Below are 57,279 nucleotides of genomic sequence, written 5' to 3'. Positions count from 1 at the left end.
AACTCCTGCACATGATCCGCAAGGGCCAGTTCACGACCGATGGCACAAATATGACGTCGTTCGCCGATCAATTTTATGCGCTGGCAGTACAGGTCCGTCCAGTTTGAGGGCGCTGTACCTTTCGGAGAGCATCTCATTTTTTCGATCAACAACGCGACAAAGCCGCGCTTCTTGCCGACTGCCATGGTAACGCTCGCTGACCGCACGCACCGGCGACACGTTGGCAAGGCGCAGCCCGCGGGCCAGATCGGCGCCTTCCAGTTCGAGTCCGAGCAAGGATGGGAGGATCACCGGCTTGCCGTCGCGCGTGACCGACCAGGCCAAAGTCTTTTGCGGCGTGACGGACACCGCCACCGCGATGTGGCGATCCGGGCTGGTCAGTGTTGCCGGTGCGGCCCATCCACTTGCGGCGCAGCAGGCGGCCAATAAGGCTGCGGTGTGCTTGAAGATGTCAGGCATGTTGTCCTTGCGCGCCGCAAATGGCGCGTGTGGGGTTCGGGCGGCTTGGCCTGACCCCGGGTTGGATTCGACGATTACTGTTTGCATGGTGGCTGTACGGCCACGTTCGCCCTCGAGGCGCGCGCGGCAGGCCGGATCCGGCCAACGTGTCGAAAAAGGTGGCGCGCTTTGTCGCTGGAGTTGCGAAAGGCGTCGACCAAGTGGAACCCCGGCGCCAGTGGCACGCGCAGGATTGGATCGACGGCCTTGAAGTTGACGCCGTTGCAGCGCCCGCTGACGCCGCGACGCGGTACATGAAGCCGTTCTTGTCTTGCGAGCCGAACCATTCGGCCGAACGCAGCTTCGTCGCTTTCTTAATGTCGGCCATCTACTCCTCCAGTTTTTCTTGGCGCTGGCACTTGTTGGTGGCCGGTTCCAAGATAGTAAAAGCGGGAGGAATAACTTTCCAATCAAAAATTTAGCGAGATCTATATCAATATCGGTATCACCCGGAACTTTGCGATGCGGGCGAGCACGCCAGTTCGGCGCAGAGCGCAATGAAGCGAGCGGCTCTCTACAGGGCAATCTTGCCGTGCTCGCCAGGCTCGATGGCGGGACGAGTGCCGGTAATGGCCGCCTTGGCCATCTCGAACACCTGCGTCATCTTGTTGTCGTTCGAGTCCCAGTATTGGACCGTGCGGGCGGCCACCCGTACCAGCACGACATGGGGGTCGTCGACGCCGTTCGGGAACCAGGCCGCCACCATCGGATTCCACAAGGCGTGGATGCGGTCGCGCTCGACCACCCTTTCGGCGATGCCGCTGATCGACACGTACAGGCTGTCGGCCGGCTCGGCGAAGGCCAGGTTCACCTTCGGATTGGCGCCGATGTTTTCCCACAAGTCGGTTGCGCTGGACGTATAGAACCACAGGGCGCCGTCGGCGTCGAGTTCCTGGTTGGTCATCGGCCGGCTGGTCAGGTGGCCATGCTGGTCGACCGTGGTAAACATGGCAAAGCGGACCGATTTGATCTTCGCGGCGAGTTCGGCTACCCGGGTAGCATGGTTGGTGTCGGACATAATAGATTCCTTTACGACGTTGTCGGCAGTGAACGAGCTACCAGCATAGCGCTTGTCGTGGGCAAATTCTGTGCGCAGCCGAACCGATAAGCTGTTTCGGTCACGCCCCGCAGACCCGGCAGACCCGGCAGACCCGCATGACGGCGACATGAAAAAAGACCCGGTCCGCTTTCGCGTCCGGGTCTTGTTTTGTCCTTGTTACAGCCTTTATCGTGCGCCCCGCTTACTGGGTACTTGCCTGCACCGCCGGCTTGGTCAACAGCTTGACCTTGGCCTTTTGCTTGACCGCCTGGATGTAACCGTACATGTCCTGCTGGCCGATGGCGTCGGCGATCTGGTCGACTTCCGACTGGCGCCGCGCCGCATCCGGCGTTGCCGCCTGCGCCACCTTGCCGATGCGATACACGCCGTAACCCTGGCCCGGCAACTCCACGCCAACGTAGGCCGGCAGCTTGCTGACGTCCGCTTTCAATACTGCTATCGCGGCAGTTGAATTGAACGGCGGCTGCTTGGTGCGCGACACCGTTTTCGCCTCGCCGAAGCCGGTGGCGTCGCCCGACGCCTTGGCGGCGGCGATTTTCGCCTCGCCCGCCTTGACGGCGAGCCTGGCAGCCTCTTCGAGCGCCACGCGCTGACGGATGACGGCGTCGACCTCCAGCAGAGGACGCTTGGCGGCCGGGCGGAATTCGACTATGCGCCCGGCAATCAGGGTGTTTGGTCCGGCTTGCACCGCTTCGGTGTTGCGCTTGTTTTTCAGCGAATCATCGGAAAACAAGGCAGCGAGGAACTTGGGATTGTTGTAAGGCGCCGCAGCCAGTGCCGGCGCCGGCTTGCGGGTCAGGTTGTCGATCGTCTGGACCTGCAGTTTCAGCTTGTCGGCAGCGGGCTTCAAGCTGTCCGATTGTTCGTACAAGGTGTTGCCAAACGCCTCGGCCAGCTCGGAATATTTCTTCGACAATTTCTGCTTCTTCAGCTCGGCAGCGATCTCTTCCTTGGCCTGGTCGGCCGTCTTGGTGCTCACCGGCTTGAGGGCGGTGACGGTGATGACGTGAAAACCGTATTCCGATTCCACCACGCCGCTGATTTCTCCTTGCTTGAGGCTGTAGATCGCCTCTTCCACCGGCTTGACGAACGCGCCCTTCTCGACCGCGCCGAGGTCGCCGCCGAGCTCAGCGGAACCAGGGTCCTGCGATTGCGCCTTGGCGATCGTGGCGAACTCGGCCGGATTCTTGCGCAGCTGTGCGAGGATCGCTTCGGCCTTGGCGCGGGCTGCCGTTTTTTCGGCTGCCGGCGCGTCTTTTTTGGCGTTGATCAGGATATGGCTGGCGATACGCTGCTCCGGGGTCGTGAAACGCGCCGTGTTTTTGCCGTAGAAATCAGCGATTTCGGCGTCCGTCACGCTGACCTGGCCTTCGACCATTTCCGGCGTGAACAGCACGTATTCGGCCTTGACCTGCTCCGGGACCAGGAACAGTGCCGCGTTCTTTTCATAGTACGCCTTGACCATCGCATCGGTCACCTTCACCTGCGCGGTGAAATCGGCGGTCGGGAACAGCAGTTCCTGCACCTCGCGCTCCTGGTCGTTGATGTCCGACAGGCGGGTGGCGACCGAGCGCGGTGCGAACGCGGTCGATTGGACGGCCCCGCTCAACTGCTGCATTGCCATGTCGCGCCGTACGCGCGCGTCGAGCCCGGTGGTGGTCAGTCCGAGCGACGCCGCGGCGGCCTTGTACTGGTTGACATCGCCCTTGAATTGCTCGGCGTAGAGCTTGGCCAGCGTGGCGTCGGTGATCGTCAGGTGGTTGCGGGCGATTTCGCCGCCCAGCGCGCGCTCGGCGATCAGGTTGTCGAGGATCGCCTGCTTCGCTTCGGGCGTTTCAAACATCTTCTGGTCGAACTGCGCGCCGTACATTTCGCGATAACGGTCCATCTGCTGGCGCTGCGCCTGCTCCCATTCCTGCTGGGTGATTTTCTGGCCGTCGACGCTGGCGACCGCGTTGGCGTCGTCGCCCTTGTTCCCGTAACTGCTGACGCCGACAAAAACGAACGATGGCACGATCAGCAACATCAGGAAAATCTGCATCAGGCGCTTGTGGGTACGAATAAATTCAAACATTGATCAGCCAATCCGATTTGAGGGGAAGCGATTAAACTGCACGCGCGCGATTGCACGCGTAAACTGCAAAAAAAATTAGAAACAAAAACTGCAAAAAAAAAGGCGAACTCTCGTTCGCCTTTTCTTTTTTATACTTTGGCGGAGCGGACGGGACTCGAACCCGCGACCTCCGACGTGACAGGCCGGCATTCTAACCAACTGAACTACCACTCCTTATCTTCGTATATTTTCTGGCGGAGCGGACGGGACTCGAACCCGCGACCTCCGACGTGACAGGCCGGCATTCTAACCAACTGAACTACCACTCCCGAAAATACATTGTACTGCCTGCCCGGCCGCGAGGCCGATCAGTATCGACGATTGTCACCTCGCCGAAGGCAATTAGTTTACTGCATCTTTGAGCGCTTTGCCAGCTTTAAATTTCGGCACTTTCGCCGCCGCAATCTTAATCGCTTCGTTGGTCCGCGGGTTGCGACCGATACGCGCGGCGCGTTCGCCGACGGTGAAGGTGCCGAAGCCGACCAGGGTCACGCTGTCGTTGTTTTTCAGGGTGGTGGTGACCGCTTCCATCATGGCATCGAGCGCGCGCGTGGCAGAGGCCTTGGTAATGTCCGCCGACTTTGCGATTTCTTCGATCAGTTCTGTTTTATTCACTCGGTTCCCCGTCACGTGGTGTGATGCCGCGAGACCGCGTCATCATGTTTGCGCGCTGAACAGCGCGGCGGAAAAATCCGCAGGCCGTATTAAACAAGCGGCCATCCCCTTGTGTCAAGAGCGATCTCAGCATTGTCCCTGTGCGCTTTTGCGCCGGGCAAAAAAAACAGGCGCCATCAAGGCGCCTGTTTTACCGCAGCAGGATAGCTAACGCGAGCGTGCGCAGCCCCTAGTGCTTGACCACCTCGGTCTGGCCATCCACCTGGGCCGTTGCGGGCACCGCCGGCGCCGGCGCTGCGGTTTCCACCAGCGGCACGGGATGGCGCTCCAGCGCGATTTCAAGCACCTTGTCGATCCAGCGTACCGGGACGATTTCGAGCTTGTTCTTGACGTTATCAGGAATCTCGGCGAGGTCCTTGACGTTTTGCTCGGGGATCAGGACCGTCTTGATGCCGCCGCGGTGAGCTGCCAGCAGCTTTTCTTTCAGGCCGCCGATCGGCAGCACTTCGCCGCGCAGCGTGATTTCACCCGTCATCGCCACGTCGGCGCGTACCGGGATGCCGGTAAACACCGACACCAGGGCAACCGTCATCGCCGCACCGGCCGATGGACCATCCTTCGGCGTCGCCCCTTCCGGCACGTGGATGTGAATGTCGGCCTTCTCGAATACGTCGTTGCGGATGCCAAGGCGGTTGGCGCGCGAACGCACCACCGTGCGGGCCGCTTCGATCGACTCTTTCATGACGTCGCCCAGGGTACCGGTACGCACCACCACGCCTTTGCCAGGCATCTGCACCGCTTCGATCGTCAGCAGGTCGCCGCCCACTTCGGTCCATGCCAGGCCGACCACTTGGCCGACCTGGTTTTCCTTTTCGGCCACGCCGAAATCGTAGCGCCGCACACCGAGGAACTTGTCGAGGTTCTTGTTGGAGATGAGAACTTTTTTATCCGACTTTTTGAGCAGTAGCATCTTGACGACCTTGCGGCAGATCTTCGAGATTTCACGCTCGAGCGAACGCACGCCAGCTTCCCGCGTGTAGTAACGGATGATGTCGCGCAGCGCCGATTCGGCGACGTTGATTTCGTCTTCCTTCAGGCCGTTCGCCTTGATCTGCTTGGGCAGCAGGTAGCGCTGGGCGATACTGGTTTTTTCGTCTTCGGTGTAACCGGACAGGCGGATCACTTCCATCCGGTCGAGCAGCGCCGGCGGGATGTTATACGAGTTCGACGTTGCCACGAACATCACGTCCGACAGGTCGAAATCGACTTCGATATAGTGGTCCGAAAACGTGTGGTTCTGTTCCGGATCGAGCACCTCGAGCAGCGCCGACGATGGATCTCCGCGGAAGTCCGCGCCCATCTTGTCGATCTCGTCCAACAGGAACAGCGGATTGCGCACGCCTACTTTCGCCAGCGACTGCAGCACCTTGCCCGGCATCGAGCCGATGTAGGTACGGCGGTGGCCGCGGATCTCGGCTTCGTCGCGCACGCCGCCGAGCGCCATCCGCACGAACTTGCGGTTGGTGGCGCGGGCAATCGACTGGCCGAGCGAGGTCTTGCCGACGCCCGGAGGACCGACGAAGCACAGGATCGGGGCCTTTAGCTTGTCGACGCGCTGCTGGACCGCGAGGTATTCCATGATGCGTTCCTTGACCTTGTCGAGGCCGAAGTGGTCACCGTCGAGCACTTTCTCGGCGTTCGCCAGGTCGTTGTTGACCTTGGATTTCTTCTTCCATGGCAGGCTCACCAGGGTGTCGATGTAATTGCGTACAACTGTCGCTTCGGCCGACATCGGCGACATCAGTTTGAGCTTCTTGAGTTCGTTGGTGGCCTTGTCGAGTGCCTCTTTCGGCATCTTGGCGGCAATCACCTTCTTCTCGAGTTCGTCGATGTCGGCGCCGTCTTCGCCCTCGCCCAGTTCCTTCTGGATTGCCTTGACCTGCTCGTTCAGGTAGTACTCGCGCTGCGATTTCTCCATCTGGCGCTTGACACGGCCGCGGATGCGCTTTTCCACTTGCAGGATGTCGAGTTCGCCTTCGAGCTGGCCGAGCAGGTGCTCGAGGCGTTTGGCGACGTTGAAAATTTCGAGTATTACTTGCTTCTGCTCGAGCTTGAGCGGCAGGTGGGCGGCAACCGTGTCGGCCAGGCGGCCAGCGTCGTCGATGCCGGCCAGCGAAGCCAGGATTTCGGGCGGAATCTTCTTATTCAGTTTGACGTACTGGTCGAACTGCTGGACGATCGCGCGGCGCATCGCCTCGACTTCGGAATCGTCGCCGGTTTCCGAATCGATCGGGGTCAGGTCGGCGATGAAGTGGGTCGACGAATCGTTGATGTGGTTGATGCGGGCGCGCTGGGCGCCTTCGACCAGCACCTTGACGGTGCCGTCCGGCAGTTTCAGCATTTGCAGGATGTTGGCGACGCAACCGATCTCGTAGATGTCGGTTGCCGACGGCTCGTCCTTGGCGGCGGCTTTTTGCGCGGCCAGCATGATGCTCTTGCCCTGTTCCATCGCGGCTTCGAGCGCCTTGATCGATTTGGGACGCCCGACAAACAGGGGTATTACCATATGCGGGAAGACGACCACGTCGCGCAACGGCAGTAACGGCAGCGTCGTTTGCTCGGTTAATTTGGAAGTTGTCATGGCATACCTTATAGAAAGCGTGAATACGATGTTGGCACTCGCTGCCTGAAAACAAGGCCGGGCGGCAAAAAATAGTTTGCCTGGTAATCTAATTAAATAATCAAATTGCTACGAGTATTACCGGCTGGTCCAAAAGGTTTAAAAGCATCAAATAAAAAAGCCACCGCGCGACAGGCGCCGCGAGTGGCTTTTCGATTGAAGCCTGCTTCTTTTATTGAGATAAATTGTACCGCCAAGAATTAAAGGACGCAGCCCTTTTTGTTGTGTCCGTGCGGCTAATTTTCAATTTTCGCCGGATGCCTTGGCGGTTTCGCTATAAATAAGCAGAGGTTTGGCGCCATTCGTGATCGTGTTTTCATCAATGACGACTTTGATGACATTCTGCTGGTTTGGCAATTCGTACATGACATCGAGTAAAGCATGTTCCAGGATCGAGCGCAAACCACGTGCGCCGGTCTTGCGCGCCAATGCTTTCTTTGCAATCGCATGCATTGCGGCCGGACGGATTTCAAGTTCCGCACCTTCCATTTCAAGCAACTTCGAATACTGCTTGATCAGCGCATTCTTCGGCTCCACCAGAATCTGGATCAGCGCGTCTTCGGTCAACTCGCTCAGGGTAGCTACGACCGGTAGACGACCGACAAGTTCCGGAATCAGGCCGAACTTGATCAGGTCTTCCGGCTCGGCTTCGAGCAGGATTTCGCTGCTGTCACGCTGGGCCTGGCTCTTGACGCTGGCCGAGAAGCCGATACCGCTTTTTTCGGAGCGGTTCTGGATGATCTTGACCAAGCCGTCGAAGGCGCCACCGCAGATGAACATGATGTTGGTCGTGTCGATCTGCACGAAGTCCTGGTTCGGGTGCTTGCGCCCGCCCTGCGGCGGCACCGACGCCATGGTGCCTTCGATCAGCTTGAGCAAGGCTTGCTGCACGCCTTCGCCCGAAACATCGCGCGTGATGGAAGGATTGTCCGACTTGCGCGAAATCTTGTCGATCTCGTCGATGTAGACAATGCCGCGCTGGGCTTTTTCGACCTCGTAGTTGCAGCTTTGCAGCAGCTTCTGGATGATGTTCTCGACGTCCTCGCCCACATAGCCGGCTTCGGTCAGGGTGGTGGCGTCGGCGATCACAAACGGTACGTTGAGCATACGCGCCAGGGTTTGCGCCAGCAAGGTCTTGCCCGAACCGGTCGGCCCGACCAGCAGGATGTTGCTTTTGGCCAGTTCGACGTCGTCTTTCTTGCCAAGGTGCTTGAGGCGCTTGTAGTGGTTGTACACCGCCACCGACAGGATGCGCTTGGCAGTTTGCTGACCGATCACGTATTGGTCGAGCAGGCCGGCGATTTCGTGCGGCGTCGGCAGATCCGACTTGGCACCGCCGGTCACCGTCTCGACGTTCGAGGTCTCGTCGCGAATGATGTCGTTGCACAGGTCGATACACTCATCGCAGATGAACACGGAAGGTCCGGCGATCAGTTTCTTGACCTCGTGCTGGCTCTTGCCGCAGAACGAGCAGTACAGGAGTTTTTCGCCGCTGGAGGATTTTTTGTCTGACATGGGGCAGGTTTCTATTAGATTGCTACAAATTTAACGCTTATTCGGGATGCGCAACGAAGCGCTGGTGGCTACCATGCTACCCGAAATAAAAAAGAAACGCCCGAACGTTGTGGCGCCCGGGCGTTTTCAGCAATTACGTTGTCCGGACATCAAGCCCGGCTGGTCAACACTTTGTCGATCAGGCCGTAGTCGGCCGCTTCGTCTCCGGACATGAAACGGTCACGGTCAGTATCCTTGTGGATCTGCTCGATCGTCTTGCCGGTGGCGTCCGCCAGGATCTTGTTGAGCCGCTCGCGCAGGTACAAAATTTCCTTGGCCTGGATTTCGATGTCCGACGCCTGGCCTTGCGAGCCACCCGACGGCTGGTGAATCATGATGCGCGAGTTCGGCAACGAAAACCGCTTGCCCTTGGCGCCGGCGGCCAGCAAGAAGGCGCCCATCGAGGCGGCCATGCCGGTGCACAGCGTCGACACGTCCGGCTTGATGAAGTTCATGGTATCGAAGATCGCCAGGCCGGCAGACACCGAGCCGCCGGGCGAATTGATGTAGAGCGAAATATCCTTGTCCGGATTTTCGCTTTCCAGGAACAGCAGCTGGGCGACGATCAAATTGGCCATCTGGTCATTGACCGGGCCGACCATGAAAATCACGCGTTCCTTCAACAGGCGCGAGTAGATGTCGTAGGCGCGTTCGCCGCGGCCGCTCTGCTCGACTACCATCGGCACCAGGCCGAGAGCTTGTGTGTCCAATGCCGGATTATGGTTCATGGCTGTCTTCCTTCTTCGTTATCTGACTGGAGCTTAAAATATTTTTAAGCTTGTGCGTTGCTTCCCATCAATTCGTCGAAGGCAACTGCTTTTGCCGTTACTTTCGCCTTACCGAGCACATAGTTGACGACGTTTTCTTCCAAAACAAGGGCCTCGACTTCCGCCAGACGCCGGCGGTCGCCGTAGTAGTACTTCAGCACTTCTTTCGGATCTTCGTAGCTTTGGGCGAAATCTTCGATCTGGGCCTTGACCTGTTCCTGGGTCGCGTGCAGCTGGTTTTCCGACACCAGTTGCGACAGGATCAGCCCGAGGCGTACGCGGCGCTCGGCCTTGGTGGCGAACAGTTCTTGCGGGAATGGCATGTTCTTGACATCCATGCCGCGCTGGGTCATGTCCTGGCGCGTCATTTCGGCCAGTCGCTCGGAGTCCTGGGCGATCATCACTTTCGGCACTTCCATGTCGGTGACCTTGACCAGGGCGTCCATCACGGCTTCCTTGTTGCGCGCCTTGACGCGGCCGGCGACTTCGCGCTCGAGGTTGACCTTGATGTCGGCACGCATTTTTTCGGCGTCGCCGTCTTCGATGCCCAGCGACTTGGCGAATTCGGCGTCGACCGCCGGCAGGTGCGCCCACTCGAGCTGTTTCAGCGTGATGGTGAACTGGGCAGTTTTACCGGCCACGTCCTTGCCATGATAGTCCTCGGGGAACGCCAGGTCGAAAGTCTTCGCCTCGGTTACTTTCAGGCCAATCGTGGCCGCTTCGAACTCGGGCAGCATGCGGCCTTCGCCGAGCACGAAGGCGTAGTCGTCTGCTTTGCCGCCTGGGAATTCGACGCCGTCGATGATGCCCGTGAAGTCGACCGTCACGCGGTCGCCGGCTGCAGCCAGCGGCGCGCCGCCGTCGCCGTGCTCGCCGGCTTCACCCTTGGTGTGGTAGTGCACGCGTTGCTTGCGCAGGATTTCGATGGTCTTGTCGATTTCGGCGTCCGAGACGTCGGCCTTGACGATTTCGATTTCCACCGCGGCCAGGTCGCCGACGGCCACTTCCGGGTAAACTTCGAACGTGGCGTCGAACGTCAGCAGGCCTTCCGGACTGTCATCCTTGGCGTCGATTTTCGGGTAGCCTGCAACGCGCAGCTGGTTCTCGTTGGCTGCCTCGCTGAAGGCACGGCCGACCTTGTCGTTCAGGACGTCCGATTCGATCTGGTAGCCGTATTGTGCCGCGACCATCTTCAGAGGAACCTTGCCTGGACGGAAGCCAGGCGCCTTGGCCGTTTTGGCCTGCTGTTTCAAGCGCTTTTCAACTTCCGTACGGACGTCGGCCAGCGGAAAAGAGATCGTCATGCGACGCTCGAGTTTACCCAGGGTTTCGACTGCAGTTGCCATTGTAAAAATCGTCCAAAAAAAGTGTCAATATATTCGTGGTGCGAGGAGGGGGACTCGAACCCCCACACCATTGCTGGCGTCAGGACCTAAACCTGGTGCGTCTACCAATTTCGCCATCCTCGCGGGATCGCAGCCGGATTGTACCGGATGCATTTGGTCGGCCGGCATGTTACTTTCCGGCGGAAAAAACTAAGGGCGCCCGACAATAAAACCGGCCGCCCTGCACTACCTTGCACATTTACATTGCATCTACATTAATAGCGGCTACAACTTCAACCCGGTATTTTACTGGATTTTCTGACACGACAGGGCTTTTTTCGTCCGCCAGGCGCGGCGTCAACAAAAACGCGATCCTGCCGGCACGCAATCGGGCGCACCTGCTGTTTTCCTTTAACCTGCTGTTTTCCTTTATTATTCGCTCTGCAAGTTGCAACACGGCACCGTGGCGCAAATGCCCTGTTCAGCCTTATTCTACCGACATCGATTCCTCATGCCCGTCGACCACTACGAAAACTTTCCTGTTGCCTCTTTCCTGTTGCCGAGGAAGCTGGTGCCGGCCGTCGAGGCGATTTACGCCTTCGCCCGCAGCGCCGACGACATCGCCGATGAGGGCGATGCAGCACCTGGCGAACGGCTGGCCGCGCTCGAACGCTACGAACAAGCACTTGGCGGCGTCAAACGGGGCGAACCCGGGGCCGATCCACTGTTCCGGCGCCTGGCGGGGGTCATCGACGCGCACCGCCTGCCGCTGCAGCCGTTTTACGACCTGCTGTCGGCTTTCAAACAGGACGTCGTCGTCAAGCGCTACCCCGATTTCGGCCAACTGCTCGACTATTGCCGGCGCTCGGCCAACCCGGTCGGTTTGCTGATGCTGTCCCTGTATGGCGCTGCCGATGGCGACAATGTGCGCGATTCGGATGCGATCTGCTCTGCCCTCCAGCTGATCAACTTCCTGCAGGACGTCGCCGTCGACCGCACAAAGGAGCGCATTTATTTGCCGCTGGAGGATCTGGCGCGCTTCGGCGTGACGCCGGCCCAGCTCGACTTGGTCCCCTTCGATCCACTCGACCCGCGCTGGCGCGCGCTGATGGCCTTCGAAGTGGCGCGCGCCCGCGCGCTGCTGCTGTCGGGTGCGCCCTTGGCGCTGCGCCTGCCCGGACGGATCGGCTGGGAACTGCGGCTGGTGGTGCAAGGCGGCCTGCGCATTCTGGAGGCGATCGAGCGGGTCGATTACGACGTGTTTGCGCGCCGGCCCGCACTGCGCGGGGCCGATTGGCTGCTGCTCGGCTGGCGCGCAATATGGATGAACCCCGGGATGCGCCGCGCTTGAAATTGCTGCAAAAACCCGGACCCCACCTCACCCCAAGCCCGCATGCCTATAGAATAGCGGCTCCGATTTGCCATCCATTGCACTTTTGACCATGTCCCCCGACGAATACTGCCAACAAAAAACCGTCCAGAGCGGCTCCAGTTTCTACTACAGCTTCCTGTTCCTGCCGCCCGAGCGGCGGCGCGCGATCACGGCGCTGTATGCGTTTTGCCGCGAAGTCGACGATACGGTCGACGACTGCACCGACGAATCGATCGCCCGCATCAAGCTGGCCTGGTGGCGCGCCGAAGTGTCGAACATGTACAACGGCGTGGGCACGCATCCGGTGATGCAGGCGCTGCAGCCGCACCTGGCAGCCTACCGGCTCGAAGAAAAGCACATGCAGGCAATTATCGACGGCATGGAGATGGACTTGAACCAGACCCGCTACCTCGACTTTCCGGCGATGAAATCGTATTGCTGGCACGTCGCCAGCGTGGTGGGCATCCTGTCGGCCAGCATCTTCGGCGTGACCGATGTGCGCACCCTGGAGTATGCCGAAAAACTCGGTCTCGCCTTCCAGCTGACGAACATCATCCGCGACGTCGGCGAAGACGCCCGCAAGGGACGCATCTACCTGCCGGTCAACGAGCTGCAGCAGTTCGGCGTGACCGCCGCCGACCTGCTGAACGCCCGTCACAGCGACAAGTTCGAGTCGCTCATGCGGTTCCAGGTGGCGCGTGCTAGCCAAGCCTACGACGACGCCTTCGCCCTGCTGCCGGCGCAGGACCGGCGGGCTCAGCGTCCCGGCCTGATGATGGCGGCGATCTACCGCGCGCTGCTGGGCGAAATCGAGCGCGACAATTACCACGTGCTGACTCAGCGCATTTCGCTCACGCCGGTGCGCAAATTGTGGCTGGCGTGGAAAACCTACATTCGTGGCTAAGCTGAACACGGCCGGCCAGGCGGGCAAACGGGTTGCCGTCATCGGCGGCGGCTGGGCCGGCTGCGCGGCGGCGGTCGAACTGGCCGCCGCCGGCTGCAGCGTCACGCTGTTCGAGGCAACGCGCACGCTGGGCGGACGCGCGCGCGCAATCGAAGTGCGCGGGCGCATGCTCGACAACGGCCAGCATATCCTGCTCGGCGCCTACACCGGCACGTTTCGCCTGCTGCGCCGGGTTGGCATCGAGCCGAAAACGGCGCTGCTGAACCTGCCCCTGCAGATGCGTTACCCAAACCTGAGCGGCGGCATGGATTTCGTCGCCCCGCGCCTGCCCGCACCCTGGCACCTGGTCGTGGCGCTGCTGCGCGCCAAAGGCCTGGGGCTGGCCGACAAGATGGCCCTGGCGCGGTTTTCGAGTAGCGCGCGCTGGATGGGCTGGCAGCTCAACGTCGACTGCAGCGTGGCAGAACTGCTCGAGCGTTTCGACCAGACGGCGCGGCTGGTGCAGCTGATGTGGCGCCCGCTGTGCCTGGCGGCGCTCAACACGCCGCCCGAATACGCCTCGGCCAGGGTGTTCCTGGCCGTGCTGCGCGACAGTTTAGGTGCCGGCCGCGCCGCTTCCGACATGCTGCTGCCGCGGCTCGACCTGCACGCCCTGTTTCCCGGCGCGGCATCGCGCTTTATTGAACAGCACGGCGGCGCAGTGCGCTGCGGCGCCAAGGTGACCACCCTGCTGCGCGAAGGCGGCAGCTGGCGGATCGACGCGACCGGCAAGGCGGTCGGCGGCAACAGCAGCGCCTTGTTCGACGCGGTGGTGCTGGCGGTGGCGCCGCCGGCCGCTTTGACCCTGCTGGACGGCCTGCCGCTCGGCGACATTCCGGCCAGACTGGCCGCCTTCGACTACGAGCCGATCACCACGTGCTACCTGCAATATGCCGCCGCCATGCAGCTCGGCCGGCCGTTCTATGCGCTGCCGGACGACCCGGCCATTGGCCACTGGGGCCAGTTCGTGTTCGACCGCGGCCAGCTCGATGGCGGCCAGGCCGGCCTGTGCTCGGTGGTGGTGAGCGCCTCGAGCGCGGCGGCGGCGCTGGACCAGGCCGTGCTGGCGCAGGCGATTGCCGCCCAACTGGCGGCATTGTTCGGCCGTCCCGAGCTGGCCTCTCCCGCATGGAGCCAGGTCATCACCGAAAAACGCGCCACCTTTGCCTGTACTCCCGGCCTGCAGCGCGTGCCCACCGCCAGCGGCCTGCCCGGCTTGGTGCTGGCCGGCGATTACACCGAAAGTGACTATCCGGCAACGCTCGAAGCGGCTGTCCGCAGCGGCGCAGCGGCGGCAACAGAGACGATTGCGCCAGGGGCGGCAAAGCCGACAAGGTCATCGGCGGCATGAGGCGTATGCGGTCGTCGCCCCCTGCTGTCGCCTGCGCCGCCAAAATTGCAGCCCGTCGCATGCCGATGGTGGCACTGCGGTCGCGCCGCTACAGTAGCACCATCGGCACCATCGGCACCATCGCCTGCGGCAACACGTGCGATGTGACGGCGCCAGCGCAGCCAATAACGGAAATTTATCATGGGTAAGCTTGAATATCTCGACGCGCTGAAGCGGGCCCTGACCGGCTTGCCGCCTGAGCTGCAGGCCAAGACGCTGGCTTACTACGAACAGCGCTTCGTCGACGGCATGGCACTGGGGCGCGCCGACACCGACATCGCGCGCGAACTGGACGATCCAAAAAAGATCGCCATGACCTTGCGCGCCAACGCCCACCTTTCCAGCTTCGAGCAAAAGCGCAGCCCCTACAAGCTGGCGCGCCTGCTCGTGTCGGCGCTCGGGCTGGCCATTTTCAACCTGTTCATGGTGGTGCCGGCGATCGTCTACGCCTCGCTGCTGGCGACGATGTACGCCTGCGCGCTGGCTTTTTACGTCGCCGGCATTGCCATCACGGCGAGCGGCCTGTCCGGCGCCAACGAGCTGGTGCTGGGCGGGCCGCTGCGCCATTTCATTTCCAGCGACGACGATGCCGGCAGTTCGAAAGCCCAGACCAAGGTGAGGATCGACGAAGAAGGCGTCCACATATTCGAGGAAAACATCGCCGAACCGCTGCCGCTGCCAGCCAACCGGAGCGGGACCGCAAAGGAGACCGCAAACGAGACCGCAAGCGAGACAGCGGCTGACGCCGGCCGTGACGACGCCGCCAGCGCGCCGGTGATCAAGCGCGCCGAAGCGATGGCAGAACGCGGCATTCGCATCTCGACCGGCATGGACGCCGGCGCGCGCACCACCCAGACCGTGATCGGCCTGTCGATGGTGGTGGGCGCGATCATCCTGTTCCTGCTGAGCCTTGTCGTGACGCAGTACACCATCGTCGGCATCAAGCGCTACATCGACATGAATTTTTCCCTGCTCAAAGGCAATTGAACCAAAGGAGCACGACATGCGCGCACTGATGAAAACCGGATTGGGCCTGCTGGTGCTGGCGTTTTTACTGATCGGCCTGACCTACAGCATGCTGCGGGCCCAGGGCATCAGCGCGCCGTCGAACCAGGCCGGCCGCACCGTGCAAAGCGAAAATCGCGGCGTCGGCAAGCCGGTGCGCGCGATCGACCTGGGCGGGCCGATCGACCTGACGCTGCGCCAGGGCGCCGTGGCGTCGCTGGTGGTACGCGGCGAGCAGCGCCTGCTGGGCAATATCGACACGACCATCGGCGACGACGGCACGCTGCACATCGATACCGTCGGCATGCTGCTGCATCACCGCCAGCCGCTGCAGGTCATCCTGGTACTGCCGTCGATCGAAGACATCAACGTGCGCGGCAGCGGCGACAGCACCATCAACGGCTTTAACGGCGAGCGCATCGAGGTCGAGCTCAACGGCTCAGGCAATGTCAAGTTCAACGGCCGCTTCAAGCATGTCAAGGCCGCCATTCACGGCAGCGGCGAACTCGAAATGAACGGCGGCGCCAGCGACAAGGTCGAAACGGCGGTGATCGGTTCGGGCAAGCTGACCGTGGTCGGCTCGGCGCGCCAGTTCAAGGCCGAGCTGACCGGGTCGGGCGACATCGACGCCCGCCACCTCGGCGCCGACCGGGTCGACCTGCAGTTGATGGGGTCGGGCGACGCCGTCGTCAGCGCCATCAAGTCAGTCAACGTCACCTTGCGCGGCAGCGGCGACGTCAAGGTGCACGGCGCGCCGCCAGAGCGCAACGTCAGCCGCGACGGCTCTGGCGACGTCAGTTTCGAGCCTTGAGCTAGTTTTTTACCCGTTCCAGCCACGTCAGCGCACCGCGCGCAGCAACTCTCCCGCTGGCAAAGCAGGCCGTCAGCAGGTAGCCGCCGGTCGGCGCTTCCCAGTCGATCATTTCGCCCGCGGCGAACACCCCCGGCAAGCGATGCAGCATCAGCGTGCCCTCCTCCATGGCCTCGAAGCAAATACCGCCGGCACTGCTGATCGCTTCATTTAACGGGCGCGTGCGCTTGAGCACTACCGGCAGGCGCTTGATGGCTTGCGCCAGTTGGACAGGATCCGAAAACGCCTCTTTTGTGAGGCACTCGCGCAATAAACCCGATTTGACGCCCTTGATGCCGAGCCGGCTTTGCAGGTGGCTCGACATCGAGCGCGCGCCGCGCGGGTGCGCGACGTCCGCCGCGACCCGTTCGGCGGAAAAATCCGGCGCCAGGTCAAGGTAGATGGTGGCGCTGCCGCGCTCGGCGATCTGATCGCGCAGCGGCGCCGACAATGCATAAATCAGGCTGCCCTCGACGCCGCCCGCGGTGATCACGAACTGGCCCCGGCGGCGCACCTGGCGGCCATCAGGCCCGGTCGATTCGATCGCCACCGTGGTGAGCGGCGCGCCCGCATGGCGGCTGCTGAAATGCGCGCTCCAGTCAGCGTCGAAGCCGCAATTCGACGGCACCAACGGCGCCACCGCCACCCCGGACGACATGCGCTCCAGCACACCGACCCAGGCGCCGTCCGAGCCGAGCCGCGCCCAGCTGCCGCCGCCCAACGCCAGGATCACCGCATCGGCCGCTACCTGGTGCTCGCCCGCGGGGCTGGAGAACACCAGTTGGCCGCCCTGCCAGCCGAGCCAGCGATGGCGCATGTGGAACTGCACGCCGGCCGCGCGCAGCCGGTGCAGCCAGGCGCGCAGCAGCGGCGCCGCCTTCATATCGGCCGGGAACACGCGGCCGGAGGTGCCCACAAACGTCGCGATGCCCAGGCCGTGGATCCAGTCGCGCAGCGCTTGCGCATCGAACTCCGCCAGCCATGTGCCGACTTCCCCGGCGCGCGCGCCGTAGCGCTGGACGAAGTCGAAGGCCGGTTCGGCATGCGTGATGTTCATGCCGCCTTTGCCCGCCAGCAGGAACTTGCGCCCGCTCGACGGCATCGCATCGTACAGGTCGACACGCACGCCAGCCTGGCTGAGCACCTCGGCCGCCATCAAGCCGGCCGGACCGCCGCCGATCACGGCGACGCGGAAATTTTGGAAAGTACTGGGCGCCATGACAGCTTTCGTGCGCAGTGATGCGGGAGCCGGATTGTAGTCGAGAACAGGCAAGCTCGACAAACCGGTGCTGATCGGGCACAGTCTCGGCGCCGCGCTGTTGATCGGCTTTGCCGAGCAGCATTCACGCGCGATCGACGGCCTGGCGCTTTGCCGGCACCGCAAACATCGCGCCCTCCGGCAGCAGCAATACACCGTGCCGGTGCTGCTGCCATACGAGCCGTATTGCCTGGCCTTGCCTGAAGAGCTTGGGTGTAAACTGTCGGCAAAATTTAGCCCTTTTACTCGAAAGAACTCATGCTCATCAATTGCGTTGCCTACCAGGACGGCAAAAAATTATCAGATATTCCGGTTGTGGACATCAGCGAGTTCATCATTTTGCCAAAAGGCTTCGTGTGGGTTGCTCTGAAAGATGCTGAGCCGGAGGAGTTGGCCGAAATGCAGTACGAGTTTGGCTTACACGAGCTCGCCGTCGAGGACGCGCGTGTAGGGCATCAACGCCCCAAGATCGAGGAATACGGCGATTCACTGTTCGCCGTTATCCATTCCGTCGAACTGATCGACCATGTCATGCACATAGGTGAGATCGATGTATTTGTCGGTGAAACTTATGTCCTGTCAAACCGCAACAATTACGATCAAGGATTTGCCGAGGTGCGTGCGCGCTGTGAGCGCGAGACACAGCACCTGAAACAGGGGCCGGCATTTATTCTTTACGCCCTGATGGATGCGATCGTCGATCGTTATTTTCCCGTGGTCGACGCACTGGAAGCGGAGCTTTGGCAAATTGAGGAACAAATTTTCGCCTCACCCGCCCATCGGTCCACGCTGGAGCAGTTGTACCAGTTGAAAAGAAAAGTTGTGCTGTTCAAGCATGCCGTCGCGCCGTTGATGGAAGCGGTCGGAAAACTGGATGGCGGCCGCGTACCGCATATCGTGGCCAATACCACCGAGTATTTCCGTGACGTCCATGATCACCTTCACCGGATCAACACTGCCATCGATTCCATCCGCGATACGATCAGCACAGCAATCCAGGTCAATCTGTCAATGATCAGCCTGGACGACAACAGCGTCAACAAGCGGCTCGCCGCGTGGGCCGCCATCTTCGCCGCGGCGACTGGCATGGTCGGTGTGTGGGGAATGAATTTCGAGCACATGCCCGAGCTCAAGTGGAAGTTTGGGTATCCGCTGGCGCTTTCAAGCGTCTTCGTGACATGCGCTTATTTGCACTACCGCTTCAGAAAATCCGGCTGGCTGTAAGCAATGTCGACGGGCCGGCAAAAGCGAAGCCGTGGCTGTCTGCCTTGAAGTTGAAGGCTAACTTGCCGCGGCGGTCAATTGCGGCAGCGACGCCATCAGGTCTGTAAAGCGTTGGCCCTGGATCATCACATGGTCGCGCGCCCGCTGGGCGGCCAGCTCGCCATTGCCGTCGATGAGCGCCTGCACGAGCCCGTCGTGCTCGGCGAACGAGGTAGGCAGGCGGTCGCGCACGCGCAACTGCAGGCGGCGGTAAGGACGCAGCCGGCGGGACAGGCTGCGTGCCTGGTCGATAAGGAACTGGTTGTGGCTGCCGGCGTAAATCGCGTAGTGAAACGCTTCGTTCTTGTAGTAGTAGTCGTCCGGATCCTTGGCAACGCTGGCGATCTTGCACTCTTCATGCGCGTCGAGCAAGGCCTGCTGTTCAAGCGGCGTCATGCGGCGCGCGCCCAACCGGGCGCAGGTCGCCTCCAGCTCCGACATCACCTCGAACATCTCGACCAGTTGCCGCGGCCCAAGTTCGGCCACGACTGCGCCGCGCCGCGGGCGGATCACCACCAGCCCCATCGACGCCAGCTGGATCAGGGTTTCGCGAATCGGCGTGCGCGACACCCCGAACCTGGTTGCAAGTTCCGTTTCGTCCAGGTGCTGGCCAGGCGCCAACGTCCCCACCGCAATCATTTCCTCGATCGTTTCGCGCAGTTCCTCGGAACGGCTTTTCATGGTAAACCCAACTGCTGTATGTGATTGTTAAGTATATAAGTTCAAATTGACTTGACAACGTATTTTATAGGAATATTCTTGTATACATAAAAAAGAATATTGCATACGACATTTCGAAGCGTGTGCATGGATTATCCCTGGTCCGTATAAAACATCTTGGAGGATGACATGTCGGTAATGAATCGTAGAACTATTCTGGGTGCAATCGCCACCACCCCGCTGTGGCTGGGTAGCAGCGCCTGGGCCCAGGCCAGCACCCTGAAAATCTCGCACCAGTTCCCCGGCGGCACAGTCTCCGAGGGGGATTTCCGCGACCGTTTGTGCCGCATGTTCGCCGCCGAAGTCGAGAAACGCAGCAAGGGTAGCCTGAAATTCGAGATCTATCCAGGTTCTTCGCTGATGAAGACCAATTCGCAGTTCTCGGCCATGCGCAAGGGCGCGCTCGACATGTCGCTGGTGCCGCTGTCCTATGCCGGCGGTGAAGTGCCGGAGGTGAACATCGGCCTGATGCCGGGCCTGGTCACCTCTTACGAACAAGGCTACAGCTGGAAGAACGCCGAAGTAGGCAAGGAACTGAACCGCATATTGCTCGAAAAAGGAATTGTCGTGATCAGCTGGATCTGGCAGGCTGGCGGCGTTGCCTCGCGCACCAAGCCGATCATCGAACCGGAAGATGCCCGTGGCATGAAGGTGCGCGGCGGCTCGCGCGAGATGGACCTGATCCTGAAAGCGGCCGGCGCCGCCGTGGTGAGCTTGCCTTCCAACGAAATCTACGCCGCCATGCAGACCGGCGCGATGGACGCCGCCCTGACCTCGTCGACGTCGTTGATCTCGTTCCGTCTCGAAGAAGTGTCGAAGGCGCTCACCACTGGCCGCAACAGCGCCTACTGGTTCATGTTCGAGCCGCTGATGATGTCGAAAGCCGTGTTCGACAAACTGACAAAGGAACAGCAGTCGGTCGTCATGGCCGTCGGCGCCGAGATGGAGACTTTCGCCCGCAAGTCGGCCCAACTGGACGATTCGGCGGTCGCGGCGGTGTACCAGAAGGTCGGCGCCAAAGTGGTTGACCTGACCCCGGCCCAGGTCAAGAAGTGGCAGGCGATCGCCCGCACCACCGCATGGAAAGACTACGGCGACAAGAACGCCAACTGCGCCAACCTGTTGGCGCTGGCGGAGAAGACGCTATGAGTCATGGCTTCGAATTGGGGCCGGCCATCGGGCCGGCAGTTCCCGACCAACCGACGCTGGCCGGGTTTTCGCTGGTGCTGGACCGTTTCAACACCCTGCTGCTGAAGGTGTCGATGGGGGCGATGGCCCTCACCGCGCTGGTCCTGACCTACTCTGTGGTGAGCCGTTATTTTTTCAACGTCCCCACCGACTGGCAGGACGAGGCATCGGTGTTCATGCTGGTCGGCGTGACGTTCTTCTGTACCGCCTACGTCCAGTCCTACCGCGGCCACATCGGCATCGAGGCGCTGTCCTCTCTGCTGTCGCCGCGGGTGAACGCGGCACGGCAGTTGTTCGTCGACGCCATCTCCTGCCTGTTCTGCGCCTTCTTTTCGTGGAAGTCATGGACGCTGTGGCATGAAGCCTGGGCCGACGGCATGACCACTTCCTCGACCTTCGCCCCGCCGCTGTGGATTCCGTACGCGATGATGGCGTTTGGGATGTCGATGCTGACCTTGCAGATTCTGGTCCAGGTATTGACCCATGTTACCAACAAGCGGAGCGCGCGATGAGCGACCTGACTCTGGGCGCCCTGTACGGCGCGGTCACGATCGTCGTGATGTTTTCCGGAATGCCGATTGCGTTCGCACTCGGCGTCGTCGCCACCGGGTTCATGTATTTTTTCATGCCGACGTCCTCGCTCGACACGGTCACCCAAAACGTGTATGAAGAGATGGCCTCGATCACCTTGCTGTCGATCCCGCTGTTCATCCTGAAGGGCGCCGCGATCGGTAAGTCGCCGGCCGGCAAAGACCTGTACTCGGCCATCCACACCTGGCTGCACAAGGTGCCGGGGGGGCTGGGCATTGCCAACGTCTTCGCCTGCGCGCTATTCGCTGCGATGGCGGGCTCGTCGCCGGCGACCTGCTCGGCGATCGGCTCGGCCGGGATTCCCGAAATGCGCAAGCGCGGCTACTCGCCCGGATTCGCCGCCGGCATCATCGCCGCCGGCGGCACCCTCGGCATCCTGCTGCCGCCGTCGATCACGATGATCCTCTACGCGGTCGCCGCCGAGCAATCGCTCGGCCGCCTGTTCCTCGCCGGGATCGGCCCCGGCCTGCTGCTGGTCGGATTGTTCGCCGGCTATGCGGTGTACCGCGCCCGCAAGGAGTATGCGATGGCGTTGGTGCTGTTCGAGGGCGGCGGCGCAAAGTCGGCCTATCTCGAGACCGAGCATTTCACGCTGAAGCAAAAAGTCGAGATGCTGCCGCGCGTGCTGCCTTTCATCATCCTCCTGATCGGCGTGATGGTGGCCCTGTATGGAGGCTACGCCACGCCGTCCGAGACCGCGGGCCTGGGCGCGCTGCTGGCGATGGTGCTGATCGCGGTGGTGTACCAGGTCTGGCGGCCGAAGGACCTGGCGCCAATCCTCACGTCAACGATCAAGGAATCGACCATGCTGCTGCTGATCATCGGCATGTCGCTGTTTTATTCCTACGTCATGAGCTACCTGCACATCAGCCAGTCGGCCGCGCAGTGGGTGGTCGACATGCACCTGTCGCGCTGGATGCTGCTGACGGTGATCCTCCTGATGGTGGTCGGCTTCGGCTTCTTCCTGCCGCCGGTGTCGATCATCCTGATGACGGCGCCGATCATTTTGCCGCCTCTGAAGGCGGCCGGCTTCGACCTGATCTGGTTCGGTATCGTCATGACGGTGGTGATGGAAATGGGGCTGATCCACCCGCCGGTCGGCCTGAACATTTTCGTCATCAAGAACATCGCCCCCGACATCCCGCTCAAGGACGTCATCTGGGGAGTCATGCCATTCGTCGGCCTGATGTTCGTCGCGGTGGTCCTGCTTTGCCTGTTCCCGGGCATCGCCACTACCTTGCCGAACGTGATGATGGGAGCGAAGTAATGAGCGCGCCGTCGAGGGTGTGGGATACGCTACAGTCGAACCGCGCGGGCCGCCTGGCGCGCGCGCGCAGCGTGCTCGGCGCCGCCCTCGACGGCAAGGCGGTACCGGGCGCGCGCATCAAGGACTTGCTGCACAACGTACTCGAATGCGGCGACCGGGTCTGCCTGGAGGGGAACAACCAGAAGCAGGCCGACTTCCTTGGCAAGGCATTGGCGGGGCTGGATCCGGACCGCATCAACAACCTGCACATGCTGCAGTCGGTGCTGGCCCTGCCGGAGCACCTCGACGTGTTCGAGCGCGGCATCGCATCAAAGCTCGACTTCTCGTTCTCCGGGCCGCAGGCCGCCCGGGTGGCGAAACTGGTGGCGTCCGGCCAGCTCAATATCGGCGCCATCCATACTTACCTGGAACTGTTCAGCCGCTACTTCATCGACCTGCCGCCGCGGGTGTGCCTGGTGGCCGCCGAAGCGGCTGACCGCCACGGCAACCTGTACACCGGGCCGAACACCGAAGACACGCCGCCGATCGTCGAAGCGACGGCGTTCAAGAACGGCATCGTCATCGTCCAGGTGAACCGCATCATGGACGTTCTGCCGCGCGTCGACATCCCGGGCGACTGGGTCGACTTCGTGGTCTGCTCGCCCGAGCCGTACTACATCGAGCCGCTGTTTACCCGCGATCCGGCCTTGATCTCGGAAATCCAGGTGCTGATGGCGATGATGGCGATCAAGGGCATCTATGCCGAATACGGCGTCGAACGCCTCAACCACGGCATCGGCTTCGACACTGCGGCGATCGAACTGCTGCTGCCGACCTACGCCGAATCGCTGGGATTGCGCGGCAAGATCGCCCGCCACTGGGCGCTCAATCCGCATCCGGCCCTGATCCCGGCGATCGAGGCCGGCTTTGTCGAGTCGGTCCATTCCTTCGGCTCGGAACTCGGCATGGAAGACTACATCCGTGCACGGCCCGACGTGTTCGCGGTCGGGCCCGACGGCAGCATGCGCAGCAACCGCGCCATGTGCCAGGCAGCCGGCCACTACGCCTGCGACATGTTCATCGGCTCGACCCTGCAGATCGATTTGCAGGGCAACTCGTCGACCGCGACCCTCGGCCGCATCGCCGGCTTCGGCGGCGCGCCAAACATGGGCGCCGACGCGCGCGGGCGCCGCCATGCCAGCCCGGCATGGCTGAAAGCCGGGCGCCAGGCACGCGAAGGGCGCAACACCATCCCGCGCGGCCAGAAGCTGGTGGTGCAGATCGTCGAGACGTTCCGCGAACACATGCAGCCGGCCTTCGTCGACAGGCTCGACGCATGGGAACTGGCCGAGCAGGCCGGCTTCGAGATCCCGCCGGTGATGATCTACGGCGACGACGTCACTCACATCCTGACCGAGGAAGGCATCGCCAACCTGCTGCTGTGCCGTAGCGACGAGGAACGCGAACAGGCGATCCGAGGCGTTGCCGGCTACACCCCGGTCGGCATGGCGCGCGACAAACGCATGGTCGAGAACCTGCGCGACCGTGGCATCATTGTGCGCGCCGAAGACCTCGGCGTCGACAAGCGGCTCGCCACGCGCGACCTGCTGGCCGCCAGGAACATGAAAGACCTGGTGCGCGCGTCCGGCGGGCTGTATTCGCCACCGCGCCGCTTTCGCAACTGGTAAGGAACTTTAGGGCAAGGAACAAAGAAATGGAAACGCTGACATATCGGTTCGAGAACGGCACACGTGCGCTGCCGCCGCAACCCCGGGTGGTCGGGGTGGTCGGCTCGGGCAACCTCGAAGTGCTGATCGAGTCAATGCCGCAGGGCGGCGCCTGCACGGTCGAGATCAAGACCGCCGCCGCCGGCTTCGGCGCGACCTGGCAGGCGGTGATGCTCGATTTTCACGAACGCTGGCAACTGATGGACGCCAGCATCGCCATCAACGATATGGGCGCTACCCCGGCCGTGGTCAGCCTGCGGCTGGACCAGGCGGTCGAGACGATGCTGGGAGCGCTGTCGTGAACAACTACGTGAACAGCTACCTCGAATCGACCGCACGCGAGCGCATCGAACGCCTGTTCGACCCCGGCAGCTTCGTCGAATTCCTGCCGCCAGCATCGCGCGTCATCAGTCCGCACCTGGGCCAGCTCGACGCGGCGGTGGCGTTCGACGACGGCGTCGTGGTCGGCCGCGCCTTCCTGGATGGCGAGACGGTGTTCGCCGCTGCCCAGGAAGGTGGCTTCATGGGCGGCGCCGTCGGTGAAGTCCATGGCGCCAAGCTGGTCGGCCTGCTGCGGCGCGCCGTCACGGAGAAGATTGGTGCGGTGCTGCTGCTGCTGGAAAGCGGCGGCGTGCGGCTGCACGAGGCCAATGCCGGCCTGATTGCCGTCTCCGAAGTCATGCGCGCCGTGCTCGATGCGCGCGCGGCCGGCGTCGCCGTGGTGACGCTGGCGGGCGGCAGCAATGGCGTCTTCGGCGGCATGGGCATCGTTGCCCGCTGCACCAATGCGATCGTGATGTCGGAAGAAGGACGGCTGGCGATGTCAGGGCCGGAAGTGATTGAAACGGCCAGTGGCGTCGAAGAATTCGACTCGCGCGACCGGGCGCTGGTGTGGCGCACCACTGGCGGCAAGCATCGCTACCTGCTGGGCGACTGTCAGGCCATCGTGAGCGACTCAGTGGCCGAGTTCCGCCAGGCGGCGATCGCCGCTTGCCGCGCGCAGCCGACCTTTCTCTGCCTGGCCGAACTCGACCAGGAGCAAGCGATGCTGGGCGAGCGGATCGAACGCTTCGGCGCCATGTCCGACCCGCTCGAGATCTGGGCGGCGCTGGGCGTCGAACAGCCGGCCGCGATACCGATGTTGGACGCGGCGCAGTTTGTCGCCGTCGCAAGCCCCCGCCGACTGGGAGGCCGCTGATGGATTGGCAAACACGCGCAAACGCCATGTTCCCGCTCGGTCACAGCTTGACCGAGCTTGACAATTTCCTGTCCGGCAGCGCGCAGTCAGGCGCGCAAACCATCGCCGTGGTGGGCACCACCGGTCACGCCCCGATCGGCGTCGAAATCGCGCTGGCGCAAGCGCGCTTCGTGCTGCAAACGGTGCGCGAGCATCCGCGCCGGCCGATCCTGATGCTGGTCGATACGGCAGGCCAGCGCCTGCGCCACCGCGACGAGATGTTGGGCATCAACAGCTACATGGCCCACCTCGGCAAGTGCGTCGAACTGGCGCGCCGCCAGGGCCACAAGGTGATCGCGCTGGTGTACGACCAGGCGCTGTCGGGCGGCTTCATCACCAGCGGCCTGATGGCCGACGCCTGTTACGCCCTGCCCGACGCCACCATCCGGGTAATGGGATTGCCGGCAATGGCGCGCATCACCAAGGTGTCGGAACAACGGCTGACCGAACTGGCGGCCAGCAATCCGGTGTTCGCACCTGGGCCGGAAAACTATCTGCGCATGGGAGGTTTGCAGGACATCTGGAGCGGCGACCTGGCCGCGCGGTTGCAGGAAGCCCTTGCCGCCGAGACAACGGGCGACTTGCGAAGCAGGCTCGGCCAGGAACGCGGCGGGCGCATGTTTGCCCAGCGCGTCATCGAGGCGATCATGGCGGACCGCGATGTTCTCGCGCCATGAACTGATATGGTTGACAGGTTCCGGGTGGGACGCGGCACTCGAGCGCGCCCTGCCCGGCCAGCACGCGGCCATCCTGCAGTGGCGGCGCGAAGACTGGCCGGCAGTCGTGCGCCGCGCCGACCCGGGCCTGGTGCCGGGACAGGTCAGCCTTGGCATGCCGCTGCCGCCATCGCCTGCTGGCGTCAAGGGCCGCATCGCTTTGTTCGCCGCTGATTGCGACGTTGCGCGCCGCAGTTTGCCATTGACGCTGGCCGATGCGGCCCGCGCCGCACCCGAACGCTGGCGGGCGGCACTGGACTTGCTGGTTTTAATCCAGTTCAGCATGCCGCTGCGCACCTATGGATCGCTCGCCATGCAAGCCATCACCGGCCAGCCATACCTGAGCGCGACGTCGGATATCGACCTGCTGTTTTTCCCCGCCAACACGCAGGCGCTGCGGATTGGACTCTCGCTGCTTGAACAGCATGCCGCCGTCCTGCCGCTCGATGGCGAAATTGTCTTCCCGTCGGGCGACGCCGTCGCGTGGAAGGAGTGGATCAGCGCGACCAGCAAGGGCGCGCGCGTATTGGTCAAGGACGCCGGCGCCGTGCGGCTGGCGACGGTCGAGAACCTGCTCGCGACGCTGGAGGCGGCTTGATCCCTGGCGCCCAGGCATTGCTCGCCGCGGTTGCGTGCGCTCCGCTCGACCCGCGCGCGCTGCGCCGGTTCTGCGGCGAGACGGCGCGCATCGCCGTCGGCTGCCTGCACACGGAGCTGGTTCTGTATCCAAAACCTGGCCTGGTGTCGCCAGTAGACAATGGCAGTCACGTCGACATGACGGCGCTCACTTTCATGCGCAGCCTGTTCGCACTACGCCACTACTTCGCGCGGATTTGCCGGGCGGGCATCGACGATGCGCCGTTCTCCAGCCTCAAACGACTGGGTATCGAGGCCGAAGCGTGCATGATGAAAGCAACCGGCGGCGTCAACACCCACCGCGGCGCCATATTCAGCCTTGGCATGCTGTGCGCCGCGATCGGGCGCGCCCGCGCGCAGGGCATTTCGATCGACACCGCACCTGACACGGCGCTTGGCAGCGACCGGCTGCGCGCCATGCTGTTGATCCGCTGGGGCGAAGAGCTGGCAGGCCATACCCGGCCGGTTGGGTTGAGGTCGCATGGCTTGCAGGTGGCCGCGGCGCACGCGACCAGCGGCGCGCGCGAGGAAGCCGCGCTCGGGCTGCCGTCCGTATTCGACGTGGGCTTGCCGGCGATGCAGCGCACCCTGGCCGCCGGGCGCGGCATGCACCTGGCCCGGATCGACGCCTTGTTCGCCTTGATGGCCCATGTCAGCGACACCAACGTGCTTTACCGCGGCGGCGCGCAAGGCGCCTTGACGGTAAAGCAGCAGGCCAAAAGTTTTCTCGACATTGGCGGCACCGCGCATCCGCACTGGCACGCCCACGCGCTGCAATGCCACCACGCGCTGGTCGGGCAAAAGCTCTCGCCCGGCGGCGCCGCCGACCTGCTGGCGGCCACCTGCCTGGTGCACGCCGTCACCAACGGCACGTGATTGTGATTGTGATTGTGATTGTGATCGTGAGCCGAGCATGAGCGCCCGCCTGCTGCTGCTGTGCCCCGGCCAGGGTGGCCAGCACCGCGGCATGTTCGATCTCGCGCGTACCGATGCGCAGGCGGCAGCGTGGCTGGAGCGCGCCGGCCTACCCGCGTTTGACGACGCCGCCATGTTCGACAACCGCATTGCCCAGCCGTCGATTGTCGGCGCCACCCTGGCGATGTGGGAAGCCTTGAAGCCGCGGCTGCCGATGCCTGCGCTCGTGGCTGGCTACAGCGTCGGCGAACTGTCGGCCTACGGCGTTGCCGGCGCCCTCGATCCGCTCGATGTCGTGCGGCTGGCGTCGACCCGCGCGCAACTGATGGACGCGCAAGCCGGCGCGACGCCGCCGCAGGCCTTGGTGGCGGTCAAAGGCGTGCGGCTCGAACGCGCGCACATGCTGGCCAGGGACCACTGTTTCGCCATCGCGATCGTCACAGGCATTGATGGCTGCATCGCCGGCGGCCTGGTGGCCTCGCTCGCCCAGTTCGCCCAGGCGGTGGAGGCCGCCGGGGGCAGTTGGCAAAGGCTGCCGGTTGCCATTGCCTCGCACACCGCGCTGATGGCCGGCGCGGCGGCGCCGTTTGCCGAAGCCCTGCTGGCGGCGCCCTGGCATCGGCAAGAGTGCCCGGTGCTGTCGGGGATTGCTGCCCAGGCGGTAACGGCCCGGCCGCGCGCGGTGGCGGCGCTCTCGCGCCAACTGAGCGAAACGATTCAGTGGAGCGACTGCATGGATGCTTGCGCCGAGGCCGGCATCACGGTGGCCCTGGAACTGGGACCGGGCGCGGCGCTGGCCCGCATGCTGCAGGAGCGCCATCCGCACATCGCCTGCCGTTCGGTCGACGATTTTCGCAGCCTGAACGGCGTTATTGCCTGGCTCGGCCGGCAAATCGACCAGATAGCTTAGCCGGGCGGCGCCGCGGTCGGTTATCATCGGGTCGCGATTGTGTCATAACACTTGGAGAACATCATGCACGGCATTCGATATTGGGTTTTGCAGTACTTGCTGGCGGCGGGCTCCCTGTTCGCCATCCTGGTCGTGGTCGACCTGGTCAGCGGCAAAAGCGTGGCCGACGGCGTGTGGATGGCGCTGGCATGGGCGCTGGTCGCGGCGGCAATTTTTGTCGCGGCCCGCTACAGCCAGTCGCGCAAACGTTAGATCAGCCGCCGGTGACGGGTGGGAAAAACGCCACTTCGCAACCGTCGGTCAGCCGCGTGTCGGCATCGCACATGACCTGGTTGAAGGCCATGCGCAAGGCGCGTTCGGGCGCGAGCGCCTCGGCCCAGGCGCCGCCGCGCGATGCCAGGTGGGTGCGCAGCGCGGCGACCGTGGTGACGGAAGGCGGCACGGTGGCCGTCTCTTGCGAGACCTTGACCGTCTCGCGGACGCTGGCGAAAAAACGCAGGGTGATGTTCATCTGGTGCCTGATTTGATTTATACAATTAATACAGTTAATGCATTAATTCGCTGAACGGGATGAAGCGCACGCTGTCGCCGCGCGCGATGCGATTGCCGGGCGGGTTGTCGACCAGGCCGTCGCCCCACACCGTCGACGTCAGCACGCCCGAACCCTGGTTCGGGAACAGCTCGAGGGCGCCAGCGTCGTTGATGCGCGCGCGCAAAAATTCGTTGCGGCGGTCCGCTTTAGGCCAGTCGAAATCGGCGCGCATGGCGAAACCGCGCGGCGCTTTCTGCTCCACGACCCCTTGCAGGCGCAGGATGAACGGGCGGACAAACAACAGGAAAGTGATGAAGCTCGACACCGGATTGCCGGGCAGGCCGAGGAAGAACGCCTCGCCTTCCCTGGCGTCGGCGTCTTTCCCTCCATCGCGCCGAACCTCGCCGAACGCCAGCGGCTTGCCCGGCTTGACAGCGATCTGCCACATCGTCAAACGCCCTTCCGCTTCCACCGCCGGCTTGATGTGGTCTTCCTCGCCGACCGACACGCCGCCCGAGGTGATGATCAGGTCGTTGTCGCGGGCGGCGCGCTGCAAGGTGGCGCGGGTGGCGGCCAGGGTATCGGGCACGATGCCGAAATCGGTGATGATGCAGCCGAGGTTCTCCAACAGCGCGCGCAAGGTAAAACGGTTCGAATTGTAGACCGCGCCGGGGGCCAGCCGCCCGCCCGGCGCTTCGCCCGGCATGGTCAGCTCGTCGCCGGTGAAAAACACCGCCACGCGCAGCTTGCGCACCACCGGCAGCATCGCCAATCCGGTTGACGCCGCCAGCCCGAGCTCCTGGCTGCGCAAGCGCGTGCCGGCCGCCAGGATCACCGCGCCGGCGGAGATGTCTTCGCCGGCGCGGCGGATCCACTCGCCCTCTTTCGGCGCATGGTTGACGGTGACGGTGCCGTCGTCGTTCGACGCGCACTGCTCCTGCATGACGACGGCGTCGGCGCCAATCGGGATCATGGCGCCGGTGAAGATGCGGGCGGCGCAGCCGGCATCAAGACGTTGGCCGACATGGCCGGCGGGGATGCGGTCGCTGACGGTCAGAACAGTGTTGCCGCCGGCGCAATCGGTTGACCTCACCGCATAGCCATCCATCTGCGTGTTGTCGGCGGACGGCACGTCGATGGTCGAGGCCTGGGCGTCGGATAACACGCGGCCGTTGGCGCACAGCGTGGCGACGAGTTCGGACCCGGCGAGCGGGCGCGCGCTGGCGGCATCGAGCAGGAAGTCGAGCGCCTCGCGCACCGACAGCATTGGCGGAGCCACCGGCAGGTTCTGGCTCATGTTACAAACCCGTGTGGGTGGTGATAAAGCGCTTCATTTTTTCGACGTCGGTGTCCATGACGATGAATTTCTGCGGTAGCGATTCGATGTCTTCGAAGCCGGGCGGGCGTTCGGCGTCCATGCCGAGCGCTTCCAGGATGGTCTCGTTGAATTTGGCGGCCAGCGCGGTCTCCAATACGATCATCGGCACGCCCGGCTGCATGTACTCGCGCGCGACCTTGACGCCGTCGGCGGTGTGGGTGTCGATGGTGATGCCGTAGTCGTCCTGGACGTCGCGGATGGTGGCAAGGCGGTCCTGGTGAGTCGATTTGCCGGAGCAAAAACCATACTGCGATACCTGCGCCCATTCGTCGCCGTCGCTGCCCAATTTGCCCGACAGGTCAAAGCCGCCCGCGGTCTCGACCTTGTGGAACAGGTCGCGCACGCGCCCGGAGTCGCGCCCGACCAGGTCGTAAATGAAGCGTTCGAAGTTGGACGCCTTGGAAATGTCCATCGACGGGCTGCTGGTGTGGTACGTTTCAAGCGGTTTGCGCACGCGATAAACGCCGGTGCGGAAAAATTCGTCGAGAACATCGTTTTCGTTGGTAGCGGCGACCAGTTTGTCGATCGGACAACCCATCATGCGGGCGATGTGGCCGGCGCAGATATTGCCGAAGTTCCCGGACGGGACCGTAAACGACACCTTTTGGCTGTTGTCGGTGGTCGCAGCCAGGTAACCGCGGAAGTAATACACGACCTGGGCCACGACGCGCGCCCAATTGATCGAGTTGACAGTGCCGATTTTCTGGGTCAACTTGTAAGGCAGGTCGTTCGACACCGCCTTGACCATGTCCTGGCAGTCGTCGAACACGCCGGCGACCGCAATGTTGAAAATATTCGGGTCCTGCAGGCTGAACATCTGCGCGCTCTGGAACGCGCTCATCTTGTCCAGCGGCGAGAGCATGAACACGCGGATCCCCTGCTTGCCGCGCATGGCGTATTCGGCGGCGCTGCCGGTGTCGCCGGATGTGGCGCCGAAAATATTCAGTTCAGCGCCTTCCTTGGCCAGTTCGTATTCGAACAGGTTGCCGAGCAACTGCATCGCCATATCCTTGAACGCCAGGGTCGGGCCGTTCGACAGCGCCTGCAGCAGCAGCGTGCCGTCGCCGTTCTGCTCGAGCACGCGCAGCGGCGTGATGTCGGCGCTGGACTCGCTTGCGCGGGCATTGCGGTAGACCTCGGCGGTGTAGGTCTTGGCGGTCAGGGCCCGCAAGTCGGCGTCCGGGATGTCGGTTGCGAACTTGCGCAGGATTTCGTAGGCCAGGCTGGCGTAGGATAGCGTGCGCCAGGCATCGAGCTCTTCACCGCTCACTTGCGGGTACTCGGCCGGCAGGTACAGGCCGCCGTCAGGTGCCAGGCCGCCGAGCAGGATGCTGGAAAACGGCTGTGGTGCCGAGGCTTTGGTGGCGCGGGTAGAGACGTATTGCATTCTGTGGGAGGTCCGGTTTGCGCTGCGATCGAAGCATTATTATAGTTCGGTCCGCACTTTCCTGGGTCGGGAGACCCAGGCGCCGCCGAAGCATGAACTCAGCAGGCGGCGTGATTGACGGTGACGACGTGAATCGCCAGGCCGCCGAGCGACGTTTCCTTGTACTTGTCCTGCATGTCGGCGCCGGTCTGGCGCATGGTCTCGATGACGTCGTCGAGGCTGACAAAATGGGTGCCGTCGCCGTGAAGCGCGAGCGAGGCGGCGGTGATCGCCTTGACCGCGCCCATGCCGTTGCGCTCGATGCAAGGGATCTGCACCAGGCCGCCGATCGGATCGCACGTCATGCCCAGATGGTGCTCGATGCCGATTTCGGCGGCGTTTTCGATCTGCTCGTTACTGCCCCCTAAGGCCGCCACCAGCCCGGCCGCCGCCATCGCGCATGCCACCCCGACTTCGCCCTGGCAGCCGATTTCGGCGCCCGAGATCGACGCGTTCTTCTTGCACAGCATGCCGATCGCGGCCGACGTCAGCATGAAGTCGCGCACCCCCTTGACCGGATCGCCGGACCGGCAGTCTTCGGCGTAGTAGCGCAGCACCGCCGGGATGATGCCGGCCGCGCCGTTGGTCGGCGCCGTCACCACCCGCCCGCCGGCGGCGTTTTCCTCGTTGACGGCCATCGCATACAAGCTGACCTGGTGCACCGCGTCGTGCGGCAGGTCGTTGGCGCGGTTGTCGCCGTTCTTGGCGTCCTGCGCCTGGCGCCACAGGTTGGCCGCGCGGCGCTTGACGTTCAGGCCACCGGGCAGTTGGCCCGCGGTGACGAGGCCATGGGCGATACAGTCGCGCATTACCTGCCAGATGGTGTCGATGCCGGCGTCGAGCTGCTCGCCGCTCATGTGGGCGCACTCGTTGGCGCGCAACATGCGCGGGATCGAAAGCCCGCTCGCCTTGCCGTGGGCAAGCAGCTGGTTCATCGTCGCGAACGGATAGGGGATCGGCGCTTGACTGCCACCGGCGCCCTGGCGCGCCTGCGCTTCGCCGGCGGCATGGATAAATCCGCCGCCGACCGAATAGAACACCCGCTCGATGACACTGCCGTCGGCCAGTTTGAGGGTGAAGCGCATGCCGTTCGGGTGCTCGGGCAAAGACGAACCGCGGTGCCAGCGCAAGCCCGTTTTGGCGCTGAACGGCACTTCTTGTGTGCCGAGCAGCTTGAGAACCCTATCGAGTTCGGCTTCGGCCAGCAGGGCGTCGACCTGTTCCGGGTCGACGCCCTGCGGGGTTTCGCCCATCAGGCCGAGGATGACGGCCTTGTCGGTGGCGTGGCCGATGCCGGTCAGGGCCAGCGAACCGTACAAAGCCACCTCGACGCCGATGGCGGCGTCCAACGGCCCGCACTCGACCAGGAAGCGGCGCGCCGCAACCATCGGCCCTACCGTGTGGGAGCTCGACGGCCCGATGCCGATCTTGAAAAGGTCGAATACGCTCATGTCCATGCTGGTCTCCGTGCTTTTTATTTTAACGCATGCTCAGGCGGCCTGGCTCTGGCCAACATCGACATCGATATTGTCGAGCATGTCGGCCACCATCGCCTCGATTCCCACTCGCGCCTTCCAGCCCCAATGGCGGCAAGCGACGCTGTCGTCCAGGCTTTGCGGCCAGGTCGCCGCGATCGCCTGGCGGCTGTCCGGCTTGTAGTTGATCTCGAAGCCGGGCAGCGCGCGTTGGATCGCCTGGGCCAATTCGCGCGGGTTGAACGACACGCCGGCGACGTTGTAGGACGAACGGACCGCAACATTGTCGGCCGGCGCGTCCATCAGTTCGATGGTGGCGCGGATGGCGTCGGGCATGTAGATCATCGGCAGCGTGGTGTCGGCCTCGAGGAAGCACTCGTACGGCTGTTTGCGCAGCGCGCAATAAAAGATCGCGATCGCGTAGTCGGTGGTGCCGCCGCCCGGTGGTGACTTGAAGCTGATGATGCCGGGGTAGCGGATGCTGCGCACGTCGACGCCGTACTTGGTGAAATAGTATTCGCACAGGCGCTCGCCGGCCAGTTTGCTGATGCCGTAGATGGTGGTCGGATCCATGATCGTGAACTGCGGCGTTTCCACCGCCGGCGTGTTCGGGCCGAAGGCGGCGATCGACGACGGCCAGAACACGCGCAGCGGTTTGCCGGCCGCGCCGCGCTCGCGCGCCACCTCGAGGACGTTGAGCAGGCCGTCCATGTTCAGCGTCCACGCCTTCAAAGGCGCCTGTTCGCCGGTGGCCGACAGCAGCGCCGCCAGCTGGTAGACCTGGGTGACGGCTTCGTCGGCCACCAGTTGCGCCAGGCGCACCTTGTCGAGCACGTCGAGCTGGACGTAGCGCGCGGCCCCGTAGGCGTTGGCCGCGCCGATGTCGGACGCGATGACGTTGGCCGCGCCGTGGCGCTCTGCCAGAGCGCCGACCAGCTCGCTGCCGATCTGGCCATTGGCGCCGATGATGAGAATGCGTTGCATGATGATTGCCTTGTTCTTGTTATGTATATTCGTTATTCAGTTCTGGCGTTCAGTTTTCAATATGCCGAGTTCGCGTCCGGCCTGCTCGAACGCCTTGAGCACGCTGTCGAGCTGCTCGCGGGTGTGGGCGGCGGACAGCTGGACGCGCACCCGTGCCTGGCCCATCGGCACCACCGGATAGAAGAAGCCCGACAGCAGCACCCCCAATTCATACATGCGGGCGGCGAATTGCTGCGCCACCGGGGCGTCGAACAGCATCACCGGCACTACCGGGTGGGTGCCCGGCTTGATGGTAAAACCGATGCGCTCGATCTCGCCGCGGAAGTAGATGGTGTTCTGGTGCAGGCGGTCGCGCAGTTCGGTCGAGCCGCTGATGCGCTTCAGGACCGACAGCGAGGCGCCGGCGATCATCGGCGCGAGCGTGTTCGAGAACAGGTAGGGACGCGATTTCTGACGCAGCGTGTCGATTACTTCCTTACGGGCGGAAGTAAAACCGCCCATCGCGCCGCCGAGCGCCTTGCCGAGCGTGCCGGTGATGATGTCGATGCGGCCCATGACGTTGTGGTGCTCATGGGTGCCGCGCCCGGTCGCGCCCATGAAGCCGGAGGCATGCGACTCGTCGATCATCACCAGCGCGCCGTACTTGTCGGCCAGGTCGCAGATTTCATCCAGTCTGGCGATGGTGCCGTCCATCGAAAAAGCGCCGTCGGTGGCGATCACGGTGTGGCGTTTGCCGGCCGCGCGGGCAGCCTGCAGCTGGACCTCGAGGTCGGCCATGTCGTTGTTGCGGTAGCGGTAGCGCGCCGCCTTGCACAGGCGGATGCCGTCGATGATCGAGGCGTGGTTCAGGGCGTCCGAGATGATGGCGTCGTTTTCGTCGAACAGCGGCTCGAACAGGCCGCCGTTGGCGTCGAAGGCGGCGGCGTACAGGATCGTGTCTTCCATGCCCAAAAAAGTGGAGATCGCCTGTTCGAGTTCCTTGTGCACGGTCTGGGTGCCGCAGATGAAGCGCACCGACGACAGGCCGTAGCCGTATTTTTCAAGCGCCTCGGTCGCCGCCTGCTGGGTCTGCGGGTCGCCGGACAGGCCAAGGTAATTGTTGGCGCACATGTTGATCAGGTGGCGGCCGTCGGCACCCACCACTTCCGCGCCCTGGCGCGAAGCGAGCACCCGTTCAGGCTTGTACAGGCCCTGCCCGCGCAGCGTTTCCAGGTTCTGCTGCAGGCCACTGAAGAAAGTCGATTTCGCGGGGTTGCTCATGGTTTAATCCTGGTGGGGGTAAATGCCGGCTTGACCGACGGTCGCCGGATGCGGTAACGTTTGTTCGGCTAGTCTTGTATTTTGCACGTCCCGACAGATTAACTAGAAATCCATTATGCCGAACGCAAGTTCAATATAATGGATACTACCGAAGGCGGTCTACCTTGGCAAGCGCCCGGGGCGTGTTTCCCGCGCATTTGTTGTCGATCACTTGTTGTTGATCATTTGTTGTTGCCCCCATCTCCACCGAACCAGAACGTCGAGCGCCAATGAAAACACCTGTAGTACCGATCAATTCGCCACCCGAGGTGGGAGCGACCTTGCAACGACTGAGACTGGCGCGCGGCCTGACCCTGGAAGACCTGTCGCGCATTGCCGGCGTATCGAAGTCGATGTTATCGCAAATCGAAAGGGAGAAGGCAAACCCGACAATCGCGATCACCTGGCGCCTGTCCAATGCCCTTGGCGTGGCGATCGGCGAGCTGCTGACGGCCGAAACGCGCGAAGTCGAGCCGATCCGGGTGCTCGAGGCCCACGAGACCCCGACCCTGCCGGGCATGCACGCCGGCTACGTGCTGCGCATCCTCGGCCCGATGGACCTGGCCGGCAAGTACGAATGGTATGAGCTGACCCTGGCGCCGGGCGGCGAACTGGCGTCGCAGGCCCACGATCCGGGCACAGGCGAGCACCTGACGGTGCTGCACGGCGCGCTCGAAGTGGAAGTGGGCACGGTAAAAAAGAAAATCAAGATCGGCGCCACCGCACGCTATCTTGCCGACCAAAACCATGTGATCCGCAACGTCGGCAAGACCGAGGCCAAGGCGCTGCTGGTGGTAGTGCACCGCTGACCGGCTGCAGCTACCCGCGCAGGCGCCGGGCGGTGCGCCAGGCCAGCTTTCGGCATTCTTCCAGCACCAGGACCGAGGACGCCACTGCAACCGCAACGCTCCAGTCGGCCCAGGCCATTCCGGTCGTGCCGAAGAGACGGGAAGCCGGTTCCCAGTGCACCACCACTGCCTGTAGCAGCAAAACGGCGCCAAGCGACATCCAGAGCATCCGGTTATTGAAGAAATGGATGTTGAAGGCCGACCCTGTTTCGTTACGCGCGTTGAATACGTTGAAGACCTGGAACAGGACAAACGTCGTGAATGCAAGGGTCAAGGCGCGCTCTTGCGGCCCGGTCTGCAAAGCGTAATACAGGACCGACAAGGTGCCTACCGCCATCGTCAGGCCGTACGCAAAGACGCGCGCCACGCGTGCGGGAGGCAGGATTGCAGCAGTGCGCCGGCGCGCCGGTTCGTCCATGATGCCTGGCCGGGCGGCGTCGAGTGCCAGCGACACTGCGGGCGGCCCGTCCATGATGATCGCAACCCAAAGAATCTGCAGGGGCGTGAATGGCTCCGGAAGGCCGGCCAGTGGCGCAAAGAAGACGGTCAGGATCGCGCCGATGGTCGTCGACAACTGGAAGCGCACGAACTTCAGGATATTGTCGTACAGCGTGCGCCCATGCCTGACCGCGCTGACGATACTGGCGAAGTTGTCGTCAGTAAGAATCATGGTCGCAGCCTCTTTGGCGACCGCCGTTCCGCCGATCCCCATTGCCACGCCGATGTCGGCTTGCTTGAGCGCGGGTGCGTCGTTGACACCGTCGCCTGTCATTGCCACCACATGCCCCCTGGCCTGCAAGGCGCGCACGATTTTTACCTTGTGCGCCGGCGTTACCCGTGCGAAAACAGCGATGTCATCGATCGCCTCTGCCAACTGCCCGGTATCGAGGCGGTCGAGTTCCGCGCCGGACACTGCCCGCCCGTGCAATCCCAGCTCCGAGGCGATCGCGGAAGCGGTGGTTTGATGGTCACCGGTAATCATCTTGACGACGATCCCTGCCTTCCCGCATTCGACGATGGCTTGCTTTGCCTCCGGGCGCGGCGGATCCATCAACCCGATCAGGCCAACGAAACACAATTTGTCGACCCAGGCCGAAAGATCGGTGGCCGCATCGAATTGCTCGACCGGCAGTATGCGCGAGGCGATGAGCAGTCCGCGCAAACCTTGTTCTCCCAGCGCTTCGTAATCGGCTGCGACCTGGCGTTTGCCTGACTGGTCGAGTGTTTTCTCCGATCCGGCAACGCGCCACGTTGCGCAGCGCTCGAGCAGCACATCGGGCGCGCCTTTGACAAACAGCACGACGTGATCTGCCTGGCGATGAAAAGTGGCCATGAACTTGTACGCTGAATCGAAGGGCACTTCCGCCACGCGCGCAAAGTCACGCTCGACCCGTTGCCGATCGATATTGCCTTTGGCTGCCAGCACGAGCAGTGCGGCTTCCATCGGGTCGCCGATGACCTTGCCGTCATCGACCCGACTGTCGTTGCAGGCTGTCAACGGCACCAGCAAGGCAGTCAGGTCGCTGACGGCCCCATCGGCCCCATCGGCCTGGGACTGCGTGATTGCACCGGCCGTTTGATAGCCGTTGCCGCTTGCCTCGAAGCGTTTTCCCTCGTAGTAAAAGGTACGCGCCGTCATCTGGTTGAGTGTCAAGGTACCCGTCTTGTCTGAACAAATCACTGACGTACACCCCAATGTTTCTACACTGGACAGGCGCTTTACAATCGCGTGCCTCTTTGCCATTTTATGCATGCCCAAGGCAAGCGTCACCGTCACGACGACGGGCAGTCCTTCCGGGATTGCGGCGACCGCCAGCGCGATAGCGTCGAGCATGATGTGGACGGGTTCAGCGCCTTGCAGGTATTGGAAAAAGGACAGCAAAGCGACCATGATCAAAGCGATTGCGCCCAGGCGCCTGGCGAGATGGTCGAGCTGGATTTGCAATGGCGTCGGCATTTCCACAGCCAAGGCCAGTTCGCGCGACAGTTGCCCCATTTCGGTGCGTTGACCGGTTGCCGTAACGATCAGCTCGGCACGTCCGCGCGTGAGCAGCGTATTCATGTAGGCCATGTTGAAGCGGTCGCCAAGGGGCGCATCGGCGGCCACCAGCAGCGCCGACTGTTTACCGGCCGGCTGGGATTCGCCGGTCAGTGCCGATTCGTCGATTTCGAGGCCGGAGCAAAGCGAAAGCCGGCCATCTGCCGCCACGCTCTCGCCGGCCTCGAGCAACAGAAGGTCGCCCGGCACCACCGCATCGGCACTAATTTCCTGCATTTCCCCATCGCGCCGTACCCTTGCCTTGGCCGGCAACATGGATTTCAAGGCATCAAGGCTGCGCTCGGCACGATTTTCCTGGTAGAAGCCGACAAACGCATTGATCACAACGACGGCTAAAATGACGGCGGCATCCTTGCCGCTCCCGACCAGCGCCGCCAGCAGGGCCGCGGCAATCAGGATGACGATCAGGATACTTTTGAACTGGCCGAAAAAAACGATCCAGGGCGAGCGCATGACCCCCGCCGGCAAGGTGTTGGAGCCGTAGCGAGCAAGACGTTCAAGGGCCTGTGCGTTCGTCAGTCCGGCGTCGGGACGCAGTTCGACCGTTGCGGCCACCGCGTCTGCATCCATTGTGTGTGGCAACTTGCAGCCCATCACATCAGTTTTCGCTGCAACAGGAATCATGACATACCCAATGCGGCGAAAGTGGATGGAAAAGCGCGTGCGCAACGCGACCGGATCGCCATTGGCCAGGCCGATCATACGTTGGTCCATTCACGCAGATCGTTGATGTGAATCAAAGATAGTCCATTGTATAAATATACTGCGCGCGGGCGTCACTTTGTACGTACGCTGCACATTCGCGCCGTACCATGGTTGTTTACTCGAGGAGCCATCAATGCGTACAATGAAAGCGGCGGTCTATGTGAGGCCAGGCCTGATCGAACTTGCCGACAAACCCATTCCGGTCGCCGGTTTCGGCAGTGTCGTGGTGAAGATCACGACAACGACCATCTGCGGCACCGATGTCCACATTCTCAAGGGGGAGTATCCGGTCAAGGCAGGCCTGACGATCGGCCACGAGCCGGTTGGCGTGATTGCTGAAATCGGCGCCGGCGTGGAAGGCTATACAGTGGGGCAGCGCGTCATCGTCGGCGCCATCACGCCCTGCGGTCAATGCCATACCTGCCTCGACGGACACCAGTCCCAATGCGGCGGCAAGGTGGCCGGCGGCTGGCGCTTCGGCAACACGATCGACGGCTGCCAGGCCGAATACCTGCTGGTCCCTGACGCAAAGGGCAATCTCGAGCCGATTCCGGACGGCCTGACCGATGAACAAGTGTTGATGTGCCCTGACATCATGAGTACCGGCTTTGGCGGCGCCGAAAGCGGCGGCATCAGGATTGGCGATAGCGTCGCCATTTTCGCGCAAGGACCGATCGGCCTGTGCGCCACAGCCGGCGCCAAGCTGCGCGGCGCCAGCCTGATCATCGCGGTCGATGGCGTGCAGGCACGGCTCGACGTGGCGCGCTCGCTTGGGGCGGACATCACCATCGACTACACGAAAACAGATCCGCTCACTGAAATCATGCGGCTGACCCAGGGCCGCGGCGTCGACGTCGCAATCGAAGCGCTGGGAACCCAGGCAACGTTCGAGCAATGCCTGCGCGCTCTCAAGCCGGGAGGAACCCTGTCCAGCCTGGGTGTTTATTCAGGCAAGCTTTCCCTGCCCCTCGATGCGTTCGCGGGCGGCCTGGGCGATCACCGGATCGTCACCACGCTTTGCCCCGGAGGGAAGGAACGCATGCGGCGCCTGATGAATGTGGTCGCGTCCGGGCGTGTCAACCTCGAGTCGATGGTGACCCATCGGTTCAAACTCGACGAGATCGAACCAGCCTACGCGCTTTTTGCCAATCAGCGGGACGGTGTATTAAAAGTGGCGATCACGCCTTGACCGGTGTGGAACCCGGGCATCAAGCAGCTTGGAGCCGCTTAGCCGACGTGTTCGTACAGGATGAGGCAGCCGATCCCGACCAGCAGGATGCCGCCCGCGATTTCGGCGCGCCTGCCGGCGATCAGGCCCAATACCCGTCCAAGCATGACGCCGATGGTGACCATGATAAAAGTGGACACACCAATGGCAACTGCGGTCACGACGATGTCGGCGTCCATGAAGGCCAGCCCTACGCCGACCACCATCGCATCGATGCTGGTCGCAAATCCGGTGGCGGCCAGTACCCAGAAGGAGTGGCTGGCGGGCTTGCTTGCCTCGGCGTCCGGCTCGGCAAATCCCGCCCGTATCATCCGCACCCCCAGCAGCGTCAACAGGACAAAGGCGATCCAGTGGTCCCAGGCGGTAACGTACGGTACGGCGACCTGGCCCAAGGCCCAGCCGATGACCGGAGTGACGCCTTCGATGATGCCGAAAATGAGCCCGGTTCTCAACGCCTCACGCCAATTTGGCTTGTTGAGCGCCGCGCCCTTGCCTACGGCTGCCGCGAAGGCATCGGTCGACATGGCGAGGGAAAGGACAGCGGTAGCGGCAAGATTCAATGGGAGCTTTCAGGTCGGGCGCGGACAAAGGCGTGCCGCACGGCCCGACTGGACGCGTTGACACGCCGATGGTCTCGCCAACCTTGACGGCTACCCGTACCACGGCATGGACAAATCACCGAGTATGTTGATACGGGCGCTTCCGGGGCGGAAGCAGGCTACTCCCCAAAGGACGGCCGGATTATACCAAAATTGCCTTAGGAAATGCCGAAAATACTGACCTTTTCGAGGCTTGACTGCGCAACATCGGCTGCCCCGGAATGGGCGCGCGTGGCGCGCCCACGCAGCGCTCTATTGCGCGACGACCTTGGCCGGCTCGGCCATGTTCAACGCGCGGCTGAGGAAGCCCCAGCGGTCGGCCACTTCGTCGATCTGCTTGGAGGTCGGCTTGCCGGCGCCGTGGCCGGCCTTGGTGTCGATCCGGATGATGATCGGCGCTGCGCCCGCCTGGGCAGCTTGCGCGGCGGCGGCGAACTTGAAGCTATGGGCCGGCACCACGCGGTCGTCATGGTCGGCGGTGGTGATCATGGTCGCCGGGTAGCAGCTGCCGCTTTTCAGGTTGTGCAGCGGCGAGTACTTCACCAGCGCCTTGAACTGCTCCGGATTATCGGACGAGCCGTAATCGGAGGCCCAGGCCCAGCCGATGGTGAATTTGTGGAAGCGCAGCATGTCCATCACGCCGACCTGGGGGATCGCCGCACCGAACAGCTCCGGACGCTGCGTCATGGCGGCGCCGACCAGCAGGCCACCGTTGCTGCCGCCGCCGATTGCCAGTTTCGCCGGTGACGTCACCTTGTTGGCGATCAGCCATTCGGCCGCACCGATGAAGTCGTCGAACACGTTCTGTTTCTGCAGTTTGGTGCCGGCTTCATGCCAGGCTTCGCCGTATTCGCCGCCGCCGCGCAGGTTGGCCATCACGTACACGCCGCCCATTTCCATCCACGCCAGGTTGGCCGGCGAGAAGCCCGGCGTCATCGAGATGTTGAAGCCGCCGTAGCCGTACAGGTAGGTAGGGTTGCTGCCATCCTGCTTCAGGCCTTTTTTCGAGACGATGAACATTGGTACCCTGGTGCCGTCGCGGCTGGTGAAGAACTGCTGGCGCGTTTCGTAGCTTGACGGGTCGAAGTCGACGGTCGGGCGGCGCAGCACGGTGCTCGCGCCGCTCTTCATGTCGAGCCGGTAGATGGTCGTCGGGCTGGTAAAGCCGGTGAACGAGTAGAACGTCTCGCGCTCGCTTGCCTTGCCATTAAAACCGGTCGCCGAACCGATGCCGGGCAGCGCCACTTCACGCACCGCGCGGCCGTTGCGGTCGAATACCTTGATCATGCTGCGGGCGTCGGCCAGGTAGTTGGCGATGAACTGGTGGTTGACCCGGCTGGCCGACACCAGCGTCTGGGCGCTTTCGGGCACGATGGTTTTCCAGTTCGCCGCCTGCGCCTTGCGGGTATCGATGGCGATCACGCGCTGGCGCGGCGCCTTGTTGTCGGTGGTGAAGTAGAACACCGGACCGTCGTTGTCGATGAAGCTGTAGGCCGACTCGAACTGCTCGACCAGCGCCAGCACTGTTGAGCCGGGCTTGGCGAGGTCCTTGAAGAACACGCGGTTCTTGTGGGCGGTGCCCTGGGTCGACGAGATCACCAGGTAGCGGCCGTCGTCGGTCACGTTGCCCTGGAAGCCCCACTCTTTCTGGTCGGGCCGGTCGAAGACCAGGACGTCGGCGCTTTGCGGCGTGCCGATCTTGTGGAAGTACAGCTTCTGGAAATAGTTGACATCGGCCAGCTTGGTCGCTTCCTTCGGCTCGTCGTAGCGGCTGTAGAAGAAACCCTTGCCATCGCGGGTCCAGGAGGTGGACGAAAACTTGACCCACTTGAGGTGATCCGAAAGATCCTTGCCGGTGGCGATGTCGCGCACCTTCCATTCGTTCCAGTCCGAGCCGGAGGCGGCGGTGCCATACGCCAGCAGCTTGCCGTCCGGGCTGACGGCGGTGCCGGCCAGCGCCACGGTGCCATCGAGCGCCAGCTTGTTCGGGTCGAGCAGCACGCGCGGCGTGTCGCCCAGTTTGGCCATGCTGTAGAGCACCGACTGGTTTTGCAGGCCGTCGTTGCGGCTGTAGAAATAGCGTCCGCCTTCCTGGTACGGCACCGAATAACGCTCGTAGTTCCACAGTTTCGTCAGGCGCTGCCGGATCGCCTCGCGGCCCGGAATTTGACCCAGCACCGATTGCGTCAACGTGTTCTGCGACTCGACCCACTCGCGCGTCTCGGCGCTGTTGGCGTCTTCCAGCCAGCGATAAGGGTCGGCCACCATGGTGCCGTGATAGTTATCCTGCTGGTCGATTTTTTTGGTGGCCGGGTAGGCCACGGGACGGTACGCCGGCGCGGTGCCGGCCGGCGCGGCGCAGGTTTGCGCGTGCGCGTTGATGCCGAACCCGGCGAGCAGGCTGACAACCAGCGATGCGTTTTTCATATGCAGTGTCATTTGCATGGATGTGATCTTTCGGTGAAGATTTAAGGAGGCGAACAGGCCGGTTCGCCGGTTCGCCGCCACGTCGATATGCCGCCCCGATGATAGCGCGTTTTGCCCAGATAATGAACAGATGAAGCTCAGCTGACGGTATGGTCGGCGCTTGCATACGGCAGCGCCGAGCGCACCGGTGGCTTCCAGTTGCGGATCCAGTCGATCAGCTTGTCGCCGGGGATCGGGCGGCTCATGAAGTAGCCCTGGCCTTCGTCGCAGCCGAGGGCGGCAAGCAACTGCCACACCGCTTCGCTCTCGATCCCCTCGGCCACGACGCGCAGTCCCATGTTGTGGCCAAGGTCAATGGTCGAGCGCACGATCTTGGTGTCGCCGATGTCGTTCTCCATGTTCAGCACGAACGACTTGTCGATTTTCAGTTCGTCGACCGGCAGGCGCTTGAGGTAGGCCAGCGACGAGTAGCCGGTGCCGAAGTCGTCGATCGACAGGTCGACGCCCATCGCGTGCAGCCGCTCGAGCGTCTGCTGTGCGCGCACCGGGTCGTCCATGATTGCGCTCTCGGTGATCTCGAGGCAGAACGATTCGGGCGCGACCTGGTGGCGCTGCAGGATGTCCATGAATTTGTTGGGCAGGTCCTGGTCGAGCAGGTCGCGGGTCGACAGGTTGACCGAGACCTTCAGGTTGATGCCCTTGGCGGCCATCTCGTGGCACAGCGCCGCCGACTGCTCCAGCACCCAGTGCGTGAGCACGCGGATAAAACCGGTCTGCTCGGCGAACGGGATGAATTCGTCGGGGAACACGTTACCGCGTACCGGATGAGCCCAGCGAACCAGCGATTCGACGCCGACCACTGCGCCGGTATCGAGCTTCATTTTCGGCTGCACGTGCAGCCGAAATTCGTTGCGCTCGATGGCGTTGCGCAGTTCGGTCAGCAGCGACAGACTCGTTTCGCTCGACTTGTCGATCGCCGGATCGTAGACCACGGCGCCGTCGTTGCGCTGCTTGGCGTTGTACATGGCCACTTCGGCCATCGACATCAGTGCCTCGGCATCAATGCCGTGAAGCGGGTAGCCGGCAATGCCCAGGCCGGCGCCGATGTCGACAGTCTGATCGTCGAGCGAGAGCGGCTGTTCCAGCGCCTGCTGGATGCTGGCGGCGATCGAGCAGGCGGCGGCGAGGCTCGATCCAGGCAGCAGCACGGCGAATTCGTCGCCGCCGAGGCGGGCAACGTGGGCGCCGGCGTGCGCTTCGGCCAGCCGCAGCTGCAGCCGGCCGGCGACCTGGCGCAGCAAGGCGTCGCCGAAATTGTGGCCCATGACGTCGTTGACGTGCTTGAAGCGGTCGAGGTCCATCATCAGCACGAACACCGGCTGCTCGTGTTTTTTTGCGTCCGCCAGCGCTTCGTTGAGCAGCAGCACGAACTGGGCGCGGTTTGGCAGGTTGGTGAGCGGATCCCAATACGCCAGCCGGCTGATTTCCTGTTCGCGCTTGGCGATACCGTCGCGCATGCTGTCGAATGCCTTGGCCAGCGCGCCGATTTCGTCGTCGCGCTCGAAGCCGGACTGGGCGCGGTAGTCGCCGCGTTCGAGCCGGCGCGCGATGTCGGCCAACTGGCGCAGCGGCTGGGCGATGCGCTTGGCGGTCAGCACGCTGGCCAACGCGGCGACGACGATGCCGATGATCGTCAGCAGCATCAGGCGGTGCTCGAGCCGGGCGTATTCGCCCATCGCCTCTTCGATCGAGCGCGCCAGCATGACGCTCGCGCCCCGGTCGCCCGCGCGCCCGATGTCGACCACGCGGGCACTGTACATGTTGCCATCGATGTCGACGTCGAGCGTATGACTGGCAGACCTGTTCTGCAGGCTGGCCGCCATCGCGCCGACCGCGCCTGGTGGCACAGTGGACTCGACCGGCAGCCAGGTGCCCGCGGTGTCGCGCGCGAAAATCGCCACTTCGAGCGCCGACAGCTCCTTCATGTCGATCGCCAGCTGGCGGTCGATGGCAAAGCCCATTACCACCCAGGCGATGGTAATGGGCGCCTTGACGGGCATGACGACGATCTGGAACGGCTTGTTGTCGACCAGCGCGACGGCACTGGCGCCGTCGCCGTCTTCGGCCTGGTCGAGCAGGCCGAAGACCAGTTGTTCGAGCGCCGGAGCCTGCCTGACGCCGGTGCTGACCTTGACCTTGCGCTCGCCGTCGATCAGCATGGTGAGGTCGGCACCCGCGCGGCGCGCACTGTTTTCCAGCGCCGAGTGAATCGTCTCGCGGTCGCCGCTGCCGTCACTGCCGACCGCCTGCACGAAGCCGGTGTCGCGCGCCAGCACCTGCGCGCTGAAGCGGCGTTGTTGGGCGTTCTGCTCCATCAGCTTGCGAAACACCTTTTCGCCGTTGGTCAGTTCGGTCGCGATCGAAGCGCGCGCATTGTTCTCGATGCCCTTCTGGATCACCACCAGGCCGAGCACCTGCAAGACGATGATCAGCACCAGGAACAGCGTCGCGATGCGCCCTTCCAGGCTCTGAAAACCGAACTTCACTTAGAGGCTTTGCACGGCGGCAGGCGTGTGGGAATCGGCGACGGGCGGCTTCATGGTCAGCCTGAAACTGGCGGCGGTGGCGGCCTCGCCTGGCTTGACGGCCACGGCCTGTTCGGCATTGGCGCCGGCGGCCATGTTGAAATGCCACGCCTTGAGGGTGTATTTCCCCGCGGCGGGCAGCTCGATGCGGGCGATGCCGTCGGCATCTGACTTGGCGAAAAACGGCGTGTCGAGCACCTTGACGTAGGCAATCATGCGGTCGTGGATGTTGCAGCCTAGGACGATGGTGCCGGCCTTGTCGAACACCTGCGGCGCCGCGGTCACGCCGGAATACAGCTTTTGGTCGAATTTCTTGGCCGGCGAAAACGAATAAATATGGTGGCGTACCTTGTCGTTGTTGGGAAACGAAATCTGGCTGCCGGCCTGGACGACGGAAACCTGCGGCAGGAACTTCAGGCCGCGCTGCTCGATCTGGACCGGTTTCGGGTTCTTTGGCAGCGCTGCGCCGGCGTCGGGTTCGGCGTACAGCACGACGTCAGCCAACGGCTTGCCAAAGGCGTCATGCACCTGGACGGCGATGCCCGATCCGAACGCCTGCGCGGAGAGGATGCAGAAACAGGCCGGCACGGCGCTGCGGAAAGCAATTTTCATGAACGCAATCAATAGTTGGGCACAGGAAACCTATGTTAAGGCATCGCGCCCGTCAAATGTTGTGTTCGACGTGAAATCGCCATCGGAACTTTATGTTACTGCGCAAAAACAACGAACTCCCTGTGAGCGCAGGCAATACCGGCCCAACCAGTCTGGCCGGCCAGAATATCAGCCCGCGCGCGGACCGGTTGGCGCAATGCCGGCATGGCTTACCTGCCACTGGCGCGTCAGGTCGAGGGCCGAGCCGATTTCTGTCGGGGACAGACGCCGCGCGACGATGCTCTTGCTGGCGCTGGCGGTTTCGTCGCCGCCCTCGGCGGCCAGCAGCATCCACATATACGAGCGCACGGTGTCGCGCGGCACGCCGCGGCCACTGTCGTACATGCCGCCAAGGTTGTATTGCGCCAGCGCGTGGCCTTGTTCGGCGGCCTTGCCGTACCAGTACACTGCCAGCGCGTCGTCGCGCGGCACGCCCTGGCCATTGGCGTACATCACGCCCAGGTTGTTCTGCGCGCTGGCGTCGCCCTGCTCGGCGGCCAGCTTGTACCATTGCGCGGCCCTGGCGTCGTCGCGCGGCACGCCATGGCCATTGGCACAGGCGACGCCGAGATTGAACTGGGCGTTGGCGGCGCCCTGGTCGGCGGCGCGGCGGTACCATTCGAGGGCGCGCTGTTCGTCGCGGCCGACGCCGCGGCCGTTGGCGTACATGCTGCCCAGGTTGTACTGGGCCAGCATGTGGCCCTGTTTGGCGGAGCGCAGGTACCAGCCGAGCGCACGAGCCTCGTCCTGGTCGACCCCCTGCCCGCTCGACAGGATGACGCCGAGGTGAAATTGCGCCTCCCTGTCGCCCTGGTCGCCGGCGCGCTGCAGCCAGGCGACGGCGCGCAGCGGATCGGCGCGCACGCCGAGTCCGTCGGCGTAGGCAACGCCCAGATGGCGCTGCGCCATCGGGTCGCCTTGTGCGGCGGCCTGGCGGAACCAGCACAGCGCCTGGGCGTCGCTCGCCTCGACGCCCAGGCCGCGCTTGTACATCAGCCCAAGATTGAGCTGCGCCTGCGAGTCACCCTGCACCGCCGCCTTGCGGAACCAGGCCATCGCCAGCGGATAATTAACGGTGGCGCCATGGCCGTACAGATAGCATTCGGCCAGCAGATTCTGCGCGCTGGCGACGCTTTGCTCGGCGGCGCGGTAGAACCAGGCCAGCGCCATGTCGTAGTTCTGTTCGACGCCGCGGCCCTTGCGGTACATCTGGCCGAGGTTTTGCTGGGCCGAGGCGTCGCCCTGGTCGGCGGCGTGGCGGAACCAGTAGGCGGCCTCGGGGTCGCTTTTTTCAACGCCGCGGCCGTTGTAGTACAGGGCGCCGAGGTGGTTTTGGGCGAAGGCCAGCCCCTGCTGCGCCGCCTGGCGCAGCCACTTGAAGGCGGCCGCGTAATCGCGCTCGATGCCCTCGCCTTTCTTGTACATCAGGCCAAGGTTGAACTGGGCGTAGGCGTCGCCGAGCTCAGCTGCCTTGCGGAACCAGACGTAGGTCTGGTAATTCTCGCGTGAAATATTCTGGTGGTTCATGCTGATCCTCCGGCGCCCGGCCCGTGAAAACGCAGAAATATCGGGGCAGGACAAATATGAAAAAACGTCAAGCGAACTCATAATTATTGCTAAAAGTTTAATATATTGAACACTATCGATGTTTGACTGCGCACAATCGTGCTTGCGGGAGAAGCGCATTTATCACATCAAAAAACCCCGCGGTGATCGCTCACGACGGGGTTTTGGTTTCGCCTGGAAAGGTTTAGGCGGACGCGGCCGCAGTAGACCTGGCGGGACCGGCGCTGTAGACCAGCATCGCCAGCAAGCTCAGGCACCAGACGATGAGCGCGCCGGAAGGCAGGTCAAGCACGATCGACAGCACCAGGCCGCTGGCATAGCCGCCGATGCCCAGCAGGTAGGCGAACACCAGCTTGCGGCCGGGACGGTAATGGCGCACCGCCAGGCTCGGCACGATCAGGCTGGCGAACACCAGGTAGACGCCGACCAGTTGCACCGATACCGTGACCGCCAGCGCGAACAACAGGTAAAACCCGAGCCGGGCCAGCCGGTCGTTGAAAAAATACAGGACACCGAGAGTCACCGCCGCGCCCAGTGCCGGCATGGGCAACTGCGCGTAGCTGACCCACAGGATCTGTCCGGCCAGCAGCTCCTGCAAGTGTTCGCCACCGTGCGGATTGTGCGCCACCAGCAGCAGGCCGGCGCTGGCGGCAAGAATGAACATCACGCCGATCTGCGCTTCCTGCACTTCCGGCCAGCGCTTTTCAGTCCAGGTCAGCAGCAAGGCGCCCAGCACGGCGGCGCTGCCGGCCGCCACCTGCACCGCCCAGCCGTGCGGGTCGAGTTGCCCCGAGCCGGCGATGATGACGCCGAGCGCGGCGATCTGGGCGATCGCCAGGTCGATGAAGACGATGCCGCGCTTGAGCACCTGGGCGCCGAGCGGAATGTGGGTGGCGAGTACCAGCAGGCCAGCCAAAAAAGCCGGCAGCACGATCGTCAGATCGGAAAAAACGAGATTCATTTATTCGCGTCCAACAGGCGCTGGACCGTCACGTCGAACAGGCTGAACAGGTCCTTCGCCTTGTCGTCGCCGCCGACGGTGAACGGTACCAGCACCGCCGGGATCCTGGCGCGTTCGGACAGCCACTGTGAGGCGCGCGCGTCCTGGTAGCCGGCGCGCAAGACCATCTTGGCAGGCCTGCGCTGCAACTGCGCCAGCAATTCGCCCAGGTGGGCCGCGCTCGGCTCGACGCCCGGCTTCGCCTCCAAGGTGCCGACCTGGTGCATGCCGAGCCAGCCCATCAGGTATTCCATGTTCTTGTGGTGCTCGACGACGGCGACGTTGCGCAGCGGCGCGGCCTGCTTTTCCCACCTCAGTATGGCGGCGTTCCAGCGTGCGGAAAAATCACGCTGGCGCGCTTGAAAATAGGCAGCGTCTTCGGGAGCGAGCTCGGCCAGCCGCTTGGCCAGCGCACCGGCAACCAGCGCGATGTTGTGCGGATTTTGCTGGATGTGGGGATTGCCGGCGGCGTGGACGTCGCCCTCGCTGCGGTCGAGCATGGTAGGGACATCGATCCTGGGAACCAACGATCCGGCCTCGAAGTAACCGGATTTGCCGGCGGCGATCTTTGGGTTGCCTGATTGCTGGACCAGCGCCGGCAGCCAGCCCGCTTCGAGCTCCAGGCCGGTGCACACCAGCAGGTCGGCGTTGCGGGTGCGGGCGATCAGGCTTGGCCGCGCTTCGATGCGGTGCGGGTCTTGCAAGCCGTTGGTGGCGCTCGAGACCTTGACCTTGTCGCCGCCCAGTTCGCGCGTCAACGCTTCCCATTCCGGTTCGCAGGCGAGCACGTTCAGGGTGGCGGCGTGGGCCGAGGCCGACAGCAGCGCGCAAGCGCCCAGCACCAGCGCGGACAGCAGTTGATGAGTGTTTTTCATGTCGGCTCCTAAAACGCGTGGGCCGCGTGCGTGCCCAGACTCATGATGTATTGAAGGAAAATCTGATTGTCGACCGCGCCTGGACGCGACCCGTCGCGGGCGAACTGCAGGCGCAGGCGCGAAAATTCCGACGGACTGTAGTCGAGCATCACGCTTCGCCGCGACGGCGAATAGCCGGCCAGCAGCGGGAAGGGATCGGCCAGGCCGATCGACGGCGTGTTCGATGCCAGCTTGTCGTAGCGCAGGCCGGCGCGCCAGTTCGGCATGAACTGGTAGACACCCTGCAGGTACCAGCCGGACTGGGTGCTGTCGTAACTGCCGGCGGACGCGCCACTGGCCACGCTGCTAGTTAATTCGCCGCTCTCGTGGCGGCGCAAGTATTCGCCCTGCAGCTTGAAGTTTTGCTGGGCCGGGTTGCCATTCGGCGCCCACTTGTAGATCGCATCAAGAATGAGCATGCGCGAGCGGCCCGAAAACGCGCTCAGGTTGCCGCCATGTTCACTTGGGTCCCCGAACTCGCGGTTGGCGGCACCCGTGCGCAGCAGCGACAAGCCGGCGCGCCAGCTGCCTGAGGCGCCGATGTCGTCGCCGACGTGGGCATACAGCGCCGCGGCGCCAAACCCGTTCTTGTTGCGGTCGTTGCCCGGAAAGCTGGCTCCACTGCCTAGCTCGACGCCGATTTCGACCAGCGTGTCAATCGGCGCCAGCCATTTGGCTTGCACGCCGTCCGGCTTGTACTGGCCGCCGAGAAAGGCCTGGTAAGCCAGCGGCGCATCGACGAAGTCCCAGGTGTGGGCGTGCCGGTTGTTGAGGTAACCGACCGAAGACAGGAAACGCCCGGCTTTGATGTTCAGTCCATTGGCCAGCGCGCGCGTCTGCACGAACGCTTCCTCGACCCCGACCGTGTCCTCGCCCGACAGCGCAAACGTCAGCTGGCCGGAAAACATCGGGTCGATATTGGCCGCCATGGTCAGTTCCGATTCGCCCAGGTTGAAGCCGCGCCGGCCAGGGCCGGCCTCGCCGCCCGCCGGCAGGAAGCCCTGCAGCCGGTATTGTTGCGGATCCTGCGACAGGTTGGCGTAGGTGCCGCCGAGTATCAGCGAGATGTTCGGGTTGAAGGCGTTGCCGGTGGCAGGCGCGGCTGCGGCTGCGGCTGCGACTGCGGGGGCTGCCGCCAGCGCTGCGTTCTGGGCCTGGGCGGTAGCGGCCTGGGCATCCTGCAGGCGCTGCTCGAGCGCCTGCAAACGCGCTTCGTACGATTGTTTCATGTCGCGGATCTGGGCGCGGATGGCGGCCAGTTCCTGATCGTCGGCAGCGTTTGACGCTAAAGGATTAAACAGTGCGGCAGCAAGCGCCGCGCTCAATACGGTAGGTTTGAACATTGAAACTTCCTTGCAAGCAGAGAAGGGCGAGCCGATGCCCGCACAAGTGCGCGGCGGCTCGATGGCATTGTCGTGTCTAGGCGAAGGAAGGTGGTGCGCGCGGCTGGAACACGCAGGTGGTGCGCGCACAGCCCGGCTGGGTGGCGGTCGGGCCGGTGGCGCATGCGGCGGTGCAATCGAAGGCGCAGCAGCGTGGCGAACTGCCGAGCGCGCTGGCGATCTGGGCAAACGCCAGGCATTGCTCGCACGTCTGGTCCTGCGCGAAGGCGGCGCCGACCCCGCGCGAATCCGGCCCGCTGCCAGCTGCGTCGAGCTGGGCAGCGTCATCGCGCGAACCGGCCCAGTGCGTCATCGCGTGCGACATCGCCATCTGCTGCGACAGCAGCAGCAGCAGCGACAACAAGACTCGAATGATGGATCGGCGGTTCATGATGCCGATATTGTAATGCGATCAGTCCGCAGCGGCGGAATTTTTTGCACTGGCGTATTTTTCGAGGTAGGCCGGCACTTTTGCGGCGCTCAGTTTATTGACCGACACCAGCAATGTCGGCTCGACCTGATCCATGCCGTAGGAGCGGCCGAGGTGGCGGGCGATATGGATCAGCAGCTCGGCGCCGACCTCGGCGTCCGATTCGGCGCGGTGGGCGGCGCTGCGAAAGCGGATGCCGAGCTGGCTCGACAGCGCACCGAGTTTGTAGCTGGGCATGCCGGGGAACAGGCGGCGCGACAGTTTGAGCGAACACACCAACGCCTGGTGGCTTGGCGCCAGGTCCAGCCGCCCCGCTTCGGCGATCAAAAATTTCTCGTCGAAACTAGCGTTGTGGGCCGACAAGGTGTCGCTGCCGATAAAATCAAGCAACTCCGGCAGCACCCGCCGTACTGGCGGCGCGTCGTCCACCATCTGCTGGCTGATGCCGGTCAGCGCGGTAATAAACGACGGTATCCGCGCATTGCAATTGATCAGGGAAACATAGCGCTCGGTGACCTGGCCGCCGACGATGCGCAGCGCCGCCACCTCGGTGATGCGGTCGCCCATGGCCGGCGACAGTCCGGTGGTCTCGAAGTCGAGCATGACGATGGGATGATCGAAGACGCTCATGCCGCCCCCGGCCCGAATTTACGGACGGCGTCGAGCGCCAGGCCCGAGCCGATACTGCCGAACAGGTCGCCTTCGACCTTGCGCGCCGCCGGCAGCAAGCCGCCGATGCGTTCGCGCAGAGCAATCACGCCACTCGAGCCGCCGGTGAAAAATACCGTGTCGACGGCGCCCGCGGCCACGCCGGCGTCGGCCAGCAGTTTGAGCACCGTCTGGTCGACCGAGTCGATCAGGTGCCTGACGGCGGCATCGAATTCGTGGCGATGCAAGGTCAGCGAATGGGGCGGCTTGAGACGGTCGAGCTCAAGGCTGACGACCGGCGCATCGGACAGCGCGATCTTGCCCTCCTCCACTTTCATCGCCAGCCAGTGCCCGGCACGCTCCTCGATCAGGCGCTGCAGCCGCGCCACTTTATCCGGCTCGCGGGCATCGCGCACAACGTCGGCCAGTTGAGTCCAGGTCTTTTTGGTATAGGCCAGGTTGATCGTGTGCCAAGTCGCCAGGTTGAAATAGTAGCTCGAAGGAATCTCGCTATTGTTGCTCATCCGGCTGCCGTAGCCGAGCAGCGGCATCACCGACGACAGGCTCAGGTACTTGTCGAAATCGGTGCCGCCGATGTGCACGCCGCCAGTGGCGAGGATGTCGTCGCGGCGCTCGAGCCGGCCGGCGCGCTCGGGACTAAGGCGCACCAGCGAGAAGTCGGAGGTGCCGCCGCCAATGTCGGCGATCAGCACCAGTTCTTCGCGTTCGATGCGCGACTCGTAGTCGAACGCGGCGGCGATCGGCTCGTACTGGAAGGCGACGTGCTTGAAGCCGACCGAGCGGGCGACCTCGGCCAGGGTGTCTTCGGCCAGCTGGTCGGCTGAGGCGCTGTCGTCGATGAAAAACACCGGGCGGCCAAACACCGCCGAATTGAATTCGTGGCCGGCAGCGCGCTCGCCGCGCCGCTTGACCTCGCCAATGAAGTGGGCGAGCAGCACGCGAAACGGCACGGCCCGTCCGCCGACCTCGGTCTGGCCATCGATCAGGCTGGTTCCAAGCAAGCTTTTAAGCGAGCGCATCAGGCGCCCTTCGTAGCCGGCCAGGTAGTCGGCCAGTGCCGCCCGGCCATAACTGACTTCCTCGTCGTCGGCGTTGAAAAACACGACCGATGGCAAGGTCGGCTTGCCGTCCTCGAGGGCGAGCAGGGTCGGCCGGCCGGGACTGACCAGTCCGACTGTGGAATTTGACGTGCCGAAATCGACGCCGCAAGCGTTCGCCATGTGACCCTTTATTGATTGAGGGGCGCGATGTTACCAGATTCAGGCGATCGGGGCGAATCTGTTTTGCAACGCAGCACGCTAAATTGTTGCTATCAATCAAATAGTTGCGATCACGAAAAATATACGCTGTACGGATTCCACGCCGGATAATTTACAGGGGAACATCTTGAGAAATCAACAATATTGCGCTGCCGCGCTTGTCGCCACCCTACTGGCGGGCTGTGGCGGCGGCGCCAGCGACGCCCAGGCTCCGCTCGGCTGCACCCTCGGCAACCCCGTCAATTGCGGCGGCTCGATTGCGCCGCCCACGCCGCCGCCGCCGACACCGACGCCGCCGCCAAGCGCGGCCGACCCGGCGGCCAAGGTGGCCACGGTCAGCCTGGTCTTTAGCAGTAATGAACTCGCCTCGGCCGGTACGGCCGGTAGCGAGGTGACCGTCACCGCGCTGGCCAAGACGGCGCAAAACACCGCCGTCGCCGGCGCCAGGGTCGAGTTCAGCGCCGATTCCGGCTTGCTGGCGGCGGGCACCGTAATCACCGACGCCAGCGGCAAGGCCAGCGCCACGCTCGGCACCGGCGGCGCGAAGATGAACCGGCCGATTCAGGTCAGCGCCAAAGCCGGCAGCCAGAGCGCCAGCGGCGTGGTCAACGTGACCGGCACCCGCCTGACGTTGAGCAGCCCCGCCTTCATGAACCTGGGCAGCTCGGCCGACCTGATCGCGACCTTGGTCGACTCGGCCGACCGGCCGATCGCCGGCGCCACCGTGCTCGCCAGCACCGCTATCGGCAACGGCGTGCAGGTCGCCGCCAAGCCCAGCGACAGCCGCGGCCAAGTGACGCTGCAGTTCAGTGCGTCGAAACGCGGCAACGAACAGCTCACCCTGAACGCGTTGGGCGCCAGTGCGACCCGCTCGATCCTGGTCGGCGGCAGCGACGTCACCTTGACCCCATCGGTGGTGGTCGATACGGGCGGCACCGAATCCCTCTCCCAAGTGGTGGTCGGTTCGTGCGCGCCGGTCGGCGGCAGCTACATGATCGGCGGCGCCGGCCAATCCGGCAGCGTCACCCTTAACGCCTCGCGCGGGCAACTGTTCCGCGACCCCGGCTGCAGCACGCCCCTGGCCGGCCCGATGACGCTGGTGGGTGGCGCCTTTCCGCAGACCTGGATCCGGTCCGACAATGCCGGCGTGAGCTCGATCGAGGCGCGCGTGACCGGCGGCCCGAGCGGCAGCACCCGGGTCGAATTCGTTGCCGCCCTGCGTGACACCGCGCGGGTCAACCTGCAATCGGATGTAGCGCTGGTCGGCAGCGGCGAACGCAGCACGCTTATTGCGGTAGTGCGCGATGGCACCGCGGCCAACAACCTGGTCAAGGGCGCCACGGTGCAGTTCTCGATCCTTGCCGATCCAAGCGGCGGCAATCTGCTGGCGCCGCTTAGCGCGGTGACCGGCAGCGACGGCATCGCGCGCGCCGTGTTCGTCGCCGGGCCTGCCGATGGCGGCAAGAACGGCACCGTGATCCAGGCCCGGATCGCCGAATTGCCGACCGCAACTGGCGTCACCAGCCTGACCGTCAACAAGAAGGCCCTGTCGATCCAGTTTGGCACCGGCAACCAATTGGTCGAGTTCTCGACTGCGGTCTTGCAGAAGGAGTTCGCGGTGTTCGTCTCGGACAGCGCCGGCAACCCGGTGCCAGGCGTGGCGATCAGCGCCGCGGCCTGGCCGACCAGCTACAGAAAAGGCTATTACGAATGGGTTGAACCGTTCCTGCAGAATCCGGACGGCACCCTCTCTTCCAACCGCGGCGAAGGATCCTGGCAGGTGGCCGATCCGAGCCATGTCTGCGCCAACGAAGACGTACAGCGCAAGGGGCTCTACGAGGCCGCCTACGACGCCAACAACAACGGCGTGCTGGAACCGGGCATTCCGCTATCGGTCACCGCGACTGGCAAGACCGACGCGCTTGGCATGACCACGGTCACCATACGCTACCCGCGCGACCGCGGCACTTGGGTCAAGGTCGAGTTGACGGTCAGCGGAACCGTCGCCGGCACCGAATCGCAGGCCCGCAACGCGTTCTGGCTGCCGCCGCTGGCCAAAGACCTGACGGCGAAAACCGTGGCGCCGCCCGGCCGGATCAGCCCGTACGGCATGCAATCGTGCACAAGTGCCGATTAAACATGGGATAAGGTATTGCCCTGCACAAAATATGTTGTAATTATGCAAGTTTACACATTGCACTGGACCACTCAAAACCCGGACTGGTCCAGCCCGCCTGATGACAAACCCGACGCCGCCTTTGCCCACCACCACCGCCAACGTCAAGGCGTTGGTTGAATGTAAAGCGCGGCATCGCCTGACGGCCGGCCGAACTGGAACTGGCCGCCGCGCCCGCGGCGAATTGTCGGCGGCTGACTTCGACGACGTCGACGGCATCGCGCCAGCCGGCTGGCTCAGCTACAAGCTCCCAACCCTGAACCAGCTGGCGGCGCTGGCTGCCTGAACGGCCTACCGTCGTTGCCGACAAAACAGTTGCACAGTGTTTCTCTCCAAGCCGCGACAGCGTGTTTCACCGCGACGTGCCAGGCCGCGCTTTTGCCAGGATTTTTTCGCCTTTTTCAACGCCTTGAAAGCCAGCGTCGCCCATTGCTGCGACTTCATCACCGTACAACAGCGCGTGTGCCGGCGGCAATTCAACCTTTGGATAAAACGGTGCGATCAGTTCATGCAATTGCAACCAATGAGTGCCTTTGTCGATCATCGCAAGGAAGTGCTGACGCCGTATCAATTTCTTCTTGGCCATATTTGCAAGGTCGGAAAAATTCTTAAACATAATTAACGGGATAACGGTCGGGATACCATTACCGCAGCAGGTCCTGCTTGCGGACCGAACAGATGCTGCGAGCAATAATTATTGCTGACTAAACGTACAAGGGCCATTGACTTAATTGCTAATTCCAGAGATTTAACATATCTCAAATAGAGAACCATGTGCAAAGCGATACTACGCAGCGGATGGTGGATATTTGTAGACTGAATGACACGAATATTTATTCAGATAGACACTACATTCTCATTTAAATCTATTCCCGTGACTGTTCAGCGTGAGGCGTACCGTGCGAAAAAGGTTGTAAACAATATAGATGCGGTCCATCATGCTGGTCATGAAGAAAAAGCCGTCCCCGCCTGATTTGACCAACCTCACCCGTGGTGAGCTTGAAGTCATTATCGTGACGTTGTGGGACCGCCTGGTGGCACTGGAAACGAAGGTCGACAAGAATTCGAGCAATTCCAGCAAGCCACCTTCTTCCGACGGACTCGTCAA

Annotated in this window: 50 protein-coding genes, 3 tRNA genes and 3 pseudogenes; 24 read left to right on the top strand and 32 right to left on the bottom strand. The window is 63.2% G+C overall.

Annotated elements, in window-relative coordinates; translation table 11 throughout:
* Positions 1–107: pseudogene (locus tag CR103_RS24340) on the top strand (IS6 family transposase); the annotation flags it as partial.
* 106 nt (positions 108–213) lie between these two features.
* Here the strand turns inward: CR103_RS24340 and CR103_RS24335 are convergent.
* Positions 214–459, bottom strand: a pseudogene (locus tag CR103_RS24335) (glycoside hydrolase family 97 N-terminal domain-containing protein); the annotation flags it as partial.
* 146 nt (positions 460–605) lie between these two features.
* Between CR103_RS24335 and CR103_RS22780 the strand changes: the two are divergent.
* Positions 606–920: a hypothetical protein gene (locus CR103_RS22780; protein WP_180279418.1), complete on the top strand. Its 315-nt coding sequence runs from the start codon at positions 606–608 to the stop codon at positions 918–920.
* Positions 921–1,012: 92 nt separating this feature from the next.
* On the opposite strand, the gene CR103_RS16135 is transcribed toward CR103_RS22780, so the two are convergent.
* The 10 genes from CR103_RS16135 to CR103_RS16090 all read right to left on the bottom strand — a co-directional run bounded on the left by CR103_RS16135 (position 1,013) and on the right by CR103_RS16090 (position 10,756).
* Complete coding sequence (locus CR103_RS16135) at positions 1,013–1,516, bottom strand: pyridoxamine 5'-phosphate oxidase family protein (RefSeq protein ID WP_099916970.1); 504 nt, start codon at positions 1,514–1,516, stop codon at positions 1,013–1,015.
* 223 nt (positions 1,517–1,739) lie between these two features.
* Positions 1,740–3,632, bottom strand: coding sequence for a SurA N-terminal domain-containing protein (locus tag CR103_RS16130; RefSeq protein WP_099916969.1), 1,893 nt, complete (start codon positions 3,630–3,632; stop codon positions 1,740–1,742).
* A gap of 136 nt (positions 3,633–3,768) precedes the next feature.
* Positions 3,769–3,845 (bottom strand) — tRNA-Asp (locus CR103_RS16125).
* A gap of 18 nt (positions 3,846–3,863) precedes the next feature.
* Positions 3,864–3,940, bottom strand: a tRNA-Asp gene (locus tag CR103_RS16120).
* A 73-nt stretch (positions 3,941–4,013) separates the two neighbouring features.
* A complete protein-coding gene (locus CR103_RS16115; protein WP_267874008.1) occupies positions 4,014–4,301 on the bottom strand; it encodes an HU family DNA-binding protein in 288 nt (95 codons plus the stop codon).
* A 214-nt stretch (positions 4,302–4,515) separates the two neighbouring features.
* Positions 4,516–6,927 carry an endopeptidase La gene (lon, locus tag CR103_RS16110; RefSeq protein ID WP_099916967.1) on the bottom strand — a complete coding sequence of 804 codons (2,412 nt, stop codon included), beginning with the start codon at positions 6,925–6,927 and terminating at the stop codon, positions 4,516–4,518.
* Between the two features lie 282 nt (positions 6,928–7,209).
* Complete coding sequence (clpX, locus tag CR103_RS16105) at positions 7,210–8,481, bottom strand: ATP-dependent Clp protease ATP-binding subunit ClpX (protein ID WP_099916966.1); 1,272 nt, start codon at positions 8,479–8,481, stop codon at positions 7,210–7,212.
* 149 nt (positions 8,482–8,630) lie between these two features.
* On the bottom strand, positions 8,631–9,248 hold the full coding sequence (gene clpP, locus CR103_RS16100) for an ATP-dependent Clp endopeptidase proteolytic subunit ClpP (RefSeq protein WP_099916965.1): 618 nt from the start codon (positions 9,246–9,248) through the stop codon (positions 8,631–8,633).
* A gap of 44 nt (positions 9,249–9,292) precedes the next feature.
* Positions 9,293–10,633 (bottom strand): trigger factor, encoded by a 1,341-nt coding sequence (gene tig, locus CR103_RS16095; RefSeq protein WP_099916964.1) that lies wholly within the window; start codon positions 10,631–10,633, stop codon positions 9,293–9,295.
* Between the two features lie 36 nt (positions 10,634–10,669).
* Positions 10,670–10,756 (bottom strand) — tRNA-Leu (locus CR103_RS16090).
* Positions 10,757–11,123: 367 nt separating this feature from the next.
* Between CR103_RS16090 and hpnC the strand changes: the two genes are divergently transcribed.
* The 5 genes from hpnC to CR103_RS16065 all read left to right on the top strand — a co-directional run bounded on the left by hpnC (position 11,124) and on the right by CR103_RS16065 (position 16,133).
* Positions 11,124–11,963, top strand: a complete 840-nt coding sequence (gene hpnC, locus CR103_RS16085; RefSeq protein WP_099916963.1) for a squalene synthase HpnC — start codon at positions 11,124–11,126, stop codon at positions 11,961–11,963.
* Positions 11,964–12,054: 91 nt separating this feature from the next.
* Positions 12,055–12,888 carry a presqualene diphosphate synthase HpnD gene (gene hpnD, locus CR103_RS16080; RefSeq protein ID WP_099916962.1) on the top strand — a complete coding sequence of 278 codons (834 nt, stop codon included), beginning with the start codon at positions 12,055–12,057 and terminating at the stop codon, positions 12,886–12,888.
* Positions 12,881–14,278, top strand: coding sequence for a hydroxysqualene dehydroxylase HpnE (hpnE, locus tag CR103_RS16075; protein WP_229443221.1), 1,398 nt, complete (start codon positions 12,881–12,883; stop codon positions 14,276–14,278). The genes hpnD and hpnE overlap by 8 nt, the downstream gene beginning before the upstream one ends.
* A 180-nt stretch (positions 14,279–14,458) precedes the next feature.
* Complete coding sequence (locus CR103_RS16070) at positions 14,459–15,304, top strand: DUF1700 domain-containing protein (protein WP_099916961.1); 846 nt, start codon at positions 14,459–14,461, stop codon at positions 15,302–15,304.
* A gap of 16 nt (positions 15,305–15,320) precedes the next feature.
* Positions 15,321–16,133 (top strand): head GIN domain-containing protein, encoded by an 813-nt coding sequence (locus tag CR103_RS16065; protein WP_099916960.1) that lies wholly within the window; start codon positions 15,321–15,323, stop codon positions 16,131–16,133.
* Position 16,134: 1 nt separating this feature from the next.
* On the opposite strand, the gene CR103_RS16060 is transcribed toward CR103_RS16065, so the two are convergent.
* The gene (locus CR103_RS16060; protein WP_099916959.1) at positions 16,135–17,391 is read right to left on the bottom strand and encodes a TIGR03862 family flavoprotein; all 1,257 of its coding nucleotides are present in this window, start codon (positions 17,389–17,391) and stop codon (positions 16,135–16,137) included.
* A gap of 297 nt (positions 17,392–17,688) precedes the next feature.
* On the opposite strand from CR103_RS16060, the gene CR103_RS16055 reads away from it, so the two are divergent.
* Positions 17,689–18,654 carry a magnesium and cobalt transport protein CorA gene (locus CR103_RS16055; protein ID WP_099916958.1) on the top strand — a complete coding sequence of 322 codons (966 nt, stop codon included), beginning with the start codon at positions 17,689–17,691 and terminating at the stop codon, positions 18,652–18,654.
* A 57-nt stretch (positions 18,655–18,711) separates the two neighbouring features.
* Here CR103_RS16055 and CR103_RS16050 read toward each other — a convergent pair whose 3' ends face one another.
* Positions 18,712–19,374, bottom strand: coding sequence for a GntR family transcriptional regulator (locus tag CR103_RS16050; protein WP_099916957.1), 663 nt, complete (start codon positions 19,372–19,374; stop codon positions 18,712–18,714).
* Between the two features lie 168 nt (positions 19,375–19,542).
* On the opposite strand from CR103_RS16050, the gene CR103_RS16045 reads away from it, so the two are divergent.
* The 11 genes from CR103_RS16045 to CR103_RS15995 all read left to right on the top strand — a co-directional run bounded on the left by CR103_RS16045 (position 19,543) and on the right by CR103_RS15995 (position 28,831).
* Positions 19,543–20,562, top strand: a complete 1,020-nt coding sequence (locus CR103_RS16045; RefSeq protein WP_099916956.1) for a TRAP transporter substrate-binding protein — start codon at positions 19,543–19,545, stop codon at positions 20,560–20,562.
* Complete coding sequence (locus CR103_RS16040) at positions 20,559–21,113, top strand: TRAP transporter small permease (protein ID WP_099916955.1); 555 nt, start codon at positions 20,559–20,561, stop codon at positions 21,111–21,113. The genes CR103_RS16045 and CR103_RS16040 overlap by 4 nt, the downstream gene beginning before the upstream one ends.
* Positions 21,110–22,459: a TRAP transporter large permease gene (locus tag CR103_RS16035; protein WP_099916954.1), complete on the top strand. Its 1,350-nt coding sequence runs from the start codon at positions 21,110–21,112 to the stop codon at positions 22,457–22,459. The genes CR103_RS16040 and CR103_RS16035 overlap by 4 nt, the downstream gene beginning before the upstream one ends.
* On the top strand, positions 22,459–24,126 hold the full coding sequence (mdcA, locus tag CR103_RS16030; protein WP_099916953.1) for a malonate decarboxylase subunit alpha: 1,668 nt from the start codon (positions 22,459–22,461) through the stop codon (positions 24,124–24,126). Before CR103_RS16035 ends, mdcA begins: the two co-directional genes overlap by 1 nt.
* 26 nt (positions 24,127–24,152) lie before the next feature.
* Positions 24,153–24,467, top strand: coding sequence for a malonate decarboxylase acyl carrier protein (gene mdcC / locus CR103_RS16025; RefSeq protein ID WP_099916952.1), 315 nt, complete (start codon positions 24,153–24,155; stop codon positions 24,465–24,467).
* Positions 24,468–24,475: 8 nt separating this feature from the next.
* Positions 24,476–25,363, top strand: a complete 888-nt coding sequence (locus CR103_RS16020; protein WP_099916977.1) for a biotin-independent malonate decarboxylase subunit beta — start codon at positions 24,476–24,478, stop codon at positions 25,361–25,363.
* The gene (mdcE, locus tag CR103_RS16015; RefSeq protein WP_099916951.1) at positions 25,363–26,079 is read left to right on the top strand and encodes a biotin-independent malonate decarboxylase subunit gamma; all 717 of its coding nucleotides are present in this window, start codon (positions 25,363–25,365) and stop codon (positions 26,077–26,079) included. The genes CR103_RS16020 and mdcE overlap by 1 nt, the downstream gene beginning before the upstream one ends.
* 10 nt (positions 26,080–26,089) lie before the next feature.
* Positions 26,090–26,716: a malonate decarboxylase holo-[acyl-carrier-protein] synthase gene (gene mdcG, locus CR103_RS16010; RefSeq protein ID WP_229443212.1), complete on the top strand. Its 627-nt coding sequence runs from the start codon at positions 26,090–26,092 to the stop codon at positions 26,714–26,716.
* Positions 26,716–27,630, top strand: a complete 915-nt coding sequence (locus CR103_RS16005; protein WP_370659452.1) for a triphosphoribosyl-dephospho-CoA synthase — start codon at positions 26,716–26,718, stop codon at positions 27,628–27,630. The genes mdcG and CR103_RS16005 overlap by 1 nt, the downstream gene beginning before the upstream one ends.
* 37 nt (positions 27,631–27,667) lie before the next feature.
* Positions 27,668–28,579 carry an ACP S-malonyltransferase gene (locus CR103_RS16000; RefSeq protein WP_099916948.1) on the top strand — a complete coding sequence of 304 codons (912 nt, stop codon included), beginning with the start codon at positions 27,668–27,670 and terminating at the stop codon, positions 28,577–28,579.
* Positions 28,580–28,642: 63 nt separating this feature from the next.
* Positions 28,643–28,831, top strand: coding sequence for a hypothetical protein (locus CR103_RS15995; protein WP_099916976.1), 189 nt, complete (start codon positions 28,643–28,645; stop codon positions 28,829–28,831).
* Between the two features lies 1 nt (position 28,832).
* Here the strand turns inward: CR103_RS15995 and moaD are convergent, their stop codons facing one another.
* The 6 genes from moaD to kbl form a co-directional block, all read right to left on the bottom strand.
* Positions 28,833–29,090, bottom strand: coding sequence for a molybdopterin converting factor subunit 1 (gene moaD, locus CR103_RS15990; protein WP_099916947.1), 258 nt, complete (start codon positions 29,088–29,090; stop codon positions 28,833–28,835).
* Between the two features lie 34 nt (positions 29,091–29,124).
* The gene (locus CR103_RS15985; protein ID WP_229443210.1) at positions 29,125–30,408 is read right to left on the bottom strand and encodes a molybdopterin molybdotransferase MoeA; all 1,284 of its coding nucleotides are present in this window, start codon (positions 30,406–30,408) and stop codon (positions 29,125–29,127) included.
* A gap of 1 nt (position 30,409) precedes the next feature.
* Positions 30,410–31,876 (bottom strand): threonine synthase, encoded by a 1,467-nt coding sequence (thrC, locus tag CR103_RS15980; RefSeq protein WP_099916946.1) that lies wholly within the window; start codon positions 31,874–31,876, stop codon positions 30,410–30,412.
* A gap of 98 nt (positions 31,877–31,974) precedes the next feature.
* Complete coding sequence (locus CR103_RS15975) at positions 31,975–33,372, bottom strand: L-serine ammonia-lyase (protein ID WP_099916945.1); 1,398 nt, start codon at positions 33,370–33,372, stop codon at positions 31,975–31,977.
* A 33-nt stretch (positions 33,373–33,405) separates the two neighbouring features.
* Positions 33,406–34,374 carry an NAD-dependent epimerase/dehydratase family protein gene (locus CR103_RS15970; protein WP_099916944.1) on the bottom strand — a complete coding sequence of 323 codons (969 nt, stop codon included), beginning with the start codon at positions 34,372–34,374 and terminating at the stop codon, positions 33,406–33,408.
* A 36-nt stretch (positions 34,375–34,410) separates the two neighbouring features.
* Positions 34,411–35,634 (bottom strand): glycine C-acetyltransferase, encoded by a 1,224-nt coding sequence (gene kbl / locus CR103_RS15965; protein WP_099916943.1) that lies wholly within the window; start codon positions 35,632–35,634, stop codon positions 34,411–34,413.
* Between the two features lie 269 nt (positions 35,635–35,903).
* Here kbl and CR103_RS15960 point away from each other — a divergent pair, with 269 nt between their 5' ends.
* Positions 35,904–36,482 carry a helix-turn-helix domain-containing protein gene (locus tag CR103_RS15960; RefSeq protein ID WP_099916942.1) on the top strand — a complete coding sequence of 193 codons (579 nt, stop codon included), beginning with the start codon at positions 35,904–35,906 and terminating at the stop codon, positions 36,480–36,482.
* Positions 36,483–36,492: 10 nt separating this feature from the next.
* Here the strand turns inward: CR103_RS15960 and CR103_RS15955 are convergent, their stop codons facing one another.
* Positions 36,493–39,282: a cation-translocating P-type ATPase gene (locus tag CR103_RS15955; RefSeq protein ID WP_218968493.1), complete on the bottom strand. Its 2,790-nt coding sequence runs from the start codon at positions 39,280–39,282 to the stop codon at positions 36,493–36,495.
* 136 nt (positions 39,283–39,418) lie between these two features.
* On the opposite strand from CR103_RS15955, the gene CR103_RS15950 reads away from it, so the two are divergent.
* Positions 39,419–40,474, top strand: a complete 1,056-nt coding sequence (locus tag CR103_RS15950; protein ID WP_099916941.1) for an NAD(P)-dependent alcohol dehydrogenase — start codon at positions 39,419–39,421, stop codon at positions 40,472–40,474.
* Positions 40,475–40,512: 38 nt separating this feature from the next.
* On the opposite strand, the gene mntP is transcribed toward CR103_RS15950, so the two are convergent.
* From mntP to CR103_RS15895, 11 genes are all read right to left on the bottom strand, one after another.
* Entirely contained in the window at positions 40,513–41,073 is a 561-nt protein-coding gene (gene mntP / locus CR103_RS15945) for a manganese efflux pump MntP (protein WP_099916940.1), read from the bottom strand.
* 291 nt (positions 41,074–41,364) lie between these two features.
* Entirely contained in the window at positions 41,365–43,539 is a 2,175-nt protein-coding gene (locus CR103_RS15940; protein WP_099916939.1) for a prolyl oligopeptidase family serine peptidase, read from the bottom strand.
* A gap of 137 nt (positions 43,540–43,676) precedes the next feature.
* Positions 43,677–46,085, bottom strand: a complete 2,409-nt coding sequence (locus CR103_RS15935) for a putative bifunctional diguanylate cyclase/phosphodiesterase (protein WP_099916938.1) — start codon at positions 46,083–46,085, stop codon at positions 43,677–43,679.
* Entirely contained in the window at positions 46,086–46,736 is a 651-nt protein-coding gene (locus CR103_RS15930; RefSeq protein ID WP_099916973.1) for a methylamine utilization protein, read from the bottom strand.
* Positions 46,737–46,904: 168 nt separating this feature from the next.
* Positions 46,905–48,302 (bottom strand): tetratricopeptide repeat protein, encoded by a 1,398-nt coding sequence (locus CR103_RS23520; protein ID WP_099916937.1) that lies wholly within the window; start codon positions 48,300–48,302, stop codon positions 46,905–46,907.
* 223 nt (positions 48,303–48,525) lie between these two features.
* Entirely contained in the window at positions 48,526–49,302 is a 777-nt protein-coding gene (locus CR103_RS15920) for a metal ABC transporter permease (protein ID WP_099916936.1), read from the bottom strand.
* Positions 49,299–50,216 (bottom strand): metal ABC transporter substrate-binding protein, encoded by a 918-nt coding sequence (locus tag CR103_RS15915; RefSeq protein ID WP_099916935.1) that lies wholly within the window; start codon positions 50,214–50,216, stop codon positions 49,299–49,301. The genes CR103_RS15920 and CR103_RS15915 overlap by 4 nt, the downstream gene beginning before the upstream one ends.
* Before the next feature lie 8 nt (positions 50,217–50,224).
* On the bottom strand, positions 50,225–51,598 hold the full coding sequence (locus tag CR103_RS15910; RefSeq protein ID WP_099916934.1) for a putative porin: 1,374 nt from the start codon (positions 51,596–51,598) through the stop codon (positions 50,225–50,227).
* Positions 51,599–51,674: 76 nt separating this feature from the next.
* Positions 51,675–52,028 carry a hypothetical protein gene (locus CR103_RS15905; protein ID WP_143752643.1) on the bottom strand — a complete coding sequence of 118 codons (354 nt, stop codon included), beginning with the start codon at positions 52,026–52,028 and terminating at the stop codon, positions 51,675–51,677.
* 21 nt (positions 52,029–52,049) lie between these two features.
* On the bottom strand, positions 52,050–52,697 hold the full coding sequence (locus CR103_RS15900; RefSeq protein WP_099916932.1) for a 3'-5' exonuclease: 648 nt from the start codon (positions 52,695–52,697) through the stop codon (positions 52,050–52,052).
* Entirely contained in the window at positions 52,694–53,956 is a 1,263-nt protein-coding gene (locus CR103_RS15895; RefSeq protein WP_099916931.1) for an Hsp70 family protein, read from the bottom strand. Before CR103_RS15895 ends, CR103_RS15900 begins: the two co-directional genes overlap by 4 nt.
* A gap of 166 nt (positions 53,957–54,122) precedes the next feature.
* Here CR103_RS15895 and CR103_RS15890 point away from each other — a divergent pair, with 166 nt between their 5' ends.
* Entirely contained in the window at positions 54,123–56,132 is a 2,010-nt protein-coding gene (locus tag CR103_RS15890; RefSeq protein ID WP_099916930.1) for an Ig-like domain-containing protein, read from the top strand.
* A gap of 100 nt (positions 56,133–56,232) precedes the next feature.
* Positions 56,233–56,457, top strand: coding sequence for a hypothetical protein (locus tag CR103_RS15885; protein ID WP_099916929.1), 225 nt, complete (start codon positions 56,233–56,235; stop codon positions 56,455–56,457).
* Between the two features lie 58 nt (positions 56,458–56,515).
* Here CR103_RS15885 and CR103_RS24190 read toward each other — a convergent pair.
* A pseudogene (locus tag CR103_RS24190) lies at positions 56,516–56,640 on the bottom strand (IS5/IS1182 family transposase); the annotation flags it as partial.
* Between the two features lie 457 nt (positions 56,641–57,097).
* On the opposite strand from CR103_RS24190, the gene CR103_RS23880 reads away from it, so the two are divergent.
* Positions 57,098–57,279: DUF6444 domain-containing protein (locus CR103_RS23880; RefSeq protein ID WP_307719714.1), on the top strand; the 182-nt coding region annotated here is incomplete at its 3' end.

Source organism: Massilia psychrophila (assembly GCF_002760665.1).
Lineage (GTDB): Bacteria > Pseudomonadota > Gammaproteobacteria > Burkholderiales > Burkholderiaceae_D > JAFCUW01.
Note: the sequence above shows the minus strand (reverse complement) of the source record. Positions and strands in the feature narration are given on the sequence as shown.

Coding starts and splice junctions, on each gene's coding strand:
- CR103_RS16135 (WP_099916970.1), bottom strand. CDS start 1,516: ATGTCCGACACCAACCATGCTACCCGGGTAGCCGAACTCGCCGCGAAG.
- CR103_RS16130 (WP_099916969.1), bottom strand. CDS start 3,632: ATGTTTGAATTTATTCGTACCCACAAGCGCCTGATGCAGATTTTCCTG.
- lon (WP_099916967.1), bottom strand. CDS start 6,927: ATGACAACTTCCAAATTAACCGAGCAAACGACGCTGCCGTTACTGCCG.
- clpX (WP_099916966.1), bottom strand. CDS start 8,481: ATGTCAGACAAAAAATCCTCCAGCGGCGAAAAACTCCTGTACTGCTCG.
- clpP (WP_099916965.1), bottom strand. CDS start 9,248: ATGAACCATAATCCGGCATTGGACACACAAGCTCTCGGCCTGGTGCCG.
- tig (WP_099916964.1), bottom strand. CDS start 10,633: ATGGCAACTGCAGTCGAAACCCTGGGTAAACTCGAGCGTCGCATGACG.
- hpnC (WP_099916963.1), top strand. CDS start 11,124: ATGCCCGTCGACCACTACGAAAACTTTCCTGTTGCCTCTTTCCTGTTG.
- hpnD (WP_099916962.1), top strand. CDS start 12,055: ATGTCCCCCGACGAATACTGCCAACAAAAAACCGTCCAGAGCGGCTCC.
- CR103_RS16070 (WP_099916961.1), top strand. CDS start 14,459: ATGGGTAAGCTTGAATATCTCGACGCGCTGAAGCGGGCCCTGACCGGC.
- CR103_RS16065 (WP_099916960.1), top strand. CDS start 15,321: ATGCGCGCACTGATGAAAACCGGATTGGGCCTGCTGGTGCTGGCGTTT.
- CR103_RS16060 (WP_099916959.1), bottom strand. CDS start 17,391: ATGGCGCCCAGTACTTTCCAAAATTTCCGCGTCGCCGTGATCGGCGGC.
- CR103_RS16055 (WP_099916958.1), top strand. CDS start 17,689: ATGCTCATCAATTGCGTTGCCTACCAGGACGGCAAAAAATTATCAGAT.
- CR103_RS16050 (WP_099916957.1), bottom strand. CDS start 19,374: ATGAAAAGCCGTTCCGAGGAACTGCGCGAAACGATCGAGGAAATGATT.
- CR103_RS16045 (WP_099916956.1), top strand. CDS start 19,543: ATGTCGGTAATGAATCGTAGAACTATTCTGGGTGCAATCGCCACCACC.
- CR103_RS16040 (WP_099916955.1), top strand. CDS start 20,559: ATGAGTCATGGCTTCGAATTGGGGCCGGCCATCGGGCCGGCAGTTCCC.
- CR103_RS16035 (WP_099916954.1), top strand. CDS start 21,110: ATGAGCGACCTGACTCTGGGCGCCCTGTACGGCGCGGTCACGATCGTC.
- mdcA (WP_099916953.1), top strand. CDS start 22,459: ATGAGCGCGCCGTCGAGGGTGTGGGATACGCTACAGTCGAACCGCGCG.
- mdcC (WP_099916952.1), top strand. CDS start 24,153: ATGGAAACGCTGACATATCGGTTCGAGAACGGCACACGTGCGCTGCCG.
- mdcE (WP_099916951.1), top strand. CDS start 25,363: ATGGATTGGCAAACACGCGCAAACGCCATGTTCCCGCTCGGTCACAGC.
- CR103_RS16000 (WP_099916948.1), top strand. CDS start 27,668: ATGAGCGCCCGCCTGCTGCTGCTGTGCCCCGGCCAGGGTGGCCAGCAC.
- CR103_RS15995 (WP_099916976.1), top strand. CDS start 28,643: ATGCACGGCATTCGATATTGGGTTTTGCAGTACTTGCTGGCGGCGGGC.
- moaD (WP_099916947.1), bottom strand. CDS start 29,090: ATGAACATCACCCTGCGTTTTTTCGCCAGCGTCCGCGAGACGGTCAAG.
- CR103_RS15985 (WP_229443210.1), bottom strand. CDS start 30,408: ATGAGCCAGAACCTGCCGGTGGCTCCGCCAATGCTGTCGGTGCGCGAG.
- thrC (WP_099916946.1), bottom strand. CDS start 31,876: ATGCAATACGTCTCTACCCGCGCCACCAAAGCCTCGGCACCACAGCCG.
- CR103_RS15975 (WP_099916945.1), bottom strand. CDS start 33,372: ATGGACATGAGCGTATTCGACCTTTTCAAGATCGGCATCGGGCCGTCG.
- CR103_RS15970 (WP_099916944.1), bottom strand. CDS start 34,374: ATGCAACGCATTCTCATCATCGGCGCCAATGGCCAGATCGGCAGCGAG.
- kbl (WP_099916943.1), bottom strand. CDS start 35,634: ATGAGCAACCCCGCGAAATCGACTTTCTTCAGTGGCCTGCAGCAGAAC.
- CR103_RS15960 (WP_099916942.1), top strand. CDS start 35,904: ATGAAAACACCTGTAGTACCGATCAATTCGCCACCCGAGGTGGGAGCG.
- CR103_RS15955 (WP_218968493.1), bottom strand. CDS start 39,282: ATGATCGGCCTGGCCAATGGCGATCCGGTCGCGTTGCGCACGCGCTTT.
- CR103_RS15950 (WP_099916941.1), top strand. CDS start 39,419: ATGCGTACAATGAAAGCGGCGGTCTATGTGAGGCCAGGCCTGATCGAA.
- CR103_RS15940 (WP_099916939.1), bottom strand. CDS start 43,539: ATGAAAAACGCATCGCTGGTTGTCAGCCTGCTCGCCGGGTTCGGCATC.
- CR103_RS15930 (WP_099916973.1), bottom strand. CDS start 46,736: ATGAAAATTGCTTTCCGCAGCGCCGTGCCGGCCTGTTTCTGCATCCTC.
- CR103_RS23520 (WP_099916937.1), bottom strand. CDS start 48,302: ATGAACCACCAGAATATTTCACGCGAGAATTACCAGACCTACGTCTGG.
- CR103_RS15920 (WP_099916936.1), bottom strand. CDS start 49,302: ATGAATCTCGTTTTTTCCGATCTGACGATCGTGCTGCCGGCTTTTTTG.
- CR103_RS15915 (WP_099916935.1), bottom strand. CDS start 50,216: ATGAAAAACACTCATCAACTGCTGTCCGCGCTGGTGCTGGGCGCTTGC.
- CR103_RS15910 (WP_099916934.1), bottom strand. CDS start 51,598: ATGTTCAAACCTACCGTATTGAGCGCGGCGCTTGCTGCCGCACTGTTT.
- CR103_RS15905 (WP_143752643.1), bottom strand. CDS start 52,028: ATGAACCGCCGATCCATCATTCGAGTCTTGTTGTCGCTGCTGCTGCTG.
- CR103_RS15900 (WP_099916932.1), bottom strand. CDS start 52,697: ATGAGCGTCTTCGATCATCCCATCGTCATGCTCGACTTCGAGACCACC.
- CR103_RS15895 (WP_099916931.1), bottom strand. CDS start 53,956: ATGGCGAACGCTTGCGGCGTCGATTTCGGCACGTCAAATTCCACAGTC.
- CR103_RS15885 (WP_099916929.1), top strand. CDS start 56,233: ATGACAAACCCGACGCCGCCTTTGCCCACCACCACCGCCAACGTCAAG.